Source organism: Streptomyces albus subsp. albus (assembly GCF_000719865.1).
In the GTDB taxonomy this organism is placed as follows: domain Bacteria; phylum Actinomycetota; class Actinomycetes; order Streptomycetales; family Streptomycetaceae; genus Streptomyces; species Streptomyces albus_E.
Window position 1 is genome coordinate 1 of the sequence record NZ_JOID01000006.1, and the last position, 57,671, is coordinate 57,671.

The following is a 57,671-nucleotide window of genomic DNA, read 5'->3' on the forward strand; positions in this document are numbered from 1 at the left end:
CGGCTTCTCGGCCGAGGACATGAAGGACGCCGAGGTGCCGTGGGGGACGGCGGAGAACGAGAAGTACCACTGGTACGAGGTCCACCAGCACATCAAGAGTTTTGTGTGGGACGGCCTGATTGTCGACGGCGTGTGGGGCACCATCAAGGGCCTGGGCACCCTGGTCGGGTTCGACGGCTGGGAGGCGATGAAGGATGCCTGGAAGGGCCTGGGCATGCTGGTCGTCGGCACCGCCCTGTACACCTCACCCCTGGCCTACGCGATCCCGGACTCGGCGTTGCCGCAGTGGATGAAGGACTCCAAGGAGGTCGCGAAGCAGACGGGGAAGGCGTTGCTGGCGTGGGACACCTGGAGTGAGAACCCGGCCCGCGCGGCAGGTGCGGTGACGTTCAATGTGCTGACGTCGATCACGGGTGCGGGGAACATTGCCAAGGGCGGCACGGTGGCCAAGGTCGCCTCGGTGGCGGGGAAGGCGGGGGCGTTCCTGGACCCGATGACGCACATTGCCTCGGTGGTGGGCAAGGCCGGCCAGGCGATGAAGATCGGCGATGTGCTGGCGGGGCTGAAGAACCTCAACCTCGGCAAGATCGACGTCCCGGCGTTCCCGGACGGTGCGACGCTGCTGCCGGACGGGCGCCTGGAGCTGCCCGACGGCACGATCAAGGTCCCCGACACCCCGCTGCAGCTCGCGGACGGCACCGTCCACGTCCCCGAGGGCACCGCACCCAGGGTGCCGTCGGAACTGCCCGGTGGCGCGGTCCTGATGCCGGACGGCTCGGTCCTGCACCCCGACGGCAAGCTCCAGCTCTCCGACGGCAACATGAGCACCGTGCCGGTGAAGGTGGAGCCGCACAAGGCGGACCTGGCCACCCCGGACGAGGCGGCCGTGCGCGTACCCGATCCGGAGCTGGAACTGGTCGGCGCCGGCGCCCGCACCAACCCGCCCGGCGCCGTCGCCCAACTCGGCGACACGGGCAACCCGTCCGCCATCACCGACAACACCGTGGGCGGCGGCACCCCGTCCCAGCTCGGCGCGAACGTCGGCGACACCGCCTTGGGCGGCACCGCCCGCACCGGCGACAACCTCCCCGACAGCACGGCGAACCCCGGCGGATCCCGGTCCGGCGGCTCCGGTCCCGGTGGGTTCAGCGACAACCTTCCCGGCGCGACAGGCCGATCCGGCGACACCCCCAGCGGCGGCACCCCGGGGAGCCCGAACGACGGTCCGTCCATGTCTCTCGGTGAAAACGCCGTCGGCGCCACCGACACGCTGCCTCGTGGCGGCCGGGACCTGCCCGAGGGCCCCGGGCCCGGCTCCCTCGGCGACAGCGGCACGCCCGAAGGCATCCCGGGTTCCGGCTCCGCCGACGCCATACCGCCGGGCACGGTTGTACCGGATCACGGAGCAGGCACACCCGGTGGCGGAACACCCGGCGACGGCGCCACACCCGACGGCACCCCGCCGCGGACGCCCGAAGAGATCATGCGGAACCACGTCGACCGGGCCAACGACCCGAACGACTCCTTCTTCGACGACCACTACAAGGTCAACGGTCACCGCAGGGACGTTGAACGCCTGGTGGACGGACAGCCCGTGCCGAAGCTTCGGTGGGACACCAGCGATCCGGCGAATCCAAAGTGGATAGCCGCTCACGAGGTTCCTCCGCCAATGCCTCCGAAGTACCTGGGCGATGCAATTCCGGGGCAACGGGGAACAGTCAGTCCGGAACATCTCGGCAGCCTCGACGACATGGCCCGCGCCCGGGACGAGGCGGTCGCAAGGGACAACAGCGCCGAGAAGGAACTTGCGGATGCAAGGGCCGCAGACGCGGCGAATTCCACGCCGGAGACCCGGCAGGCCGTCACGGCCGCAGACGATGTGCACAGCCCCCTCCACGGCGACATGCTGAGCGCCGCAGAGGACATGGGGGAGGCGGCTGCCCAGCACCATGCCATTCCGGAGAACTTCGAAGGCGCCAGATTGGTGTTCGGCGGGCTTGACGGGCCCGGTGGTGCCAACCGCTTCGACCAGATATGGCGGCGCCCCGACGGCGGCTTCGTCGTGGTGGAGGCCAAGGGGAGCCTCACAGCTCAGCTCGGTAGCCGCTGGGGCAGCGGTGGGGGTCGCGTCATGCAGGGCACACGCGAGTACTTCGAGACCATTCTCGACCAGTTGGAGAAGAACGCGGTGAAGTACCCGGAGGAGGCGGCCCTGGGGAACAGGCTCCGAGCCGCCTTGGACCGGGGGAAAGTCGATTACGTACTCGTGAAGGCGAACGTGGTTGACGGTAAGTATGCTGGCTACCAGATGAAGCATTTCGATCTGCGACCCTGAGGAGCACGACCGGTGGCTGTGACTGTGCCGCGCCATGATTTTCCCAGCGTTAACCTGGCACGTGCTGTTGAGGTGCTGACCGAGGGGGCTGCCGAGGCGATTGCTGATCTGGAAGAGTATCCGACGGCTTTCAACAGTGCACTGAATTCTGCGACGACGGCCGCGCAGGTGCGCTGTGGGATCGATCCGCGTGCCGCGAAGTTGGAGACGTGGGAGGCGTGGACCGCGGCGATGCAAGTGGGTTCTGCGATGTTCGCGGCGGCCGTCGCTCCCGAGGGGTCGTCGGTGGAGTGCCGTATCGCGCACAAGATGCGTTCGATTCCTGCGACGGGTCCGCGGTACTACACCCATGCGGGCAACTGGATCGCCGCCTATTGGCTGGCCGTCATCGGCCGGGACCAGAAGCGGGTCACGGCGCTCTGCAATGTTCCGCTTGGTCTGCTGCGGCGCCCGGAAGTGCAGTTCGACGAGTACGTCTACCACTGGATTGACACGCTGCAAACGGGCTGGCTCCAGCGGCCCGGAATGCAGGAGAAACTTGTCGCGGCCATGCGGGGCACGGACCCTGAACAATTGGTCGTAGGTGACCGTGAGTTGACGCTCAAGGTTCTCTACCCGGCGATCAACCTCTTCTACCGCTATCTCCGGCAGGACTATGACGCGTACAACACCGAACTGGCCAAGGCGCTGGAATGGCACAAGGAATACTGGACGGCCGACGAGGACCGATCGGCGAACATCGAGGGACTCGTGGCACTCGGCCCGCTCGCCGTGACCTGCCTGGCCTATGACGCCGGCTTCCCCATCGAGGTGGAGTCGGAGTACCTTCCGAAGCATTTGCTCAAACGAACCTGGGTCGGCGAGTTCGAGACCTGATCCCAACGCTCCCCGCAGATGTCCGCCGTCTCTCGGCACGTATGCGGAGACGGCTATGATGCCCGGCCGGCACTTCACGGAACGGAAGCGGCTCCGTACCGCGACAACGAGGACCGGAGGTCCGGTCAAGAGGCAGGTTCGGTGACCATGACGGTGTCCCGTCACATCATTCCGGTGGCCAACGCTGAAGCGGGTGTCGCCGCGCTCCGCCGGAGGGCCGGGGAGCGCATCGACGGGCTGGAGGGAGACCCCGGGGGATTCAACCGGGCGATGAGTCTCGCGCTCACCTCGGCCGAAGCGCATTGCCTTCTCGATCCGCGCGCGGCGAAGCTGGAGACCTGGGAAGCCTGGGTCGCCGCCATGCAGGTGGGTTCCGCGCTGTTCGCGGCCGCCACTGCCGAGCCCGACGCGGTGGTCGAATGCCGTATCGCGCACAAGGTGCGCTCCATTCCGGCGACGGGCGCACGGTACTTCACCGACGCAGGTACCTGGATCACGGCCTACTGGCTGGCCGTCATCGGTCGTGACACGGAGCGGATGACGGCACTGTGCCAGGTCCCGATCACCGTTCTCCGTGATTCCGGGGCGGTGTTCGACGAGTACATCTATGACTGGGTGGACACGCTGCAGACGGGGTGGCTCAAGCGGCCCGGCATGGACGACAAGCTCGTCGCGGCGATAGGTGGGACGGATCCCGAGCGCCTTCGGGTGGCCGACCGCGAGCTGATGCTCAAGATTCTCTACCCGCCGCTGAACCTCTTCTACCGCTATCTCCGGCAGGACTACGACAAGTTCAACATCGAGCTGGCCAAGGCGCTGGAGTGGCACAAGGAGTACTGGTCGGCGGATGAGGAACGGCTGTCGGACACTTCCGGCGCGGTCGCGCTCGGCCCGCTGGCCATCACCTGCCTTGCCTACGATGCCGGCTTCCCCATCGAGGTGGAGTCGGAGTACCTACCGAAGCACCTGCTGCGGCGCACCTGGGTCGGCGAGTTCGAGACCTGAGCCCGACGCTCACGGCAGATGTCCGCCGTCTCTCGGCACGTATGCGGAGACGGCCATGATGCCTGGCCGGCACTTCACGGAACAGAACCGGCTCCGTGGTGAGCCGGTCAAGTGACGTGAGAATGCCGGGGAGAAGTGGAGCAGTCCGCTGGAGGGGCGAGGCGGATGCGCGAGCACGGAAGACCCGAGGCCTATGAGTACCAGCATGACGGTGTTGTGCACCGGACTCTTGACGAGGCGGGGCGGAAACAGCGGGAAAGCCGGTCCGGTATCGACGTGTCCGGTCAGTGGGAAGAGATTCCTGCTTGTGGTGAGTACGATGCGCCGACCCGACGGGAAAGGTCGTGAGCCGCTCGACCGGCCGAGGACCCGGTGGACCGGATGGTGGGCGTCCGAGACCGAGGAGTGAAGTGGTCGTTGATCCGTCGCGGGCGATGCTGGACCGGCTGCGCGCCATCGAGTGGGCGGACGTCGATGCCATGTTCGTGCATGCGCGATCGCGTGCGGCACTGATGAGGGAGTACCTGCGCCGCATGGCGCTGTGGGCTGCGGCGCATGACGTCGTGGACGCGTGGCCCTTCCTCGATCCGGCACTGCGCCTCGATCCGAAACTGCGTGTGGATCCCGGTGTAGAGGCGGAGCTGGATGCCTACATCCGGGACAACATCGGTCGGCCGTCGATTGAGAAGACCTGTAGAGGGGCCGTGCACTGGGCGGCATTGCGGGCCCGCGGCGACGCGGACCTGTCCGGTCTTCCCGATCCCTTCGAGCCGCTGTTGTTGATGTACGAGCGGGGCGGGGGGTTCGTCGTGGAAAGCGAGTTCATCGACCTGACCGGGGCCATGATCTTGTTCAAGTCACATGCCGATCACGCGTCCTCGAACCCACTGGAGAATCTGGATCCGGATGCCCTGGATGCGATCGACAACGTCGCCCGGTGATCGGCGGGACTGCATATGAATGCCGAACTTGAGAAGTTCATCAGAGTGTATCTGAACTTCGAAGAGGCGTACGATACCAGCGGATACCTCCGTCCCACTCTGTACGCCTGTAGTGAGGCATACTCTTCGGCGGTTCGCGAAGGGCTGGCCTCTGTCTTGGCCTCGCGTGATCTGTACGTTGAGGACTATGAATACCTGACAGGTGTGGAATTTGGGTCGGAAGGGAAACTGTACGTCTACCTGCAGGATATGTGCGACTTTTTGTTTGATGGCGCGGAAAGGCAACCCGAGCCGCCGGAATGATTACCGTGGCGTCCACCGCTCACGCCGAGGACAGCTGTTCCGCTATCTCCTTGAGCCAGGCGGCGCTCTTCGCCGGGTCGTTGAGGGAGTCCGCCCACTCTTCGGGGCTCAGCCGGTGGTGGTCGGGGCCGGCCTTGAGGGCGATGAGGAGGGCCCTGGCCGAACTCCGCATCTCGGCCGCCGTGCTGCCGCTCCCCGGAATGCCGGGACCCGCCGCCAGTCCGTAGATCTTGCGCGCCATGGCCTGGCGTTCGCCGTTCTCCACCTTCTTCCAGAACTTCAGGGCCTCCTTCAGCGCGTCCTCGCGGGAGGCGGGCTCCGCCGGGGTCTGCCCCTCCGCCGCCCAGCGGTCGGGGTGGCGGGCCCCGTCGTAGCGCTTCTTGCCCGCGCGGCCCGCCTTGTAGGCGGCCACGCCGAGGATGAGGCCGGCCGCGCCCGCGGCGAGGCCCCAGCCGACCGGGTTGCTCGCCAGCCCGGCCCCTCCCGCCGTGGCGGCCACCGCCGTCACGGCGCCGCCGGCGGCCTTGGTGGACTCGCCCACGGCGGTGAGCGCCTGCTTGCCCATCTTGTTGCGCTGCTTGCCGAGCGCGTACGCGTGCACCGTGTTCATCGTGTTCGCGTCTTCGGCTCGCCGGAGGTCGACGGCGGCGTCACGGGCTTCACCCATCGCCGCCCAGGCCGCGTCGATGGCCCCGGATACGCGCTCCAGCCGGCCCTCACCCTCGTGGTCCCACTGGAGATCCAGCGCGACGTATGCCTCGGCCGCGGCCCATTCGGCGTCCTGCCGGGCCTGGTTCAGCCGGGCCAGTGCCGCCTCGTCGGCGCGCTCGGGCTTTTCCAACCCTTTCAGGGCATGGTATTTGCGGGCCGTCAGCCCGAAGCGGCTCGCGGCACGGACACCCTTCACCGCGCCGACGGCACCAGAGCCGACACCGCTCGCCTCGGTCACCGCCATGGCGTTCGCCGCCTTCTGGACCTTCGTCAGCTCCTTGGCGATGCCCAGGGCGTAGGCTCCCGCGCCGGCGGCACCGACGACCGCGTCGGCCGTCTTGGTGGTCGACTTCTTGTCCGCGGTGTGGAAAGCGGCCCCGTCCCCGTGCTTCTTGGCGTCCTTCCTGGCTTTGGCCGCTTCCATGCCACTGAGCACGGCGCCGGTGGTCTCCGTGACGAGGTTCTCCGACACGGCGGCGGTACCCGAGGAGGCGGCGGAGTGTTTGAGCCCCTCGTTGGCCGTGGCGGAGGCCTGCTGGGCGAAGCCCGTGTTGGCGGGGACATGGACGCCCTTGACGAAGGTGTCGATGAATTCGAAGTTCTTTTTGACCCGGTCGAGGATCGCGGCGATCCGGTCACGGTAATTCTGCCGTCCGGCCGCCGCGTTCCCGTTCTCCGCCGCCTTCTCCGGTGCCTTCCCGTTCGCCGTATCCCTGGCGCGCTGCACCGCCGCCGTCGCCGCCCGGTTGCCGGCGCTCGACTGGATCCCGAGGAGGGCACGCTGCGCCGGGTTCCCGGACGGACTCCCCGCCCGGCCCCGGTCCCGGCGCCGGGCCGCCGTCGGAGCAGCCACGGGCTGTGGAGGCGAGGTGCGGTGAACCGGGGTGCTCATGGATGTGCCTCTCCTGTGCTGCCGGGCCGGGCGACGGAGAGTAGCCAGGCGTGGCCAACGCAAGGGGAGCGGCGGGGAAACATCCGCCGATGGCGGGGTGCGGTGGGGTGGACGCGAGGGGCCGCCGTGGCGCCTGATCACGGAGAGCCCCGTGGGGAGACCACCGGGCGTACACCGGCCGACTGCCCGCGCCGCGTGCCGGGTGTGCCCGTCCGCGGTACGAAAGGGCAGCCGGCCGACCGGGTGTGAACCGGCCTGCCGGGGCGCACGTGGTGGCGGTTGTGAGGGGACGACCCCGGCCGCGCCGCGCGGCCGGCCCGCGCCCCCCCCGATGAACCGCCGGACACCCCGGTGTGCGGCCGAACAACCCGACGAACAACACCGAACGAGGTACAGCGCATGAATCGCTCGCTCAAGCGAGTACTGGTGACAGTCGCCGCGACCGGAGCCCTGACGGCCGCCCTTCCCCTGAGCACCGCCATGGCGATCAACCAGACGGGCTGCGGGGACAGGACGGACTTCGTCAAGATCACGTACGACAACGGCTCGTCGGACGTCTGCTTCGCCAACGCGGGTGCCGTCGACGTCCACTACAGCGGCGTGATCCGGGTGACGTCCGGCAACAACCGCCTCCGGTTCGTCTCCAACGGGGAGACCTACAGCATGGAGAAGTGGAGCTCCAAGAGGATCGTCGACGGCACGCCGCACAACATCACCCGGCTGCGCATCCTCTGACCCGGCCGCCGCTCACCCGGGAGCCACCGAGTTGATTCCGGGATGACCGCGGCGTCCGCAGACCGGAGCCCCGGGCTGTCCGCCGGGAATGCCCCGCCACGGCCCGGGCTCCCGGCCGGCGGCTTCGCCGTGCACACACCACACCCTTCTCAGGGCTTTCCGGGGTGCATGCCGCCGTCGTACACGGTGCGGTAGTCCGGGATGACGATCCGGGTCGCCGGAGCCGCCTGCCCGACCTGGGCGAGGAACGCGTCCAGGTCCATCGCCGGGTCGCGTACCGGGGAACCGCTCAGCGGCACCTCGAAGTTGTCCCAGTGGACGGGGACGACGACGCCCGGGGTGTCCAGCGCGCGCAGCAGCCGGGGAACGTACCGGTGGGTGGCGGTGCCGGCAGGGACGGCGATCATCGCGAGATCGGGGCGCAGCCCCCGCACCGCCCGCTCGGAGAAGTCGCTGGCCCCCATGAGGAACGCCGACGGGCTGCCGTCCCCGGGCGTCACCAGGAAGGCGAGGGTATCGCCTTCCGGCAGGTCCGAGATGGTTTCCGGGACCGTCGTGGGCGGGGCGTTCAGTGTGCCCGGGGCGAAGTAGGAGCACTTCTTGTTGCGGCTGTGCAGGCTCGGCACGACCTCGACGGTGATCCCGGCGAAGTCCAGTACCTCGCCGCCCTTGACCACGGAGATCTGTCCCGCGTCGACGCCCAGGGCTACCAGCAGGTGGTACGTGGTCTCGGTGCCGACGACGCGGGCGCCGGTGGTCCTGGCGATGTGGGGCACGTCGGCGAGGTGGTCCCAGTGGGAGTGGCTGACGAGGACGAGTTCGGGGCTGCCCGCGTGCGCGTCGACGACCTCGGGCCGGGTCCGCAACCGGGTCCGCAGGTCGAAGGCGCCGTCGAACAGACCGGTGGGGAAGCGGGTGAGGTACGGGTCGAAGAGCACGGTCCGCTCACCGGCGTCGATGCGCCAGCCGGCTGTGCCGAGCCAGCGGTACGACACCGGGCCGGCGGCTCCGTCGCCGCCTCGCCCGCGGCCGGCGGGCGAGGGCGCCGTGGTGGCCGTGGTGGCCGCGGCGGCGGTGGCCGGGATCAGCGGGGAGGCCGCGCCGAGTGCGGCGCCGCGCAGCACCGTACGACGGTCGAGCCCGCGATCGGAGGGGCCGTCCGGACTGTCCGCGACATGTGTGTTCTGAGGCATGGCCTCAGCAGATCAAGCGGTGAACTCCCCTGTCCAAGACCAGTTTTCGGCCCTCCTCATATGCGAACGCATATGTGCCCCGGTCACCGGCCGCGGGCGCGGAGGGAACCGACCGCGATTCCGGCCGCGCGGCCTATCGCGGCGTCCACGGTGGGGCGGGAGGCGGTCAGGTCGTGCGTGCGGGCGAAGACGGTGATCGCGTAGAGCGCGCCGTCGGGGTAGCGGGCGACGCCCGCCTCCATGTGCAGCCCCGGCAGGGTCCCGGTCTTGGCCGCGACCGTGACGTCGTCCGGGAAGCCCGACACCAGCCGGTGGCGGAAGACCTGGCGGCTCATCAAGTCGCGTACCAGCGCGCAGGCTTCCGGCGGTCCGGCGGCGTCGGTCCAGATGAGCCGGAGCAGCCGCGTGATCTCGCGGGGCGTGGCGGACGTGGTCCGGCGGGGGTCCAGCACGGCCAGCCGTCTCTTGCGCTCCTCGGGCAGGGCCGGGTAGCGGACGGCGAATTCTCTCTCGTCGCGGGCCCCGACCTCCGCGAGCATCGACTCCAGCAGGGCCCGCGGGCCGCCGACGATCCGGGTCCGGCGCAGGCCGAGTTCCTGCGCGAGCAGCCGTACGGTGTCCAGGCCGACGCGGGCCAGCAGCAGGTCGGCCGCCGTGTTGTCGCTGACCGACATCGCGAAGTGGGCGAGGTCGCGCAGAGACAGATCGACGTCGTCCAGACAGCCGGCGGTTCCCCAGCCGCCGAGCCGGTCGGCCGCCGACACCCGCACCCGCTCCCTCGGGTCCAGCTGGCCGGCGACGACCTGCCGGGCGAACTCCAGCACCAGCAGCACCTTGAAGATCGACGCGATCACGACCTGGTCGTCCGCACCGATGGCGACTTCACCGGCGTCCGGCTCCGCGCCGGACGCCGCGCGCGCGTTCAGGGGGATCGCGTGCAGCTGGCCCCTGGCGCCGGCCCCGGCGAAAACCTGCCGGATCCGTTCGTCGACCCCGGGCTCACCGGCCACTTGTTCATCGAGCACTGTTCCGTCCCCCTGGCGCATCGGCCGGTCGGTCCCGGTCCCGGCCGTGCCGGTCCCGGTCATCGGTTGCCGCCCGCCACCGGCTGGTCCACCCTCCCGCGGGCTCCCGTACGATCCTCCTCTGTGGATCTCTTACGCCACCTGCGTCTTTTCGTCACCGTAGCCGACGAGCTGCACTTCAGCCGCGCCGCCGAGCGGCTGGGGATGGCACAGCCGCCGCTCAGCCAGGCGATCCGCCGGCTGGAGAAGGAGCTCGGTGCCGAACTGTTCGACCGCTCGCAGCGCGGCGTCCGGCTGAGCGCCGCCGGGGCGGCACTGCTGGACGAGGCGTGCGACCTCCTCGCCCGGGAGGAGAGGCTGCGCGCACTGGCCCGCCGCGCCGCCGCCGGCGGCCTCGGCACGCTCCGCGCGGGCGTACCGCCCGATACCACGGCCGCGGTCCTGTCCGCGCTGCTCTCCGCCTGCGCGGAGCACTTCCCCGAGCTGTCCGTCGACCTGCAGGAGGTCGCGACCGAGGAACAGGTGCGGCTGCTCTCCTCCGGCGGCCTGGACGCCGGACTCGTCCACCATCCCGTGGACGCGACCGACCTGCGGCTCGGCCCCGAGATCGCGCTGGACCTGGGGGTGGTCCTACCGCGCACCTCGCCGCTGGCCCGGCTGCCCGAGGTGACGCTCGGCGAGCTCTCCGGCCACGACCTGGTGCTCTTCCCGCGGGCACACGCACCCGGCTGGTACGACCGCGTCCTCGACGTGTGCCGCGCCGAGGGCTTCGTGCCCGGCCGCCTCCGGCACGCCTCCAATCCCGAGTTCCTGCTCGCCCTGGTGACGGCAGGTCACGGAGTCGCCTTCGACCAGGGGCCGGTGGCGCGCAAAGAGCCCCGCGTCGCCTGGCGCCCCCTCGCGGACCGCCCCCTCACCCTGCGCATCAGCGGTGCATGGCCCGCCGGCCGCGGAGCCCACCCGGCCGCACGCCGCTTCGCGGACATCGCGGCCGGAGTCCTGGCTCGTGACCAGACCGCGGCCCCACGACGCACGGGCGTTCCCGGCCCACCGGACGCTGCCGGGTCCCCGCGCCCGTGGTCGGTCGTCTACGGCTGAGAGAAAAACTGTACACCTGTACATGTACTCTCGTACCAGTACGCAGGTGCCGGAGACGGGCGGGTGTGATCGTGAGGACGGACAGCCATGCGAACAGCGGCGTGGACGGTGGCGCGGACGGTGGCGCCGGAGCCCGAGCCGGCACGGAGAACGCCGCCGCGCCCGCACGGAAAGCGCGGCGTGATCCCGCCGGGCGGCGCCGGGCCATGGTGGAAGCGGCGGCGGCGCTGATCGTGGAGGACGGCCTCACCGTGCTCACACACCGCAGGGTGGCGGAGCGCGCCGGAGTACCGCTCGGCGCGACGACGTACTACTTCTCCTCGCTGCAAGAGCTGGAGGAGGCGGCGCTCGGACATCTGTCGGAGCAGATCGCGGCCGATCTGCGGGAGGTCGCCGCGCTGCTGGAGGCCGGTGCCGGTGCGCCGGCCGTTCTGGTGGAAGCGCTGTACGCGTACCTGAACGACCGGGACCGGGTGCAGGCGGACGCGGCCCTGTACGTGGCCGCCACCCGGCGCGAGGCACTGCGGCCGCTGGCCCTGCGGTGGTTCGACGGACTGGTCGGCATGCTCTCCGCCTACACCGACGAGGCGACGGCGCGGGCGCTGGCGGTCCTGGTCGACGGCGCGACCGTGCACGCCATGCTGCACGACGAACCCCTGGACCGCGCGTTCCTGGCCGATGTGACCGGCCGGCTGCTGGCCGGCCCGGTGGCCGACCGGACGGATGGGCCGGTGGATGGGCCGGTGGATGGGCCGGTGAATGGCGCGACGGCCGGGCCGACGGGCGAGGAGGGCCGGCGGTGACGGCGCGGGAGCCCGCGGCCGTGCGGGCAGAGGCACCGGGGGCTCCGGGCGGGGCCGGCGGCCCGGGCGGGCCCAGCGGACCGAGCGGACCGAGCGGGCCCAGCGGGCCGCCCGGGCCGGTCGCGGAGCTGTCGCCGCGCCGGCGCTGGGCCTGCATGGCGGTGCTGTCGGTGAGCCTGCTGGCGGTCGTCATGGACCTGACGGTGCTCAACGTCGCGCTGCCGGAGCTCGCGGCGGATCTGCGGCCGTCCGCGACACAGCAGTTGTGGATCGTGGACGCGTACTCGCTGATCCTGGCGGGACTCCTGGTGTCGATGAGCGCGCTGGCGGACCGGTGGGGCCGCAAGCGGATGCTGCTCTCCGGCTTCGCCGTCTTCGGCGCGGCGTCGCTGCTGGTGCTGGCCGCCGGCACGCCCGAGACGGTCATCGCGGTCCGTGCCCTGCTGGGCCTCGGCGGAGCGATGATCATGCCGACCACGCTGTCGATGGTCCGCTCCCTCTTCCCCGATCCGGCCGAGCGGGCGCAGGCGCTGGGCATCTGGGCCGCGGTGTCGTCCATGGGCGCGGCCATCGGGCCGATCGTGGGCGGGCTGCTGCTGGAGCACTTCTCCTGGCACGCCGCGTTCCTGCTGAACGTGCCGCTGATGGCCGCCGGCCTGCTCCTCGGCCTCTGGCTGCTGCCCGAGACCCGCGCCGCGAACCCCGGCCGGTGGGACGCGCTCGCCACCGTCCTGTCGGTCGCGGGGATGGCCTCCCTGGTGTGGGCGATCAAGGACATGGCCAAGCACTACGCCGACGACGGCTTCGCCAACCCCGGCGCGTGGGCGGCGTTCACCGCCGCCGCGGCCGCCCTGACCTGGTTCACGCTGCGCTGCCGGCGCCGTCCCGATCCTCTGCTCGACGTACGGCTGTTCACCCGCCGGGCTTTCACGGCCGGGACGCTGACCGCGCTGACGGCGATGTTCGCGATGGCCGCCCTGCTGCTGCTCGGCGCCCAGTGGCTGCAACTCGTGGAGGGCCACTCGCCGTTGCGGGCCGGGGTGTATCTGCTGCCGATCGCCGGCGGTGCGGCCGTGACCGCGTTCGCGGCGCCCGCCCTGGCCGTCCGGATCGGCGCCCGCACCGTTCTGGCGGGCGGGCTGGCTCTGGCGGGCGTGGGTGCGCTGCTGCTGTTCCTCGCGCCCGCCCCGCTGGGGTACGAGTGGGTCGCCGTGGCGCTGGCGCTGGAGGGAGCCGGGGCGGGCTCGCTGGCGATCGCGTCGGCGATCATCATGTCCGGCAGTCCCGCGAACCGGGCCGGAAGCGCCGCCGCGATCGAGGAGACCGCCTACGACCTCGGGAGCGTTCTGGGCGTCGCGGTGCTGGGCAGCGTCGCGTCCGTCGTCTACCGCGACCGGCTGCGCCTGGAGCAGCCGGCGGATCTCGCCGGAGCCGGCGGAGGGGCCGAGCCGGGGGCCGGTGGCGCGGCCGGAGAGCAGGCCGCGGCCGCCGTCGACGCGGCCGAGGAGTCGCTCGGCGGAGCGCTGGAGGTGGCACACCAGATCGGCAGCGCGGAGCTGGCGACCCGGGCCCAGCAGGCGTTCACCGAATCCTTCACCCACATCGGGCTGGTCGGCGGCGTAACCCTGCTGGCCGTCGCCGTGCTGGTCTTCGCGCTGATACCCCGCGGCCTGGACATCACCCGGCAGCAGCACTGAGTTCCGGGCGGCTGGGCTGCCTGTGGGGACGGGGTACGGGCGGCGGTGCGGGCGTCGGTACCTCCCCGGGGCGGCTGTCTGTCCGTGGACGGTCAAGTGCGGCACTATGCGGTGTGCCGGTTTTGGATTCGGATCCCGGATGCCGGCCGCCCCGACCCCCACAAGGAGGCAGCACCAGTGAAGAGGCCCGCACTGCTCGGCACGGCCGCGTCCGTACTCGCCCTGATGACGCTCATCGGGACACAGAGCGCCGCCACCGCGGCCCCGTTCCCCGCAGCGCCCGCGTCCGCCCCTGTCTCCGCCCCGGTGGCGGTGCCGGCGGCGGAGTCCACGGCCGCCGTCACCAAGCTCACCCACGCCCAGGCCACCGCGCGGCTCTCCGCCGCCGGGATCTCCTGGCGCTCCAGCGGCAATTGCAGCGACCGGAACAACCCGACCTGCACCTCCTTCGAGCAGGTCAACCTGGCGACGATCCAGGGCGCCGAGACCCTGAAGTCGGCCAGCCGCTGCGCCGTGACGATCACGGGCGGCACGGAGACCGGCCACGCCTCCGGCACGTACAGCCACTGGAACGGCTACAAGCTCGACTTCAACCCGACCACCTGCCTGTCGGGCTACATTACCGGCACCTTCACCTACATCGGGGACCGCGCCGACGGCGCCGCCCAGTACAAGGCCGCCTCGGGCAACATCTACGCCCGGGAGAGCAACCACTGGGACGTCACCTTCTACAGCTGCGGCGGCTGCTGACGCACCGCCGGTTCGAACGGCCCCGCCGCACGGCGCCGGCGCGTCCCGCGGGGGGGCCGCTCCGCCCCGGACGCCGAGGCCGGGCGCGGAGGCCGGACGCGGACGCACCGCACAGCCGGTGCCGGCACGGGCCCGCCGGTCCGAAGGAGCACTGAGCGAAACCAACGGATCGGTAGGGTGGCTCCCGTGGACGTGCACGGGGGAAGCGAAATGGTCACCGTCCCGGCCGGGCGGGTGACGCTCTCGGACCGGCGGACGCAACGCAGTTGGACCATCGAGGTCGCGTGTTTTCGCATGGCGGCCTTCCCGGTCACGCAGGCGTCGTACGCATCGGTCACGGGCGAGCGGCCGAGTGCGGCGCACGACGGGCGGCTGCCCGTGGAGAGCGTGTCCTGGTGGGACGCGGTCCGCTTCTGCAACGCCCTGTCCAGGCGCGAGGGGCTGACGCCCGCGTACCGCCTCCCCGCCGCCGGAGCGGCAACCGGTACGGGCGCCGAAACGGCCGGGGAGGCCGACTGGGACCCCTCGGCCGACGGCTACCGGCTGCCGACCGAGGCCGAGTGGGAGCACGCCTGCCGCGCCGGAAGCGGCGGCCCGCGCTACGGACCGCTCGACGAGATCGCCTGGCACCGCGGCAACTCGGGGGAGCGGATGCACGAGCCGGGCCGCAAGCGGCCCAACGCCTGGGGCCTGTACGACATGCTGGGCAACACCTGGGACTGGTGCTGGGACCTCTACGATCCCGAGGTCTACGGCCCCTACCGGGTGCTCCGCGGCGGCGGATGGTTCGACGAGCACTGGAGCTGCCGGGCCTCCGTCCGGCGCCGCAGCCACCCCACCTTCCGCACCGACGACGTCGGTTTCCGCGTCGCGCGCTCCACGGTGCTCTGAGCCGGCCCGGTGCCCGGTCGCCGGGACGGGAGAAGCGCCGGAGGTTCACGCCGTACGGAACCGCTTCTGCGCTCCTGCGGTCATGCGGTCATCCGATGAGGTGCCTCTCGTTCACTCACTTGGGTGAACGCTTCCCCTGGTGGACGGCGCCGGGCGCGTGGGCCCGTGAGGGTGGTAACTCACCCCGCTGACAAGGGAGATGAGCCGACGACTGCCCCCGGTGGCCGCCGTCGCCGTCGCCGGTGCCGTCACCCGGACGCGGGTCGCAGTCGTCCGCGGAAGAACCCGGGTGGAAGAGGGGGAGGCGCATGCAGCAGTTGTACGTCGTCGGTTTCGAGGTGTCCGAGGTGCCGGTGGCGTCTGGGGTGTCCGGGGTGTCCGAGGCGCCGTCGGCGGAGGGCCTCGGAGGGGGAGGGCCCGGCGCCTTCGGGCGCCTGGTGGCGCATATGGAACAGCATGTCGAGCCGAGGACGACGGGGCTGACCGGCGGCGCGCTGATGGCGGAGAAGGGCGCGATCGACATCGCGGCGCTGTGGCAGGGCCGCCCCGACCAGCGGGTGAGCTGGAATCCGGTCACCGTGGCGGCGGACGTGCGCGCGCTGCGGATGGAGATCGAGCAGGATCTGCCGCACGGGGGCGGCCGGTTCCTCTGCCGGCTGACCGCCTCCCAGCACGGGGCGGTCACCGGTTTCCGCGTGGTGATGGGTCGGAAGAACGACGGGCTGCTCGCGCCGGCCCGGGTGGAGGACCTGAAACCGCCCCGGGCCCTCAAGGCGATCATGAAAGACGGCTCGCTCCGCTGCACGGACGGCGGCGACAGGATCACGGCCATGGTGCTGCCGGCGCTCACCGCGCAGATCCCCGGCGTACGCGCCCAGTTGCGGGACCCCCGGCGCCGTCTCCCGGTGCTCGTCGTCTCCTCGGTCCGCACGGTCGGTCCGCCCGCGGACTTCGCCCGCAGGGCCGCCGGCCGCCTCGCCGGTCTGGCCCATGTGGTCCTCGTCTCCGGCTGGCTGGCCTTCCACGCCTTCAACGCGGACATCGGCCCGCATCTGCTGCCCCGTGACGGCGCCCGGCTGTACTGGCCCGGTATGGAGGCGCGCCCGCCGTGGTGGGAGGCGGACGACCTCTACGGCGACCACGACGCGCTCCTGGGCAAGCTCACCCGCCTCCTCTCCCCGCTCAGCGTGGTCGCCCGGGGGCGGGACCGGCTCTGGGACGCCGTCCGCGCGGCGGAGACCGACGCCCTGCTCGACGACCTCGCGGACACCGAGAGCGAACAGGTCGGCGGTCTGCTCAAGGCCCTGGACGACGAGCGGGAGCAGTCGGTCGGACTCCTGGTGCGGAACGAGGAGCTGGAGAACCAGGTCGCCCGGCTGCAGATCGAGATCGCCAACCTGAGCGCGCAGCTGGGAGCGCTGTCCACGCCCGCCGCCGAGCCCGAGGAGGTCCGGGAACGGCCGCCGGGCGAGCCGAGGGACTTCAGCTCCGACTGGTCGCGGTGGACCGAGGTGTCCGGCGGGGCGCTGGTGTTCACCGCCAACGCCAGGGACGAGTGGAGCCGGTGCTCGTACCCCTATCCGGACCGCATGTGGGAGGCGCTGGAGACGCTGGCCGAGCTGGCCAGGGAGTGGAGGAAGCGGCGGGGGAGCCTGGGCCGGTCGCTGGTGTCCTGGATCGGTGACCAGACCCCGCTGGTGTACGCGCCGCTGGACGAAGGGCTGAGAAGGGCCAGGCTCCATGAATTCACCTTCGAGGGGCGGAGGAAGCCCTACGACCGGCAGCCGCACATCAAGCTCGACGACCACACCACCCCCGACCGCGTCGGGCGCGTCTACTTCGCGATCGACAACGAGTCGTACCGCTGGATCGTCGACCATGTGGGGCTGAAGCTCTACGGGCGGTAGCGGGCCGGCAAGTTCGTGACCCGGGCCCGCCCGGGGCCCGGCGCTCCCGCGGCCCGGCCCGGGCGCGCTCCCTGCGGGCGGCGGGGCGCGGGACAGAGGGCTTGAGCGTGCTCCTGCCCCGCGCCCCGGGAACGCCCGGCACGGGGAAGCGGCGGATCCGGGTCAGGCGTAACCCTTGCGGGTCTTGGTGCAGCGGAGGTTCTTGCCTCGCTTGGTGGTGCAGAGCTGGAGCCACACCGGGGTGCCCTCCTTGATGCTGAGATCCTTCTCGTCGGTGGAGTTCCTGCCCCCGCCGGCGTAGACGGAGGCCCGGTGGGAACCCCAGGTCAGATAGGCGCGGGCGCCGTAGCCGTCGGCCTTGTAGTCGGAGACCACCAGCTTCTCGCGGAAGTCGTAGAAGTACGCGCCCGCGCGGGGGGTGCGGAACGACACCGTCCGGCCTTGTGCCGTCCGTGGGTGCCGGGCGTGCTGCCCGTGCCGGGCCTCCTGCGCGTGCTGTGCGTGCTGCCCGTGCTGTGCGTGCTGTGCGGTCCAGATGTCCCGGGCGTCCCGGGCGTCCCGGGCGCCCCGCCCTCCGGAGTCCAGGGCCGACGCGGTGGCCGCCGTCAGGGCGAGGGCGGTCAGGGCGGCCGTGCCGGCCAGGGCCGCCCTGGCCGCCCTGGCCGCCCTCGGTCCCCTCGCCGTCCGGCAGGGGCCGGTGCTGCGGTACATCAGTGCTCCTTCTGGTCGCTTTCGCGCAAGATGGTGCACTGTGTCCGTCCGGTGGGGCGTGGGGGCGGACGGTGACACGGGGTGCGTAACTCGGTCGGGGGAACGGGGCCTTGGGGCCGGACGGCTCTGCCGCCGCCCGGCCCCCGGCCCCGCCCCCGGGGTCCGCCGCCGCGCCCTACTTCAGATACGGCCCGTCGCCGCCGACCTTGCCCGGGGCCGCGTTCGCGCCGCCGAGGTCCAGGACGTAGACGCGCAGATTGCCCTTGCCGGGTGCGCCGACCGTCAGCGTTCCGTCGGTGACCCGCCGCGTGTCGCCCGTGACGGCGTCGGTGTACGTGCCGTCCGGGATGCCGCTGAACGTGGCCCCGTCCGTCACGGTGACCAGCGCGAAGCTGTCCGTGCCGCCACCGGTGTACCGGCGCTTGAACGCCATGTCCCCGCTGATGCCCTCGGTCGAGTACTGGCCCATCTGGAGGGCGGGGACGGCCCGGCGGATCTGGTTGAGGCGTTGCACATGCCGGGCCAGCGGCCGGGCGAGGGTGTCCGCGACCTCTCCGCTCGCCGACTCCACCGTGCCGAAGCCGGACGCCTTCACTTCGCCGGCCAGATGGCCGCCGAAGTACGCGCGGCCGGTGTCCGCCAGCGGGCAGCTGGGCCCGCAGTCGATTTTCTGGCCCTTCTGGAACTCGACCTCGGAGCCGTAATAGAGGGTCGGGATGCCGCGGAAGGTCCACATCAGCGCCATGTTCTCGGCCCAGGCGTCGGTGCCGCCCGCGTAGCGTTCGCTGCTCTTGTTGGGGCCGTAGTCGTGGCTGTCGACGTAGACGACGTTGTATGTGGCGTCGTTGTAGCTGTCGTCGCTGTCCTTGCCGTTGTGGAAGGCGTTGCGGGCGTCACCGAAGTTCATGTGCATCCGCATGTCGATGACGTTCATGCCGGAGAACCGGCTGCGGTCGGGGGTGCGATACGCGTTGCCGTCGAGGAAGGCGTTCCGCGACACCGGCTGGTTCGCCGGGCCCTGGGCCTGCTCCCAGTCGTACATCTCCAGGGCGGCCGCGGCGTCGTCCGCGCTGTACTCCTTCCGCTCCTTCCAGGTGTAGAACTGCGCGGAGTGGTTGACCGAGCCGCGGTTCCACTTGTCGTTGACGAAGGCGGCGACCTCGCCGAAGACGAAGAAGTTGCGGGCCGCCTCGGCGCCGTGCTTCGCCGTCACCCGCTCCTGGATGGCGGGGAGGAAGCGGCGGTTCCAGGTGGTGCGGGGGATGTGCACTGCGGTGTCGACGCGGAAGCCGTCCACGCCCATGTCGACGTACTTGTTGTAGGCGCCGATCAGATAGTTCTGCACCTGCGCGTTCTCGGTGTTGAAGTCGGCGAGGTCGTCGTGGAGCCAGCAGGAGCGGGAGTCCTCGTCCTCCCAGTTCCCGATCCAGCAGTTGTGGTAGAGCGACTTCGGGAACATGCCCGATGTGGGGCTCGGCCACTGGCAGTTGTAGAGCTGGTAGCCCTCGGGGGACGTGCCGCCGGTGGGCTTGCCCCAGTTGAGGCAGGTGTTGCCGGAGGGCTCCTCGGTGGACCACAGGTCGCCGTTGTAGTACGACTTCCCGGACTTCGGTTCCACGGTCAGGCCGTCGTACGCGAAGCCGTCGTCCGGCTCGTCGTAGTACCAGCTCCAGTCGGCGTCGCGGACCCCGTAGACCGTGGGCGTGAACAGGCCCTTGGCGCCCCAGCGGGAGCTGTGGTCGTAGACGACGTCCTGATAGATCTTCATGCCCTTGGCGTGGGCGGCGTCGATCAGGTCCTGGTACGAGGCGCCGGCGGACTCCAGGCGGGGGTCGACGCGGTAGAAGTCCCAGCCGTGGTAGCCGTGGTAGTCGTAGTCGGAGCGGTTCAGCACGACCGGGGTGATCCAGACGGCGGAGAAGCCGAGCCCCTTGATGTAGTCGAGCTTGTCGACGAGGCCCTTGAAGTCGCCCCGGAACATGGGGTCGTCGTTCGCCGCGTTGCCCGACTTCTCGTGCTGGCTGCCGCCCCGGTTGTTCGCCGGGTCGCCGTCGTTGAAGCGCGCGGTGAGGACGAAGTAGACGGGGTCCTTGCGCGGGTCGGTGCCCAGCGGCTTCCCGGCGGCGGGGGTGGCCGGCCGCGAGCCGGTGGTGGCGGTGGCGGCCTCCGAGGCGGGGGAGACGTTGCCGGCGGCGTCCACGGCGCGGACGGTGTAGCGGTAGGCGGTCTTCTCCTCCAGGCCCGTGTCGGAGAAGACGGTGGAGCCGGTGTCGGCGACGAGGGTGCCCCCGCTGCCGCCGGTGCGGGTCACCTGGTAGCGGGTGACCGCGCGGTCGTCGGTGGAGGGCTCCCAGGTGAGGACGACCGACGTGCCGTCGGCGTCCGCCGACACACCGGTGGGGGCCGTCGGGGCCTCGGTGTCCGGGTCCTCGGCCGCGCACGGGTCCTTCGCGCCGCCGGTGACGGTCCCGTTCTCGACGGTGCTCCGGCCGGCGGGGATCGTGTAGTCGGCGCCGTTGTTGTTGTCCCAGACGCCGTTGCCGTTGTTGAAGGCGGCTTGCAGCTTCGGGGCGTCGCCGAGGTCGACGGACTTCCGCATCCAGCCGGTGCAGGCCGGTTCCATGCCGATGCCGGGGACGGTGGTCCAGGCGCCGCCCTCGGGACGGTAGTGGAGGTTCGCGGTGGTCCAGCCGGTGCGGGAGGTGGCGTAGTAGACGGTGGCGGTGCCGGCCGTGCCGCCGGTGTCGTCACCGCCGTCGCTGTCGCCGGGTGCCGGTTCCGGGTCCGTGCCGGCGCACGGGTCGCTGTGGGCCACCGTCCCGTCCTGGACCGTGATGGCGCCGGTACCCAGGTCGTAGTTCTCGCCCGCGTTGTTGTCCCAGGTGCCGGCGCCGTCGGTGAACGTGGCCCGGAGTCCGGAGGCGCTGCCCAGGTCGACGGTCTTCTTCACCCAGTCCGTGCAGGCCTCCTCCATCACCTCGCCCGGGGCTGTCGTCCAGGAGCCGCCGTCGGGGGCGTAATGGAGGTGGTAGGCCTGCCAGTTCCTCGTCCTGGTGGAGTAGAAGACCGTCGCGGTGTTGTCCTCCGCGGCGGCCGTGGTGGCCGCGGGGGCGGCGGTTGTGGTGGTGCCGGCCGCGGTCTTTCCGGCCGCCGGGCCGGCGGCGAGCAGCGCGGGCAGCACGGCGGCCGCCGCGACGGCCGCGAGGGCGCGCGCGAGCGGCCGGTGTGGGGTGGGTTTCATGCAGGCTCCATGGGGGCGGAGGGCTGCCGCGGCCCGGGGTGGCCGCGGTTTGACCGACTGACGGGCACGGACGCCGAGGGGTGCGGCGCCGTGCGACTTCGCCGGGAATCCCTGACGCGCCTCCGGGTTCTGGCGAGCACTGCTCATACGGCCCGCGGCGGTCCCGCCGTGCTCCCGCCGTGAGCGGGGACCGCACAGTGATGGAACTTGCTGCAAGCCGTTGCAGCGAGCATTGCCCGTACATGACAGTTCCGTCAACAGCCCTGCGGTAACGGGTCATTGGGAGACCGGGCTCGGGCCGGCGGGACGGGCGGAGAGGGCGGAAGGGCCGGCGCCCGCGGCACTCGACGCTGCCCATGCGCCCATGGGCCCGAGGCACGGACTGATGGAGGATCTGCCGCGTTCCGCGCCGTCCGACGATGAGGAGTTCCGCATGCACGAGGAAAGCCCGGCCGGGAAGCCCGCCCCGTCGTCCGAGGACGTCGGCCGGCTCTACGACGAGAACACCGAGGTCGTCGACGGCGCGGCGGGCGGCAACATCCACTCCGGATACTGGGAGAGCGCCGCCGACCGCAGTTCCCTCGACGAGGCGACGGACCGGCTCACCGATCTGGTCACCGGCCGCCTCTCCGTGGAGCCGGGGCAGCGGCTGCTCGACGTCGGATGCGGCACGGGCAGTCCCGCGTTACGCGTCGCCGCCGGCCACGAGGCGAAGGTGGTCGGGATCTCCGTCAGCCGGGAGGAGATCGCCCTCGCCCGGGCGCGGGCGGCGGAGGCCGGGCTCACCGGCCGGGTGTCCTTCGCGTACGCGGACGCCATGGCGCTGCCGGTCGGGACGGAGCCCTTCGGGGCGGACTCCTTCCACGGGGCCTGGGCGATCGAGTCGCTCATGCACATGTCCGACCGGGCCGGGGCACTCGCCGCCGTCGCCCGGACGCTGCGGCCCGGCGGGCGGCTGGTGGTCGCGGACGTTCTGCTGCGGCGGCCCGTCCACGGTGAGACCGCGCAGTTCGTCGAGCAGATGTGCCAGGCGTTCCAGGCACCCGGCCTGCCCGGGCCGGAGGAGTACCGGGACGCCGTGCGCCAGGCCGGCCTGGAACTGCTGGAGTTCACGGACATCGGCGAGAACGTCCGCCCCACCTACCGGGCCTTCGCGCGGATCCTGGCGGGAGCCGGCGGCCACGGCGGTCCCGCGGACGGTGGCGGCGAGGGCGCGGACGGCGGAGGCGCCGCGGAGGAGGACGGGAACGAGTTCCTCGACTCCGCCGACGCCCTGCCCCGCTTCGGGGACCTGCCGGAGATCGGCTACGTCCTGCTGGTCGCCCGGCGGCCGTCCGCGCCGCCCGCCTGAGCACGGCCGTATGGCATCGCGGCTCGGCGGCCCGGGGCTCTCGGCGGCCCGGGGTCCGGTGGCCCGCGCACGCTCCCCCGTTCTCCTCCGGATGCGGCGGAGAACGGGGGAGGGGCGGCGGCCGGGCGGGGCCGGGGGCTTCGCGGGAGGGGCGCTCCCGCGCGGGGAGGTGCGTGCGGTCAGGTGACGAACAGCCCCGCGGTCTTCATCTCGCCGACCGAGCGGTCGAAGCTCGTGAGCACGCTCGCCACGTCCTCGTCCGTGTGGGCGGCCGAGAGCAGGAAGGCGTGCAGTTCCGGCAGGTAGACGCCGTACATCCGCATCCAGTACGCGAGGGCCGTCGTCGCGCGGAAGTCGACGCCGTGGAGGCTGTCCCGGAAGTACGGGAGGTCCCGGTGGGTGAAGGCGAGGGAGAAGACCGAGTGACGGGCCCTCAGCCGCATCGGCACACCATGGTCGTCCGCGACCGCCCGCATGCCGTCGGCCAGCAGCTCCGTGCGGCGCTCCAGCTCCGCGTAGACGCCCGGGTTGTCCCGCAGATGGGTGAGGGCGGCGAGGCCCGTGCTGCAGGACAGATGGTTGCCGCTCATCGTGCCGCCCAGGAAGCCGCGTTCCTCGGCGTCGCGGAACGGGTCGCCGGTCGTCCGGCCGTACTCGATCATCTCCGCCGTGCCCACCAGCGCGCCGCACGGCAGCCCGCCGCCGATGATCTTGCCGAGCACGGTGAGGTCCGGGGTGATGCCGGTGAGCGTCTGCACCCCGCCGTACGCCACCCGGAAGCCGGAGACCACCTCGTCGAAGACCAGCGGGATGCCGAGTTCGGTGCAGAGTTCGCGGAGCGCGGCCAGATAGTCCCGGTCGATGCCGCCCGCGGTCGTCGGCAGCGGTTCCACCAGGACCCCGGCCACGTCGGAGGCGTTGCGGCGCAGGACGTCCAGGCTGCGCGGGTGGCCGAACTGGAGCACGAGCGTGTCCCGGACGGTGCCCGCGGGGGTGCCCGGGCAGCCGGCGACCGCCTCCGGCATGTCCCGCGGCCCCGCCACCCGGAACCAGGAACTCACCATCGCCTGGTCCGAGAAGCCGTGGAAGTGCCCCTCGAACTTGGCGATCCGGCGGGCCCCCGGCCGGCGCACCCGGCACAGCCGGATGGCGTGCAGGGCGGACTCCGTACCGGAGTTCGAGAAGACCGCCCGGTCGGCACCCGGGAAGGCGTCGGTCAGGAGTTCGGCCAGGGCCACCTCGGGCTCGTGGCCCAGTGCGTTGATGTTGCACGTGGCGGCCGCCGAGCGCAGGGCTTCCTGGACGACGGGGTGGCCGCGGCCCAGGACGGCCGGCCCGCCACCGCCCCCCAGGTCGATGTACTCGTTGCCGTCGATGTCCGTCAGCCGTGCCCCGCTGCCCTCGGCGATGAACAGGGGGTACGCGCTGGGGAAGAAGTAGCGGTCGAGATGGGTCGCGGCCACCAGTGACCGCCGGGCGCGGTCCCGCATCGCGAGCGACTTCGGCGTGGCCGCCGCGAAGTACGCGTCGAAGCGCTCCTTCACCGCGCCGCCGAGGGAGGTCGAGTAGCGGTCCGCGAAGCGGCGGGTGTTCTCCCAGATGTCGAGCTCCGGATCGATCTGGGCCATGAAGCCCTCGCACGAGAGCATCGCCAGCTCGCCCTTGGTGTAGGCGGCCGTGTACGCGGCGCCGTGCCGGCGCAGCACCTGGCTGACGTCCTTGAAGAAGTCCGTGCCCGACCAGCGGTCGGAGGCCGTCTTGAAATGGTGGACGAAGACGTCCTTGAGGGCGGTGGTGTACGCGTCGTCGGCCAGCAGGGCTTCCGCGGACTCCGCGCCGGTGTCCGTCTCCACGAAATACTCCGTGAAGCGGCGGACCGCCAGGTCCCAGCGGTGGTGGATCGCCGCGTTGTTGAAGGAGACCAGACCCCACTTCTCGGCCTCGGTGTAGTACGCGGTGATGCCGAAGTCGAGCAGGGTGAAGCAGCCGTCCCGGGTGAGCAGGATGTTGCCCGGGTGCAGATCGCCGTGGCAGGCGCCGTCGAGGTACAGCATCGTCAGCAGGATGTCCTGGAGCCGGCGGGCGAGCTCCTTCGGCGGGACGTCCACCCGCGCGAAGTCGCTCCCCCTGATTCCCTCCACGTACTCCATGACCAGCACCCGGTCGGTGGAGAGCTCCGGGTACGCGCGGGGGACGCGGACGAAGGGGTGGCCCGCGAAATTCTCCGCGACGGCCGTCATGTTGGCGCGTTCCGTCTCCATGCTGAGCTGCTCCGCGAGCAGCCGGCCGATCTCGGCGACCCGCCGCGGCATCCGCAGCGGGCGGAGGGGCGGCAGCAGGGCGTGAGCGGTTCCGACGAGGCCGCGCAGCAGCGCCAGGTGCAGCCGCATGGCGGCCGGCACGCCGCGCTTGACCACCTTGACCGCGACGCGGGTTCCGGCGTCGCCCGCCTCCGCGTCCCCGTCCCTGAGGGTCGCGTGGTGCACCTGGGCGATGGAGGCGCTCGCGACCGGGACGGGGGCGAAGGAGGAGAAGACCTGGTCGAGCGGTTTGCCGTACGCCTTCTCCAGCGTCCGTACGACCCGCCGCGGGCCCATCGCGCGCCCGCCGTCCTGCAGGAGGCGCAACTCCGCGACGGCGCCCGGGGGGAGGAGGTCGGAACGGGTGGAGAGGATCTGCCCGAACTTGACGTACATCGGGCCGAGGAGGGTGCAGAGGCGCCGGAGGCGGCGGCCGAGCCTGCGGCCGTCGGAGGCGGACGGGGCGGCGGCGCCGGCGCCGGCCGCGGGGGAGGGGGCCTCGGTGCCGCTGCCCTTGCCGGCGCCGGTGTTCCCGCCCGTTCCGGTTCCGGTGGTGGTCATGCGGTCCTCCGTCCGGCCTGGCCGGCCTGTCCGTCCCGGCTGTCCCGTCCGTCCTGCCCGTCCTGCCCGTCCTGTCCGGGCCGGGTGCCGCCGACCGCGCCGGAGCGGGGGCGGACCTCCAGGTGGACGCCGCCGCCGGGGTGCAGGGTGGTCAGCGGTTGCGGCCGGACCGGCGGCCGGCCCGGCGGCAGCGTGAAGCGGTGGCGCTGCGCGATGGCCAGCAGCACGAGCTGGAGCTCCACCAGGGCGAAGTGCTGCCCGATGCAGATGCGTTCACCCGCGCCGAACGGCATGTACGCGTGCCGGTTCCGGCCCTTCGACCGCACGGGGGTGAAGCGGTCCGGGTCGAAGACGTCCGGATCCTCCCAGTACTCGGGGCGGCGGTGCAGGATGTAGCTGTTGATGTAGATGTTCGACCCGGCGGGGATGCGGTAGCCGCCGAGGACGTCCTCCTCGCGGGCCCGCCGCATGAACTGCCAGGCGGGCGAGTACATGCGCAGCGTCTCCTCGACCACCCTGCGGGCGTACGGCGTGCGGCGCAGATCGTCCATGCCGGGGGGCCGGCCGCCGAGCACGGTGTCGATCTCCTCGTGCAGCCGGGCCTCGATCTCCGGGTGCTCCGCCAGGACCTGGAAGGCCCAGGCCATGGCGTTGGTGGTGGTCTCGTAGGCACCGACGACGATGTTGAGCACCTCGTGGTGCAACTGCTCGAAGTCCATGCCGCCGCCGTCCTGTTCGTCGACGGCGTTCATGAGCAGGTGCAGCAAGTCGATGCCGTCGCCGGGCTTCCCGGATCCGGCGGTGTGCGCGGGGGTGCTGCCGCGTTCGATGAAGGCGGACACGCAGTCGTCCATGCGCCGGATCGCCCGGCGCAGCCGGCGGTGCGCCGGAGTCGGCACGGAGAGCGGGGGAAACGGGAAGCGGAAGAACCGGCCCAGGATGTCGTTGGTCTCCGTGAACGCCTCGGCGAAGCGGCGTGCCGTCTCGCCGACCTGGGCGCTGAAGAGCGTGCGGGTGACGATGTGCAGCGTCAGCTCGCTGAACTCCGCGCTCAGGTCCGCCACCTGGCCCGGGCGGTACCGGTCCCGCCAGCGGTCGAGCATGCGGTTCGTCTCGTCCGTCATGCCGTCGACGAACCGGGCGACCACGGCCGGGCGGAACGCGGGCTGCATCATGCGGCGCTGACGCATGTACAGCTCACCGCCCGGGTTGGTGATCAGCCCGTTGCGCAGCACGGGACGGACGAGCTTGTAGAGCAGCACTTCCTTGTCGTACTTGTGCCGGTTGCCGACGAGCACCCGGTGGATGTGGTCCGGGTTGTTCAGGACGATGACGGGCATGCCGAACAGGCGGAAGCGGAAGATGTCCCCGTACTCCGCCGCGGCCCGCTCCAGGAAGCCGATCTGGTCGCCGCTGAAACGGGGGCGGCTGCCGTCGGGGCCCTTGACCGGGCGGGCGGTCGGAATGGCACGGAGAGGGCCCGGCTCGTCCGCCGCGACGGTGGTCGTCGGGGACGGGGACGGGGCTGCGGTTGGGGATGCCGACTCCCCCGGGTCCGGGGCGGCGGCCGGGTCGGGGGTGCTCTGCGGGGAGGGACGCGGGGGCAAGCCACTCACCCTTTCTGTCAGTGGGAGGCGGGTCTGTCAGTGGGAGGCTGGGCGGGGCGGTGAGAACGGCGGTGGAACGGTGCTCGCAGGGTCGGCGGCGCGGCGGTGGACCAGGGGGCGTGAAGGGCCGTGCGGCGCGGACAGGGGCGGCGGGGAGGGCAGGGCGGCGGGAGCCGTGACGGGGCCCGGGCGGTCGGCGGCCTCCCGGGCCGTCGCTAGGAGGCGCGGTCGGTGAGGCGGTCGGTGAGTTCCCGCAGGTCCGCGAGGCCGGCCGCGGACAGCTCCAGCGGGCGCAGGCTCTCCCAGGCCGCCTCCCGCCACCGCCGCGCCTCGGCCAGCGTCCACGCGCGCCCTCCGGCCTCCTCCACCAGCGAGGCGGCGAGCGCGAGTTCGTTCTCGCTCGGCGGGCCCGGGCGTGCGTAGAGCTCCGCCAGCCGCCGTCCCGGAGCCGTGTCCGAGGCCAGGGCGGCCACCACCGGCGCGCTCCTCTTGCGCGCCCGCAGATCGGAGAGGGCCGGTTTGCCGGTGCTGCCGGCGTGCCCCCAGATCCCGAGGACGTCGTCCTGGAGCTGGAACGCCAGGCCGAGCCGGGACCCGAACCGTTCGAAGGCCTCCAGCACGGTGGACGGGGCGCCCGCGTAGGCCGCGCCGGCCCGGCAGGCGAAGCCCAGCAGCGCACCCGTCTTGGCCTCCAGTGTGCGCAGGCAGTCCTCGGTGCCGGTCCCGCGGAGCGCCCCGGCCGTCACGTCCGCCGCAGCGTCCGGCGTAGCGGGCGGGGCCGCCGCCGGAGCCGCCAGCAGGTCGCGGCCCTGGCCGAGGCACAACTGCCGCAGGGCGCGGGCGAGATCGCCGGCCACATCGGCGCCGCCGGGTGAGGGGTTCGAGGAGAGCACCTCGAAGGCGAGGGCCAGCAGACCGTCACCGGCCAGGATCGTCAGCGGGGTGCCGAACCGCACCCAGGCGGCGGGGCGGTGGCGTCGTACGCGGTCGCCGTCCATCACGTCGTCGTGCAACAGGGTGAAGTTGTGGACGAGTTCAGCGGCCAGCGCGGCCGGTAACGCCTCCTTGGCTTCCGCCCCGGCAGCGGCGGCGGTGGCCAGCGCGAGCGCGGGGCGGACGAGCTTGCCGCCCCCGGAGCGCCGGGATGTGCCCGTCGCGGGGCGGCCCGGTGCGGCGTTCGCGGTCGCCGCGCCGGCTCCGGCCGGGACGCCGTCCGCGTCGCACAGCCCCATCTGGTACCCGCAGAGCGTGGCCAGATCCGGGCCCAGCCGGGCGATCCAGTCCAGGAGGGCGGGCGGCACGGTCTCCCGGGCGAGGGCGACGGCCGCCGGCGGGGCTGCGGCGCGTCCCGTCATCACGACCCCCCTTCGGTGCCCGCCGGTGCGAGGGTCGCCTCCAGATAGGCGGGGAGGCCGCCCTGCTCCCGTTCCCGGTAGCGCAGGGTCGCCCGCGACCAGTCCAGGTTGCCGCGCATCCACGACTCCATGCCCGCCAGGCAGGCGGTGAGGCCGGCCCGGTGCTCCGGGTGCGCCTCCAGCAGCCGTTCCCGGTGGCCCAGATAGCGGCGCGTCTCGGCGGAGACGGCCTCCGCCGTGTGCTCCAGCGCCTCCCGCAGTGTCAGCCCCCGGGCGTGCGCCACGACCCGTACCAGGTTGTGGTACTCGCCCAGCGCCATCTCCTTGCCCAGCGAGTACCAGTCGTTCGTCCACACGACCACGTCGCTGGAGGACCGCAGGGCGGCCCGGAACGGCTCACCGGCGTGGACGGCCTCGGGGAGGTCGAGACCGGCGACGACGTCGATGAGATCCATGCACACATAGATCGCCCCGGTGTGCCGCCGCTGCTCGATGTACTCGGCCTCGCCGGGGATCACCCCGGCGACGCGGTTCTCCGCCTCCCAGCAGGCGGCGTCCAGGCAGGACGCGAGATGGTCCGTGAAACGGCGCCGCCAGGCGGGCGTGGCGCGGCTCGCGGTGCGGTGCCACAGGTCGCGCAGCGCCCAGGCCAGCGGAGGCTCGCCGGGCGGCCGTGCGCCCTCGGCCGGATCGTCCCGGTCCAGGACCCGGAGCAGGCCGTCCATCGCCCGCCGGGCGCCGGCGAGGTCACGGCCGACCCGGCCGTCGTCCAGTTGGTCGTCGACGAGGAAGAGCCAGCCGAACCAGTCGGCGACCAGTTCCAGCGCGGCCCGGTCGGCGGCCGGGTACGTCCGGGCGGCGAACTGCCCGAAACCGGCGCGGGCGAAGCGCCGGCGCGCCACGGAGCCCCGGACCACCTCGAACCGGGCCACCCACGCGTCCAGATGCGCCTCGGCGGCCTCCGCGTACGGGCTGACCTGTGAGGGGAACGGGCAGTAGATGTGCGGCTTTTGGGCCGGCCCGACTGCCGGCTCCGTGCGGGTGTTCTGCCGGTCCTGCTGGGGGAATCCGTTCACCGGGGATGCACCTCCAGGGGGACGCCACCCTCCGGATGCAGGGTGATCAGGGGCTGCGGCCGCACCGGCGGCCGGCCGGGCGGCAGCCGGAAGCGATGCCGCCGGACGACGGTGAGCAGCACCAGGTGCAGCTCGGTCAGAGCGAAGTGCTGGCCGATGCAGACGCGTTCGCCGCCGCCGAACGGCATGTAGGCGTGCCGGGGGCGGCCGGCGGACCGCTCGGGGGTGAAGCGGCCGGGGTCGAAGGACTCCGGGTCGTCCCACAGCTGCGGATGCCGGTGCAGCACATAGCTGTTGAGGTAGATGTTCGAGCGGGCGGGGATGTGGAAGCCGCCGATGCTGTCCTCCGTCCGGGCCCGGCGCATGAACTGCCAGGCGGGCGAATACAGCCGTAAGGTCTCCTCCACCACCGAACGCGCGTACGGGGTGCGGGCCATGTCCTCGAAGCGTGGCACCCGCCCGCCGAGCACGGCGTCGGCCTCCTCGTGGAGCTTCCGCTCGACCTCCGGGTGGGCGGCGAGCAGATAGAAGATCCAGGAGAGGGCGTTGGTGGTGGTCTCGTAGGCGCCGACCACCAGGTTCAGCACCTCGTGGTGGAGCTGCTCCGGCTCCATCCCGCGGCCGTCCCCGTCCTCGTCGACCGCGTTCATCAGCAGGGTGAGCAGATCGACCTCGTCACCCGGACCGGCCGCCGTGCGCCGCTGGACGAAGGAGGCCACGAAGGCGTCCATCCGGTCGATGGCCCGGCGCAGCCGCCGGTGGCCCGGGGTGGGCACGGTCAGCGGCGGGAACGGGAACTTGAAGAACCGGCCGAGCAGGGCGTTCGCCTCGGTGAACGCCTCCGCGAAGTCCCGTGCGGCGCTCCCGACCCGGGCGCTGAACAGCGAACGGTTGACGATCCGCAGCGCCAGCTCGCCGAACTCCTCGTGGACGTTCACCACCGTGCCCGGCGCGTACCGCCGCTCCCAGCGCTCCAGCATCGCGCCCGTCTCATCGGTCATGTTCTCGGCGAACCTGGCGACGACGACCGGCCGGAACGACGGCTGCATCAGCCGCCGCTGGCGCTGCCACAGCTCCCCGCCCGGGTTGCCGATCAGACCGTCGCGCAGCACCGGGCGGACCAGCCGGTAGAGCAGCGCGTCCTTGTCGTACTTCGAGCGCTGCTCGACGAGCACGCGGTAGATGTGGTCCGGGTGGTTCAGCATGATCATGGGGATGCCGAAGAGGCGGAACCGCACGATGTCGCCGTGGGTCCGGGCCGCCCACTGCAGGAAGCCGAGCTGGTCGCGGCGGAAGCTGACGCCTCCCCGCAGCCGCTCCCCGAGCCCGACGGCCGGGACCGGGACGGGGGGTCCGGCATCCCGGGCCCCGCTGTCCGGTGACAGATCCAAGGTCATACGTCCTCGCCTTCACGGGCTGTGCGCGTCTGCGGCTGCGTGTGCCTGTACGGGCTGTGCGGTGGGGCGTGAGGTGGTGGGGCGTGAGAGGGGGTGGGGCGGCGGTGTGGTGAGGGCTCGGTGCGGGTCGGTGCGGTGGGCTCGTCGGAGGTGGGCGGGCTCGTCGGGGGGTGGCCGGAGGCGGCCGGGGGCGGCCGGGGGCGGCCGGAGGGGGACCGGCCCGGCACCGTGGCACGCCCCGGCGGAATGGCCACACCCTGCCGCTTCCCCGCGCGCCGGTGACAGCGGACCGGGCCAAGTGAGGACGAAGAGGCAGACGTGCGGGCAGGGGCGGCGGCCCGGCGGGGACAAGCCGGTGACACGCCGGGAGAGCGCTCTCGGGCCGCCGCGCACGCGAGGCGGCGGCCCGGTGCCGGCCTCCGCACGAGCCCTTGGCGGGCCGCACGGAACCGGCGACATCCGCGGAGCCGCCCTCCCGCTTCCGCGCACCGCCGCCCGGGTGCGTCATCCTCGGACGAGACGATCACAGGAGAGACGGAAGTGAACCACAAGGCTGCCGGCACGACCGAGCCCGCGTACGTCCCCGACCCCAACCGCTGGAAGGCGCTCGCCGTCTGCCTGCTCTCGGGGTTCATCACGCTGCTCGACATCTCGATCGTCAACGTCGGGCTGCCCTCCATCCGCGAGGGCCTCGACGCGCCCGAGAGTGACATCCAGTGGGTGCTCTCCGGCTACGCCCTCGCGCTGGGCCTGCTGCTCGTCCCCGCCGGACGGATCGGGGACGCCCGGGGCCGGCGCCGGATGTTCATGATCGGTATGGGTCTGTTCACCGTGGCCAGCGCGCTGTGCGGGGCCGCGCAGTCCTCGACCTGGCTGGTGCTCGCCCGGTTCCTGCAGGGCCTCGCGGGCGGCATCCTCACCCCGCAGGTCTCGGCGCTCATCCAGCAGATGTTCCGCGGCGCCGAACGCGGCCGCGCCTTCGGCTACTTCGGTACCGTCATCGGGCTCTCCACGGCCGTCGGCCCCGTGCTCGGCGGGGTCATCATCCAGATCTTCGGACCGGAGGAGGGCTGGCGGTGGATCTTCTACGTCAATCTGCCGGTCTGCCTGCTCGCCCTCGTCCTGGCGCGGTTCCTGCTGCCCGGCCCGGAGAACGAGACCAAGCCCTGCGCGCGGGACCTGGACCCGGTGGGCATCGTCCTCCTCGGCGCGGGCGTGGCGCTGCTCCTCCTCCCGCTCGTCGAGGCGCAGCAGTGGCGCGGCGCGGGCAAGTGGCTGCTCGTCCCGGCCGCGCTGGCGCTGATCGCCGTCTTCGTCCGGTGGGAGCTGCGGCAGCGACGGCACGCCCAACCGCTCGTCGACATGGGGCTGTTCGGGCTGCGTTCCTACGCGCTCGGCTCGCTCATCATGCTGTTCTACTTCGCCGGGTTCACGTCGATCTTCTTCGTCTTCACGCTCTACCTCCAGTCCGGGCTGGGCTACAGCGCTCTGCAGGCCGGGCTGTCCATCACCCCCTTCGCCCTCGGCTCGGCTCTCGCGGCCGCGTTCAGCGGGCGTTTCGTCCACCGGTACGGCCGGGCGCTCGTCGTCGCCGGGCTGGTGGCGGTGGCGGCCGGGCTGGGCGGGGTGATGCTGGCGGTGTACCAGGTGCCGGGCGATCGGGCGGGCTGGGCCATGGCACTGCCGCTGCTGCTGGCGGGGCTGGGCGGCGGCTCCGTCATCTCGCCCAACCAGACGCTGACCCTCGCCGAAGTACCCCCGGCGCAGGGCGGCAGCGCCGGGGGAGTGCTGCAGACCGGCCAGCGGATCGGCTCGGCCACGGGCATCGCGGCCGCGGGCAGCGTCTTCTTCGCGAGCCTGGGCGCGGGAGGGGACGGCGACGGGGACTGGGCGGCGGCCTTCCGCCACAGCCTCGGCGTCTCCGTGGCGCTGGTGGCCCTGGCCCTGGCGGTCGCGGCCATCGACCTGCGGGCGCGGCGCGGAGCGGCGTGGCCGGGGGCCTGAGGGGCGTTGGGCGAGTCCCGGGCGGTTCTTCCGTTCCTCCGGGCTCGGCCGGGCGACCTCGCGGGCCGGCGGAGTGCACCCGCCGGCCCCGGTCCGTGACACGCGGCGGGCGTTCTCGATGCCGATGTCGATGCCGATGTCATCCAGCGGGCGGCGGCGCGACAACTGGCGGGTTGAGGCGGGCGAAGCCTTCCTGACGCTGGTAGGGGAAGTACGGGTAGGGCGCCGTCCTGCCACTCGCCGCATCGAGTTTCGCCATCTGGCCGGGCGTGAGCGTCCAGCCGACGGCTCCGAGGTTCTGGCGAAGCTGCTCCTCGTTGCGGGCGCCGATGATGACGGAGGAGACGGTCGGCCGCTGCAGCAGCCAGTTGATGGCGATCTGCGGAATGTTCCTGCCGGTCTCCCGCGCGATCTCGTCGAGGGCGTCGACCACGCGGTAGAGGTGTTCGTCCTCGACCGGCGGGCCGTAGTCCGCGGTGTGGTGCAGCCTGCTGGTGTCCGGCAGCGGCCGGCCGCGGCGGACTTTGCCGGTGAGCCGTCCCCAGCCGAGCGGGCTCCAGACGAGGGCTCCCAGGCCCTGATCGAGGCCGAGGGGCATCAGCTCCCATTCGTAGTCGCGGCCGATGAGGCTGTAGTAGACCTGATGGGCGACATAGCGCGTGCGGCCGTACTTCTCCGCGATCGCGAGGGACTTCATCGCCTGCCAGCCCGAGAAGTTGGACATGCCGAGGTAGCGGACCTTGCCCGCTCGTACGAGATCGTCGAGTGCGGACAGGACTTCCTCGATCGGTGTGCCGGCGTCGAAGGCGTGCAACTGGAACAGGTCGATGTAGTCGGTGCCGAGCCGGCGCAGGGCGTCCTCGCACGCGGTGATCAGGCGGGAACGGGAGGAGCCCGCGTCGCCCGGGCCGTCGCCCATCGGCAGGCTGGTCTTGGTGGACAGGATCACCTGGTCCCTGCGGCCCTTGATCGCTTCCCCCAGCACCTCCTCGGAGGCGCCGGCGGAATAGACGTCGGCGGTGTCGAACATCGTGATCCCGGCGTCGAGGCAGATGTCCACGAGACGGCGTGCTTCTCGCCCCTCGGTGGTGCCCCAGGCACCGAACAGCGGTCCCCGGCCGCCGAAGGTGCCGGCGCCGAAGCTCAGAGCGGGGACCTTGAGGCCGGACGCACCCAGCCGCCTGTATTCCATGTTGGATCCTCTCTCGCTGCCAGAACTGGCTAATGGGACGCCAGTTCCGTTAATGTAGGGCCTCAACGTAGCAGGTGCAGGCGATTAACGAAACTGGAGTCCCGTTATGGGGTTTGAGGGTGCAGATCCGGGGACCGTCCGTCCGGGAGGGCGCACGGCGCGGGTGCGGGCGGCCGTGCTGCGGGCGACGGGGGACGCCCTGGCGGAGCGAGGCTTCGCCCAACTGGACCTCGCCGACATCGCGCGCCGTGCCGAGGTCGGCAAGACCACCGTCTACCGCCGCTGGGGAACGGTGACCATCCTGGTGGCCGACCTGCTGATGGACATGGCCGAGCAGTCACTGCCGCGTACGGAGACCGGCTCGCTGCTCGGCGACCTCAAGGCCAATGCCCGGCTCGTGCAGCGCACCTTGGCCGACCCTCGGCAGGGGGCACTGTTCAAGGCGGTGATCGCGGCCGCCACCTGTGAGGCGAAGACGGCCGAGGCACTGCACCGCTTCTACGACATCCGCGTCGAGGAATGGGCCCCCTGCGTCCAGCAGGCCGTCGACCGGGGCGAGGTGCCCGACGGCACCGATGTCCAGGAGGTGATCCGTGCTGTCTCCGCCCCCCTCTACCACCGCCTGCTGATCAGCGGTGACCGCCTCGACGAAGCGGCCGCGGACCGGGCCGCCGAGGCCGCCGCGGCCGCGGCGCGTGCGGGAGCGTATGTGCGGGGCGGGGCAGGGAGTGCGTGAGCGGCCCCGCGCTCTCCGGGACCGTGTGGCCCGCCGCGCTCGTTCTCCTCGATGGGCGACCGTCCGACCGGATCACACCATGACGCGGCGGGCCCGTCGCCGCCGGGGACGAGGCGGCGGGGACGGGCCCGGGCGGTCGCCGGTGCCGGTGGCCCGCCGTGGACCGTGATCGCGGCGGGTCACCCGGCGGGCGGGCGGTGGGCGGACGGGCGTTACGTCAGCGCCGCCAGTCCTTCTTCCAGTGCTTCCCGCGCTTCCGGCAGTCCTTCTTCTTGGCGTCCAGCAGGGTGTTGTACAGGGCGTTGAACGCCGGCTTGCGGACGTAGTCCTCCGTCATGACCGTCGCGGAGCCCTCGCCCTCGAAGAAGACCGGGACCCAGGAGTACTTGTCCGTGAAGCCCCAGATGGTGAAGGAGTTGCAGTCCTCGACGGCCAGGCAGGCCGACAGGGCCTGCTGGTAGTAGTCGGCCTGCTGCTGGAGCTGGGCGTCGGTGGGAACACCGCTCTCCGGCAGGTCCATGCGGACGTCCAGCTCGGTGATGGCGGTCTCCAGGCCGAGCTCGTCGAACCGGCGCAGGTTCTGCTCCAGGCCGCCCGGGAAGCCGTAACGGGTGCTCAGGTGGGCCTGTGCGGAGAAGCCGTGCACGGGCACGCCCTGGGCGAGCAGCTCCTGGATGAGCGCGTAGTAGGCGTCGCTCTTGGCGTTGTCGTCCTCGACGCCGTAGTCGTTGAAGAACAGCTTGGCCTCGGGGTCGGCCTCGTGCGCCCAGCGGAAGGCGTCGGCGACGATCTCCGGTCCCAGCTCGCGGATCCAGATGTTCTCCTCGGTGCGCAGGTTGCCCTGCTCGTCGAAGATCTCGTTGGCCACGTCCCACTGCTGGATCCGGCCGGCGTAGCGGCCGACGACGGTGGTGATGTGCTCCTTGAGGATGGAGCGCAGCTCCTCCTTCGAGAAGTCGCCCTGCTCCAGCCACTCCGGGTTCTGGCTGTGCCACAGCAGGGTGTGCCCGCGCACGACCTGCTGGTGGCGGTCCGCGAAGTCGGCGATGGCGTCGGCCGCGCCGAAGTCGTAGCGGTCGCGCTCCGGGTGGATGAACTCCCACTTCATCTGGTTCTCGGCCGAGACCGAGTTGAACTGCTGCCCCAGGACCTTCCGGTACTCCTCGTCGTAGGTGAAGGGGTCCGGGTAGTCCTGTTCGAGGTGGTGGCCGCCGCCGGCCACGGCGGTGCCCACGTAGAAGCCGTCGGGAGCGGCCGAGCGCAGCCGGTCGTTCTTGGCCTTGGCCTTGGAGTGGGACGCGGCCGGGTGGCCGGAGGGCGCGTCGGCCGCGGCCGAGGTCGCGGCCAGCGGCAGCGACAGGGCGGCCGTGGCGAGCGCGGCGGTGGCGAAGCGGATGGGTCTCATTGGTGCACTCCCGTGTCGGTTCAACCGTTTCAGAAGTTTCCGGAAAGTTTCCGGAAGGTGGCTCACGGACGCTAAAGGCTCGGCAACGTGGGAGTCAAGAGATGTGAACGGGCCGGAATGCGCATCCCGTTGCGGCAGTGCCTCCGGCGGAGCCCTCGGCAGTGCCTACGGCGGCGCCTCCGGCCGCTTCTCCGGCGGCCGGGCGGCGGGACGGGCGGCCGGGACGCCCCACGCCCCGTGCGGACCGCGCTCCCGCGCAACAGAGCGGCCGGTCACCCCAGTTGGGAGTTCCCGGCCGCTCCGTCACCGCCCCCCCCGGGCCCCCGTTGCAGCGGGGGGGGTCCCCGGGCGGGCGCCCCCGCGCGGACCCCCCGCCGCGGCTCGCCCGGGCCCCGGCTCATCAGTGCTTGCGGTGCTTCTTGCGCTTGTCCTTGCTCTTGTCCTTGCCCTTGTACTTGACGGTTCCGCTGCCCTGGTCGTCCAGGTACGAGGCCACCCACGCCAGCGGCGCGTTCCAGTTGATGGTGATCTCGTTGGTCGCCCAGGACTCGATGTCGTCGATGTAGCACATCGCCGGAGCGCAGCCCACCAGCTTGTCCTGCGCCACCGGGTCCTCGATGCCGGTGTTGGGGCCGCCGGCGACGGAGCCGGGGGCCGGGTTCGGCAGCGAGGGGTCGAGCTGGTTGGCCCAGAACCGGTGGTGCTGGTTGTGGGAGTCCCGCTCGCCGTAGCCGGTCACGTACGACTGGTTGAGCGGGTTGCGGCCCAGCAGGTACTCCATGCCGTGCAGCACCGCGTCGCGGTAGGCGGCCTTCCCGGTCAGGTCGTGGGCCGTGGCGAGCACGACCATGTTGTTGAGGACCTGGCTGTTGGAGCCCCAGACGTACTGGCCTCCCTCCGGCGCGTACGGCACCCCGTACGCGGACTGGCGGGAGTCGGCCGCGTAGCCGTCGGCGGCCTGGGTCACCATGGCGCGGACCTGCGCCAGTTCGCCGGCCGGCAGGTCGCTGGGCGTGGTCGCCAGGGTCAGCGCGCCGAGACCGGCGGTGTTGCCCCAGTTGATGCCGGCGCGCGGGAAGACCGCCTCCGCGTCACCGTGCAGCTCGGAGCCGAGCACGGCCTGCCGGTAGGTGTCCTCACCGGTGGTGACGAAGAGCTCGGCCGCCGCCCAGTAGAACTCGTCCGTGACGTTGTCGTCGCTGTACGCGCCGCCGCCGGTGCCGTCGTTCGGGTCGGCGAGCACGTCCGGGTTGGCCTTCGCCGCGGCCCAGGCGGCCTTGGCCGTCTCCAGGCACTTCTGGGCGAACTCCTGGTCGTACGGCTCGAAGAGGCGGGCGCACTGGGCGCCGGTCGCGGCCAGGTTGAGCGTGGCGGCGGTCGACGGCGGGTGCAGCTCGCGCGGCTGCGGGTCCTCGCTGGGCAGCAGCGGCAGACCGGTCCACTGCTGGTCGTGGATCTTGTGGTGCACCATGCCCGCGAGCTTCTCGCCCTCGGGCACCTGCATCTTCATCAGGAAGTCCATCTGCCAGCGGGCCTCGTCCAGGATGTCCGGAACGCCGTTGCCCCGCTCGGGCACCCGCAGCTTGCCGTCACCGAGCGGCGCGCCGTCGGCGCCCTCGGTGTGCAGGGTGCGCTCGAAGTTGGCCATCACCTGGGCGGCGGAGATGCCGCCGTTGACGACGTACTTGCCGTGGTCACCGGCGTCGTACCAGCCGCCGGAGACGTCCAGGGTGTAGTCGCACACGCCCTCCTGGCACGGCACCTTCGTGTCGCCCTGGTTGGGCTCGACACCGATGTGGCCGGCCGGGCGCGCGTACTCCTCACCGACCAGGTCCGCCTCGATCTCGATGCCGCTGCGGTTGTGGTAGAAGTACGCCAGCGCGTCGGAGCGCAGCGAGGAGTACAGGTCCTCGCCGATGTCGAACGGCTCGCTGGTGTCCTCGCCGATGGTGACGGTGTAGCCCTCACCCGCCTTCATCACCTTGCTGAAGTCGAAGGTGTGGACCTTCTGGCGCGAGCTCGGGTCGGTGCCGGCCGGCTTGGTCTTCCCGGCCGCCACCTGCTTGCCGCCGGCGTCCTTGAGCGTCCAGTCGAGCGGATCGGCGGCGTCCGTGACGACGGTGCCGCCCTTCGTGGCGTGGGTGAGGTAGCCGACCTGGTTGACCCGCACCGGGGAGCCGGTCTCCGGCTCGTAGACGGGCGGTTCGGCGCCGCCGGTCAGCGAGACGTCGTCGACGCAGAAGGTGTACGCCTCCTCGCTGCCGCCGATCTGGAAGGCCAGCTGGGCCTCCTCGTTGTCGGCGTTCGCGGTGAAGATGTGCTCGACGGGCTCCGCGGTCTCGTCGATCTGGTCGGAGGCGTTGAGCTCGGCGGTGTACGGGTCGGTCGCCATCTGCACATTGGTGCGGATGGTCACCGGCACCGTGGAGGACGCCGTGTAGCGCAGGGTGTAGCTCTCGCCGGCGGTCAGTGGGATGTCGTTCTGGCCGACGATGGCGTCCCAGGGGTTGGCGGTGCCGGCCGGCACCTCGGCGCAGAGCCGGCCGTCGACGACCGAGCCCGGGACGTTGTCGGTGAGCCACCAGCCGGTGGTGCCGTTGGAGAAGTCACCGTTCGTGACCAGCTCCGGGCCCGGCTCGGCTCCGATGGCGGGCCCCGACAGGGCGGTGCCCAGCAGACCGGCCACGGCGACGACACCGAGGACGCGGCGCCTGCCGCGGTGGGGGCGGCCCCTCTGAGGGGGCTCAAGGGGCGGATGCTGTGTCACGGCTCGGTCCTTCCGCGCGATGTGGGGTGGGCAGGAAGTCAGCAGATGTATGGGAGCGCTCCCACGGCATCTTGGGGGCGGGAGGTTGCGCCGTCAAGATGTACGGCTCGGCGAACTCCACGGCGTGCCGGGCCGGTTGGCGCGGTACGAGCCGGGCGGACGCCGGTTCCCGCCGCGGTTCTCCGGCGCGCGCCCGCCGCGTGGCCAGGGGGTTCACCGTCCGGTACGGATCTCCGCCGGGGTGCGGGGCGGAGGAGAGCGGGATGTGCCGGGGCCGGCGCAGTGCGCCGTGGTTCTGGCCGCGAGGGCGGCCGGGCCGGGCGGAGGGTGTCCGGGCCGGAAGCGGTTGCAGAACGGCACGGGCGACGGGGCCGCGGGTGCGGGGGGTTCCGGGCACGGGCCGGCGCGGCGGAGGGGGGTGCGCCTGCGGTCCGGGGCGGGGCTCGCGGCGGGCTGTGCTCCGGCGGAGGGTGTGCGCACGGAGGTGCGGTGCGGCAGCGGCACGGTTGGGGACGGAGGCGGGCGGGCCGGGTGCGCCCTGTGCCGGCGATGCGGCGTGCCGGCGAGGCGGCGGCGGAGCCGCGTTCCGGCGGGGCCGTGCTCTCCCGGAGCGTGGGCCGTGCTCGCCGGGTCCGCGGTCCGGCGGCTCTCCGCCCGCCGTCCGGTTAGGGTGACGGCGGTGCGGAGACCCCGCCCCGTCCCCGTCCCCGTCCCCGTCCGCCGTCCCGAGGAGCACCGTGACCCACGTCGCCGCCGAACAGCGCTACGACACCATGCCCTACCGCCGGACCGGCCGCAGCGGGCTCAAGCTGCCCGCCGTCTCCCTCGGGCTGTGGCACAACTTCGGTGACGAGAAGCCGCTGGAGACCCAGCGCGCGATCCTGCGCCGCGCCTTCGACCTGGGCGTCACGCACTTCGACCTCGCCAACAACTACGGCCCGCCGCCCGGCGCGGCCGAGCGCAACTTCGGCGAGATCTTCGCCCGCGACTTCCGCCCCTACCGCGATGAGATCATCGTCTCGTCCAAGGCCGGCTATCACATGTGGCCCGGCCCGTACGGGGAGTGGGGCTCCCGCAAGAGCCTCCTGTCCAGCCTCGACCAGAGCCTCGGCCGGCTCCGCCTCGACCACGTCGACATCTTCTACTCCCACCGCCCCGATCCGGACACCCCGCTGGAGGAGACCATGGGGGCGCTGGATTCCGCGGTGCGGCAGGGCAAGGCGCTCTACGCGGGCATCTCCAACTACTCGCCCGAGCAGACCCGCGAGGCCGCCCGCATCCTCGCCGGGCTGGGGACGCCGCTGCTCATCCACCAGCCCTCGTACTCGATGTTCAACCGCTGGGTGGAGGACGGCCTGCTCGACGCACTCGACGAGGTCGGCGCGGGCTCCATCGCCTTCTCGCCCTTGGCGCAAGGACTGCTGACGGACCGTTATCTCAACGGGATCCCGGAGGGGTCGCGCGCCGCGGGTTCCAGCCCCTTCCTGACCGCCGAGGGCATCACCCCGGAGACCCTGGAGAGGGTCCGGGCGCTGCACCGGATCGCGGAGCGGCGGGGGCAGAGCCTGGCGCAGATGGCCCTCGCCTGGGTACTGCGCGGCGGCAGAGTGACCTCCGCCCTGATCGGGGCCAGCAGCGTCGGGCAGTTGGAGAGCAACGTCGCCGCCGTCGGCAACCTCGACTTCGACGCCGGTGAACTCGCCGAGATCGACCGGCACGCGCCGCGGTAGGACGGCGTGGCGGCAGCCAAGTCACCGCACACGCCGCGAACGCTGCACCGCGGTGTCTTCCTGCCGTGTTCCGGCCGTACCCCGCCCGGGATCGACGCGTTCGAGCTTGGTCCAGCCGGTCCAGCCTCGCTTCCGCAACAGTTCGATCAGCCGACGGGCCGGCGGCACCGCGGCGAACGCCAGTGCGTCCATGAGCTCGGCGAGCGGTGGCTCGATGCGGGTGTCGTCGATGTATTCCTCGCCCTCTTCGTCAGCCATCTGTGTGATGTAGGCGGACAGTTCGTCGGCCAGCTCGACCAGCCGGGGGTCGTCGTCGGCGTGGTCGAGAGCCTGTCCAAGGGTGAGATGGAAACCGATGAACCGGGGGTCGGCGATCTGCTTGTGCTTGCGTGCCGTCCACTCCGGGACCCGCTCGGGCGACTGCGCGGCCAGCGGGATCCAGCCGTCGCGTTCGACTCGGACGATCCGTTCGTCGACCCCGAGCGCCCGCAGACGGTCGAGATACCCGACCACCTCCCGGGGCAGCACCAGGCTGTCCCCGGCGGTGAGGCGGGCGATCCGCTCCCGGTGCCGTTGCCGTTGCCGGATCTCCGCCCGCAGCCGCTTGTCGATGTCCGCGACTGCCGCGGCGAACTCCTCCTCGCCGGCCTGCAGCAGCGCCCGGACACGCGCCAGCGGGACGCCGGCCTCGGCGAGGGTCCGGATCCTGATCAGCTCGACCACGGCGCCGGCGTCGTATCTCCGATAGCCGGAGTGGTCCCGCTCCGGCTCCGGCAGCAGCCCTTTGGCGTGGTAGTGCCTCACCGCGCGCACGGTGACTCCGGCGTACGATGCCAGCTCGCCGATGGTCAGCATCGGACCGGTCTCCTGGAGGCGCTCAAGAAGCCGGCCTGCCGGCCGGGGGATGTGCGCGCCGGATGATCTCCGCGATGTCCGGGGCATGGGTGAAGACCAACTGGTGGCCGGTGTCGAGCCAGTGCGTGGAGACGTGCGGCCGCTCGCTGAGGAGTCGCTCGATGCCGGCACGCCAGAGCCGGTTGTGCCGTGGAGCACGTCCTTCGGTGCTGCCGCCGGCGATCGAGGCCGACATGATCATGCTGATGGGGCGGTCGATCCTCCGGTACCGGTCGAGGATTGCGGACCGAACCGTATCGATCTCGATGTTCAGGTCGAAGATGTCTTGTGCGGTGAGCACCACTTGGCGCGCCGTGCCCCGGGCCCGTTCGACCTCTTGCCGCGCTGCCAGGTCCTCCGCCATCGCGCGGAATTCCGCCCGGTCGGCGTGGGCGATGAACGGTTCGGGCAAGGGGTTCGCCCCGTCGATGAGAACAAGCCCGGCTAGGGTGACGGGGCGCTCGGAGGCATAGTGCACGGCCAAGTCCGCGCCCAGCGAGTAGCCGACAAGCACGGGCGCCGAGGGCAGGTCGAGTTCCGCCAGCACGGCGACGAGATCGCTCAGAAACCCGTCGAAGGAGTACCGGCCGGCGGCGGCTGAGGCGAGGCCATGGCCCCTGAGATCGAAGGTCACCACATCGTGGTCGCGCCGAAGGAGCGTGGTCAGTTCGTGCAGGTCGGCCTGTGTCGAGTTCAGTCCCGGACAGAGGACCAGCGGCCGTCCTCGGCCGCCGCGGGATACCGGGATCGTGACGCCGTCGTGGTGGACCGTGAAGTGCCGCATCGTCCTGTCGCCTCCCTCGGTTCGCCGCCCTCCGCCGTCGGCATGCCGGTGATCGCCCGGTGGCGGGGTTTCCGGCCGGCTCCGGCGATTGCCTCGCGGTGGCCGTCCGACGTGCGCCGTCCGGCAACCCGGATCACATGCGTTCTCGAGCTCATGGGTCATGCCCACCATGCTGAGGGGTTGCCCCTGCGTGAGGGTCAACTGTCGCGATGACATGACCTCGGCCCGCCCGCGGCTGCCGGCCCCTGCCCCACACCGGCCGCAGCCGACTGCCGTCCGTGCGCGCCGAGCACCCGATCGAACGGGTTGCTTAGACGTACGGCCGTTCGCGCGTACTCCGAGACCGCGGTCCAGCGTGCTCAGGACAGCCATCCGGTGACTGATTCCCGCATGCGGACAGGGAGCGCGGCGGTGCTGTGGAGCGCCGTCACCGTCGCCGGCGGCGCCTACCGGTCGCCGCCCTCCGCCTGGGCCGGTACGGACCCGGGCACCCGCTCCGGCGTGTGCTTGAAGACCTGCCGCGCGTGCCAGGCGACGTGACGCGACCCGGGAGCGGGGCAGCCGGGCCGGGGAGCGGCGAGCCGCCGGCCGTGGAGGTCTTCGACGGCGGCCCGGCCGGCGTCGCCGCGGCAGGTGTAGAGACCGGAGACCCGGATGCGCAGATCCTCCGTCAGGCCGAGGACGCCGTAGTCGAACAGCGTGTGGTGCTGGGCGCAGAGGGCCAGCGCGTTGTCGGCCGTGTCGGGGCCCTCCTGGCTGTGCCAGCGGATGTGCGCCGCTGCGAGGCCGACCGGGTTGCGGCCCAGCGCGCCGTCGTAGCCGCACATCGCGCAGGCGTAGGCGTAGGCCCGCAGCACTTCCTCGGCGAAACCGGCCCGCCGGGCCGGGGGAGCGGAGGCTCCGGTGCGCTGCTCGCGCGCGGGGGCGAGTGAGGGGGCGGGGAGGCAGGGCTCCGCCCGGTCCTTCGCGGTGGACGGGTCCAGGCCCGTATCGGCGCGGATGGCGGTCTCCAGGGACGGCGTGAAGTGCTGGTCCAGCAGGATCCGCGCGGCGGCCGTGAGCGTGCCGGGGTCCGCGAGGAGCTGTTCGACGTGCGGCAGGAGGCGGCCCGTGGCGCCGTGCTCCCGGAGCCAGGCGCCGCGTTCGGGGGCGTCCGGGCCGATCGGCCGTCCGTCCCCGTCGCACGGCGACCACAGCCCGCGCTCCAGCTGGACGAAGGGCATCGCCGCGCGCTGCCGGGCGAGGACGGGGCTCATGACGGCCGGGCCGTAGTCGTTGATCAGCCGGCTGACCGGCTCCTCGGCCTCCTCATAGGCGACCGCGGTGGAGCCGGTGGCGGTGAACCGCCCGAACAGCCACAGCAGTAACAGGGGTTTGTGCGGGGCGCGGACCGCCCCGATGCGGGCCCGGCGCAGGGCGGCCAAGGCGTTCAGGAGTTCGTCCCGGGTCACCGGACCACCTTTTCACGCCGCCCGCGGGAGTGGGGTACTCCGCGTCGCAACGCGCCGGAAACGGCGGGTGGGGCGGAGAGCCCGGGGCCGGCACCAACGCGCCCGTACGGCCGGTGATTTCACCGATGACGCGCACCGGGGCCCGGGCGCAGGATGGCGGACGAGCGGACGAGCGGACGAGCGGACGGCGGGCCGCTCCCCCCGGAACACCCGGCCGGGGCGTGCCGGAGCCGCGCCGCCACGCCCCGGCCGGGTTCCCACCTCTCCGGCCGCCGTGCGGGAGCCGGCCCGTTCGACCGGCCGTGGCTCAGATCCGGCCCAGGTCCGAACCGATCCAGCGCTGGGGGCGCATGGTGATGACGACCTGCTCGCCGTGCTCCCGCCAGGCGAAGTCGACGTAGGCATCCACCTTCTCCGGCGGGAGGTAGCGGGACGAGATCTCCCGCAGCAGTTCCTTGGTCGAGGGGGAGGTGGAGACGACCGGGCCCTCCACGGACACATAACGGGTCGTCGGTTCGAGGCGGTCCACCATCAGGGAGAAGCGGCCGGCCCTGGTGATGAGCCGTTCCTTGCGGGAGCCGAGCCCGGTATTGATCCAGATGTCGCCGCCCGGCTGGTACTGGTACCAGATCGGCAGGGTCAGCGGTGCCCTCCCCTCCTCGCCCGAGTCCACCGACAGGGCTGCGACATGGGGCTCGGCCAGGAATTGTTCACGCTCGGCACGGTTCAGGGGCATGAGGCGTCTCCTTCGCGGACAGGTCGGCGGGACCGGCGCGGAGCGCGCCGGCCCGGACTCACGCTAGCGATGTGAGCCCCGCCCCTGTCCCGGATATTCCGTGCGCCCACGCTGAACAGCCTTTCGGCGCACACTTCTTGAGCGGCGGGGCGGTCGCCCCGGCCGACGAAGCAAGCCCCGGCCGGCGAAGCCGCCGCGGGGCCCGGCCCGTCCTGGCGCGGGCCCCGCGGCGGCGGGGTGTGCGGGTGTACGGGGTGCGCGGTGTGCGGGTCGTGCGAAGTGCGCGGGGTGCGCGACCCCGGGGCCGCGCACCCCGCGGCCGGCTACTGCCGGGCGGGCAGGTCGAAGCTCCAGCCCTGTCCCTTGAACTCCGGGATGACCCGGTCGACGGCGGTCACGGTCTGGCTGCGGTCGCCGCCACCGTCGTGCATCAGGACGACGGCGCCCTGGGTGATGGCCTGGCGCAGGCGCTGGGTGAGGGCGTCGGCGCCCGGCGGCTGCCAGTCGCCGATGTCGGCGCGCCAGCCCAGGGGCGTCATGCCCATGGACGCCGCCACATCGGCGGACTGGCCCCAACTGCCGTACGGGGCACGGTAGTACGGGATCTCAGCGCCCGGCACGGCCTGCCGGATCGCGTTGTTGGTCTGTTCGAGGTTCTGCCGCACCTGGTCGGCCGACCAGGTGCCCATGTCCTGGTGCTGCATGGAGTGGTTGCACAGCACGTGGCCCTCGTTGACGATCCGGCGCACCATGTCCGGGTTCTGCCGGACGTGGTCGCCCCAGAGGCAGAAGACGGCCTTCACGCCGTTCTTCTTCAGCACGTCCAGCATCTGCCCGGTGTTGGCGCCGGGGCCGTCGTCGAAGGTGAAGGCGACGGAGTTCCCGGCGCGTCCGGTGGAGGTGACGACCGTGGCCTGGGCACGGTCGGCGCCGGTGGACCCGGCGGTGGCGGCGGGTGCGGCGGTGAGCGCGATGCCGCCCGCGAGCAGTGCGGACAGCAGGGTCCGGCGGAGTCTGCGGAGCCTGTGGGGAGGTGGGGGAGTGGTGGTGTCGGTCGGGGTCACGGCTCATCCCTTCTTCGCGGTGGTGCCAGGTGGGGGTGGGGTGGAGGTGGGGGGTGCGTACGGCGCGAGCGCCGAACGGCCCTCCGACACACAGCGTTACCGAAATATTTCGGAGGAGTTACCGGTAAGAGCTGGGTAACCATAGGGCTGAGCTGACGTCAGGTCAAGGGCCTTATGTGGAGGGCGGGTTGCCGAGCCGAGGGCCAGCGTTGCCGAGAGGGGGCGGCGCGGCGGGCCGGATGCGGAGCGGAGGGGAAGGTCGAAGCGGTCGGCTCCGCCGCGCCGCGGGTACCTGCTCGGGGCGGGCGGGAGCGCCCGGGGGAAAGGGTTTGCCGCCCGCCCCGGGAGCGAGAATTTCCGGAGTTTTTCCGGTTGCTGTACCGAGTGCCGCCCTCCCCGGCGCGTGAGCGTGAACACGGTGCGGCGCCGGGCGGTACACACCGGACTCCGCGAGTTCAACCCGGGTCACGCGGTCGGCCCCCGACGACAACACGCCAACGGGCTCGTCGGCTCTTCCTCGTGCTTCATCGGCCGGGGGCTCGCGTGGCTCCACGGGCGGCGGCGGGCCGTCAGAGATCCAGAACGAGGCGGGGGCAGGCGGCGCGCGAGACGCAGATGAACATCGTGTCGTCGGCGGCCTGTTCCTCCGGTGTGAGCAGGGAGTCACGGTGGTCCACGGCCCCGTCCAGGACGGTGGTCTCGCAGGTGCCGCAGGTGCCTTCCCGGCAGGAGGACAGCACCGGCACACCCGCCGCCTCGACGGCCTGGAGGACACTCCGGTCCGGCGGCACGGACACCGTGACACCGCTGCGGGCGAGCTCCACCTCGAACGTCTCGCCGGGACCCCGCGGGCCGAGGTCCGCGGGAGCGAACCGCTCCAGGCGCAGTACGCCCGGCGGCCAGGCGCGTGAGCAGTGCTGCTCCACGGCCTCCAGCAGGCCCTCGGGCCCGCAGCAGTAGACCAGCGTGTCCTGCCGAGGGGCGGCCGGCGGCCCGTTCAGGTCGAGTACGCCGCACTCGTCCTGGGGACGGAGGGTGACCCGCTCTCCGTACGCCGTCCGGAGTTGTTCACGGAACGCCATCGTGGCGCGGGTGCGTCCGCCGTAGACCAGGTGCCAGGCGGCTCCCTGCCGTTCCGCCTGGGCGATCATGGGAAGGATCGGGGTGATGCCGATGCCGCCCGCGATGAACAGGTACCCGGGGGACGCCTCCAGTGGAAAACGGTTGCGCGGCCCGCGGACCCGCACCCGGGTCCCTTCGCGAAGGCGTTCGTGGACGTGTTCCGAGCCGCCGCGGCTTTCCGGCTCCCGCAGGACCGCCACCTGCCACCGGGAGCGGTCGGCCGGATCGGAGCACAGTGAGTACTGCCGTACCAGGCCGGGCGTGAGACACAGATCGACGTGGGCGCCCGGGGTCCACTCGGGCAGCGGTGATCCGCCGGGGTGCGTGAGTGTCAGGCGTACGACGCCCTCCGCGAGGGCCTCCTTGCGCGCCACGGTCAGATCGAGCTCGACCTCGGCCGCGACGCCCGGGGTGATCACGGTGGTCACGGTTCTTCCTCCGCTATGCCGGGACGGGGCGCGGCCGGGGACGGGTGGGGCGGGAGCCGTCGGGCTCGGCGGCGGTGCCGGGGTGGTGGTCCTCGGGATGGCCCAGCAGCCAGTCCCACACCTCCTCCGGGTCCTCGAACTGACGCTCGGCACCGCAGTGGCAGACGGCCAGCAGCCGGTCCGTGCCCAGCAGCCAGTGAATACGGAAGACCCCGTCGCCCGTCAGGGCGGCGGGGTGGAGGGCCTTCACCGGGCCACCGCGGCCGGCTGGTCCGCACCGGCCTCTGCCAGGCGGGCGAGGATCCGCCGGGCGGCGAGGCCGCCGGTGTCGATGTTGATGCTCAGCTCCTGGTAACCCGCCTTCTCGGTGTCCAGGGACTTCTGCAGCGCGTTGAGGGCCACCACGTCCTGCATGACCACGGTGTGGTTGCTGGTGTGCAGGAACTCGCTGACCTTCTCGTCGCCGAGGGCGAAGTCGCGGGCGACCGCCCAGAAGTCGTAGGTGGTCCGTTCGGTGGAGGGGGTGATGCCGTAGACGACCTCCACGTGGAAGGCGTGCGGGTCGCTGCCGTCCGGGCCGGGACCGGGGGCGCCGACGGGGGCGATGCGGGAGTGGAGCAGGTACAGGCACGGGGCGTGGTACTCGATGTCCTGCCACCGGGTGATCCGGGTCTCGATGCCGGTGGACTTCGCGTAGAACGGCGGGCACTCCGCGTCGTCCATGTGCCGGCTCACGTAGACGATCCCGGCCGCGTCGTCGACCTCGGTGGTGATGGGCGTCCGCGCGACCTCCGGGGTGCCGATGTAGCCGCCGTGCAGGTAGGTCTCGTGGGAGAGGTCCAGGAGGTTGTCGACGAGGAGCCCGTAGTTGCCGTCGATCGGCTCCATCCCGGACACGACGGTGTAGTCGGGGGAGTCCATCCAGGGGGCGCGCGGGGGCACCAGGTCGCCGGGTTCGTGGTCGCCGATCCACACCCACACGAAGGAGTCCTGTTCGACGACCGGATAGGTCTTCAGGCGTGCCGTGCGGGGGATGCGCTGTTGTCCGGGTACGAAGACGCAGACGCCGTCGGTGCCGTAGGTGAAACCGTGGTAGCCGCACATCACGTGGTCACCGTCCAGCCGGCTCGGTGCCTGGGACAGGGGGAACCGGCGGTGCACACACCGGTCGGACATCGCCACGGCCCGGCCGTCCTCGGTGCGGTACAGCAGGACCGGCTCACCCAGCACGGTCCGCCCGAGGAGTTCGCGCCCGACCTCGCGGCCGTAAGCGGCGATGTACCACTGATTGCGCACAAAAGCGGTCATGGTTGTTCCCTTCGGGGAGGGGGTCCGGTCCGGTGTCGCTTTCGGCGGGCCCGGTCCGGGCCGCAACGGCAGGCGAGTTGCGAGGGGGCGGGACGCGGCAGTTCCTGTGGCCGAGCGCGGTGCGGTCTTCGAGGCCCGCGGCGTGCACCGGCCGGCGTGGCCCGGCGACGAGTGCCGGCCCCGACGCCGCATCATCGCTTCATGGTGCCCCGGGGCAGCCTCGTCGCCCAGGGGCCTTTCCGGATGCCGGGAAACATTGTCGGAATACTCGCCGGGTGCGTGCCCGCGTGCGTGCGGTCCTTGGAGGGCGGCAGAGGGTGTTCCGCGGCCCGCGGTCATGGGCGTCAGGCCGGGTGGGCGGTAACGTCAGGGGCGCGGCGCGGACATGGCGCGGGAGATGGCCCGGGCGCTGGTGCAGACGAGTTGCGCCAGCGCGCCCGGTGAGGCGCTGCCGTAGTGAACCACCAGTGATACGGCGGCGATCACCGTGTTCTCTCCGTCGCGCACCGGGGCGGCGACCGACAGCGAATCCATCGTCACCTGACGCTCGCTGACCGCGTAGCCGTTGGTCCGGATGCCGGCCAGGAGACGGCGCAACACCTGCGGATCAGTGATCGTGCGGGGCGTGAACTGCTCGACGGGGCTGGTGAGCACCTGCTCCTGCACCTCGACGGGGGCATGCGCGAGCAGCACCAGCCCGACGCCGGTGGCGGTCATGGCGAACCGCCCGCCCACGCGGGTGAGCACGGGTACCGCACCGGACCCGGCGATGCGCTCGACGAAGACGAGTTCGGTCCCCTCGCGCACAGCCAACTGCACGTTCTCGCGGGTGATCTGGGAAAGGTCCTGCAGGAACGGCATCGCGTGTTCCCGCAGTCCCTGGCTTCGCGGCGCCAGCGAGCCGACCTGCCACAGCCGCAGCCCGATCCGGTAGCGGCCGTCCGCGCCGCGTTCCAGAGCTCCCCAGGCCGTCAGCTCGCCCAGCATCCGGTGCACGGTCGACACCGGAAGACCGGACTTCCGGGACAGCTCGCTGAGCGACATCTCGGGGTGGTCCGTGCTGAAAGCGCCGAGGATCCGCAGTGCCCGGCCCAGCACGGGTCCGCTGCCGGACCGGGAGACGCGGCGGATCCCGCCCGGCTGTCCCGTCCAGGGGTGCTGTGAACCGGGGTGGTGGGAAAGCGGACCCGTGCGGCTTCCCCGTCCCCGGGTGTGCGGCTCCGCCGCCGGCGGTTCGCGTCCGGTCTGCCCGGCTCCGTTCGCGGCCGCGTTCCCGACCGGCGCTCCCGTCACGTCTGCTCGCCGTGCCCGCCTGGAGTTCACTGGACACCTCCCCGCCGCGCCGGTCAGTGTGCAGGACGCCATTGCCCGTGTCGAGATGCGGTATGCGCCCCGATCGCCCAGGTGCCCGAAGGCCGCCGGATCGCCGCCCTCGGCGTCGACGACGATCTCCGGCTCGGCGCCTGGCGGCTGCGCGACCGCACGCGAGGGACACCCCTGGGTGTACGAACTGCGCCCGGGTCTGGGTGCGCCGCCGACGCGCCGGGAGCCTGTCCGGCGGTCGGCAGCAGATGGCCGCCCGCCGTGCTGCCCCGGGCAGGTCCCGCCGGCGCCTCAGAGGGTATCGCTCAGCGAGTCCGCCGGGCGGCGGCGCACGGCGCGGGCGGCCGGCGGGACCGAGACGGCGATCGCCCCGGCCACCACGGCGATGCCCATCAGCGCCAGCGCGGCCGGCGACGGCGGCTGGGCGACGCCCGCGCCGATACCGGAGGCGGCGCCCTGGAGGTCGATCAGCCGGCCCGCGACCAGGGCCCCGGCGAGGACGCCGGCCGCGGTGGCGGCCAGAGCGGTGAAGCCGGTGCCGGCCACGATCACCGCCATGATCTGACGCGGTGTCAGTCCGATCGCCTTGAGCGCCAGCAGATCGCGGCGCCGGTCCCGCACACCCGCGGCGATGGTCGTCGACAGCTCGGCGAGCGCGATGAGCGCCAGCACCGCGACCAGCCCGACGATCACGCCCCGCACGGACGACAGCCGGTCCGCCGGATTGGCGGTCTCCCGCACGTCGAGCCCGCCGCCCGCGTCCCCGGACAGCCGGGCGCCGATGTCCGCCGGAACCGCGCCGTCCGCCGGCACCAGCCGGTAGAAGCCGGGCCCGTCCGCGGCGCCGCTCTCCCGCAGGGTGTCCAGGGAGGTGGAGACGATCCGCCCGCCGTCCTCCGGCTCGATACTCCGGCCGACCAGGTGCAGCACCTGCGGGCGGCCGCCGACCGTCATCCGGACCCAGTCGCCGACCTCCACGTGCAGCAGGTCGAGCAGTCCCTGCCCGGCCACGGCCTCGTCCGGCCCCCGCGGCGCCCGGCCCTCGGCGATGGAGAACGGGTACGGCTGGGCCGCCGTGCCCAGCCCGCGCAAGGTGATGGTGCCGGTCTGGCCCGGGACGAGCGCCTCGGCCTCCGCACCCGGAAGCGCCGCGGCCACCCCGTCCTCGGCGGCCAGCCGGCGCCGCAGCTCCCCGTCGGCCATCCCGTCCCCGCGGACGACGAGGGACGCGGCCAGGCCGACCTCCTCCGGCCGGCTGCCGAACCGGTCGAGGGTGCTCCACGCGCTCAGCGCCACGGTGATCAGCAGCAGCGGAACGGCCAGCCGCCCCACGGCCGCGGCCGACCGCCCCGGCCGGTGGAACGCCCCGCGCCAGCCCAGCACCAGAGCCGGCGGCAGCCGCAGGCCGAGGGCGCGCCGGGCCGTGCCCGACATCCGGCGGCTCGCCGGGACCGCCGCGCGCGCCACGGGCACGGGCGGGACCCGCCCCGCCCGCCACGCCGCGGACGCCGTCGTGGCGGCGATGAGCAGCACCGCGCCCGCCGCCGTCACCAGGGGGACCCAGGTGTGCTCGGGGAGGTCCCGCCACAGCCGCATGGCCTCCCCGGCCCGGCCCGGGAGGTGCGGGCCGAGCAGCTCCGTGAGGAGGGCACCGGCGGCCACCCCGGCCACCGCCAGGGCGAGATGCTCGGCCAGGAACATCCGGACGAGCTGCGCCGGGGTGAAACCGATGGCCTTGGCGACGGAGATGTCCCGCAGATGGCCGTGGACCCGGGTGCCGACCGCGCCCGCGACCGCCAGGGCCGCGGCCAGCAGCGCGCAGAGCCCGAACGCGCCCAGCAGCAGCCCGAGGAGCCGGTCGCCGCCGACGGCCTCGGAGCGGGCCTGCTTCCAGGTGGACACCTCGGCGATCTGCTCGGCGCCGAGCGCGGTGACGGCCCGCTGGACGGCGAAGTCGGTGTCCTCCGGGTCGTCCAGCCGCAGGCCCACCGCGAGGCCGCGGCGCTCCTCATCCGGCGCGACGCGCTCCAGGGCGCCGGGGAGCACCCAGCCGGTGCCGGGGTTCTCGCCCGGGGCGTAGCGCGGCTCCGCGCTGTCGGCGACGCCCACCACCCGCAGCCGGCGGACGTTCCCGTCCGGGCCGCGGATCCGCAGCGCGTCACCCGGCTCGGCCCACAGGGCGCGGGCCACCGAGCTCTCCAGGACGACGCCGTCCGGGGTGCCGGGGCCGAGCCACCGCCCGGAGACGGGCAGCGGCCGGCCGACGGCCGGCGGTTCGGCACCGGCGGCGCGCAGCCGCACCGCCGCCCGGTCGTCCCCCAGCTCGGCAGTGACGGCCGCCGTGGGGAACGGGCCGGAGGCGTCCCGGACCCCGTCGAGCCCGGCCAGCGTCCCCGCGTCGGCCGACGCCTTGGCGTGGATCCACACATGCGCGCCGGACGACTGGGTGAAGACGCGCTGCCAGGGATTGGCGGCGTAGGTGAGGAAGGCGCCCGCGAGCAGCAGCGAGGCGATGATCCCGGCGGTCGCGAGCACCAGGAACAGCGCCTCCCCGCGGTGCGTCCGCAGATCGGCGCGCACCCAGCGCACCGTGGCCCGCATCCCGGTCAGCCCTTCAGTTGGAGTACGCCGGACACGCCGCCGGAGCGCGGGGCGCCGCCGCCGAGCACGGCGTCGTCCGCGATCCGGCCGTCGAAGAGGCTGATCACGCGGTCCGCCGCGCTCGCCATCCGGGCGTCGTGGGTGACGAGCACGATGGTCTGGCCGCGCGCGTGGTAGCGGGAGAGGAGCCGCAGCACCTCGCGGGTGCCCTTGCTGTCGAGGCTGCCGGCGGGCTCGTCGGCCAGCAGCACGGCCGGGTGGTTGACGAGGGCGCGGGCGAGGGCCACGCGCTGCTGCTCGCCGCCGGACAGCTCACCGGGCGTGCTGTTCTCCTTGCCCTCCAGGCCGAGATCGGCGAGGAGTTCCGCGCGGCTCTCCCGGGCCTCCTTCGGGGAGCGGCCGGCGAGCAGAGCGGGCAGTTCGACGTTGTCGGCGACCGTCAGATGGGAGACGAGGTTGAAGAACTGGAAGACGATGCCGATACCGCGGCGGCGGAGCACAGCCCAGCGGGCCTCGCTGCAGCCGTCCACCCGGCGGCCGTCGAGCCAGAGGCGCCCCTCGTCCGGCCGGTCGAGCCCGCCGAGGAGGTGGAGCAGCGTGGACTTCCCGGCGCCGGAGGGGCCGGTGACCGCCAGGAACTCGCCCCGCGCCACGCTCAGGTCGACGCCGCGGACGGCGTGGACCGGGGCGCCGTCGGTGCGGTGGGTCTTGACGAGGCCCTCCGCGCGCAGGATGGGGCCGGGCCCGTCGCCCGTGCCGCCGGGCCCGCCCGTGCCGCCGGACTGGTCCGTCCCGCCGGTCCCGCCCGTCCCGGCGGCAGCCGTCTCGTCGTTCTCGCGGCTCACTCCAGCTCCTCCTGACAGCGCTCCAACCAGTCGAGATCCGCCTGCAGATGCAGCATCGCGCCCTCGATGAGCAGCTGGGCCACGCGGTTGTCCCGGTCCTCGGCCGCGGCCAGCTTCGACAGGTCGCGCATGGTGTTGAGGTAGTGGCGGCGCTGCTTGTTGATCAGGGCGATCTGGTCGGCCCCCGAGTCGGGGGCCAGGGCGAGCTTCATGAAGAACTCGTCCCGAACCCGGGGTTCGGCGGTCGGCTCCTCGAACCAGGCGGCCACCGCCTCCCGCCCCGCCGGCGTGAGCCGGTAGATGCGCTTGTTCGGCCGCGCCGTCTGGGCGACGTCCTCGCCCTCGATGAGTCCCGCCTTCTCCAGCCTGCCGAGGGTGACGTAGATCTGCCCGATGTTCGGCTGAGGGTACGCGGCGCCCAGAAGCTTCTCAAGGGCCTGTTTGAGCTCGTATCCGTGGGCGGGCCCCTTCGCCAGGAGTGCCAGGAGGGGCAGACGCACGGACTCCCGCCTCCTTCCAGGCCCTACCTGCTTGTTGGGGGGCCGGCTCCGGCTGTGAGCCCGATCGCCCCAGCACATTGTGCCGACCCCTAGTATCCCGTATGCCCAACGGGTATACAGGGGCCTTGGGCGCCGGGCGGGCCGCCGGCGCCGAGTGCCAAGGAGGAACCTATGCGGTGGACGCGGGCCGCGGGTAGGGGGCTCCTGGCCGCCGCGGTGATCTTCGCCGGTTACACGGGCCCGCAGGCCGGGGCGGGGGAGCAGACCGCCGCCTCCGGGGGCCGCGGACCGCTGACGCTGGTGACGGGCGGCGACCTCACCGGCTATCTGCGGGGCGTCCTGGCGGACTGGAACCGCGCGCACCCGCGGGAGAAGGTCACGCTCGTCGAACTCCCCGAGGCGGCCGACGAGGTGCGGGCCCAGATGTCGACGAGCCTGCGCTCCGGCAGCGACCGCTACGACGTCCTCAACATCGACGTGGCCTGGACCTCCGAGTTCGCCGCGGCCGGCTGGATCGCCCCGCTGAACGCCGACCGCTTCCCCGTCAAGCGTTTCCTGCCGCCCGTGGTCGACACCGCCACCTTCGGCGGCCGGCTGCACGCGCTGCCGTACGTGACCAACGCGGGGCTGCTCTACTACCGCGAGGACGTCCTGGAGAAGGCGGGCGAGAAGCCGCCGCGCACCTGGGACGAGCTGGAGCGGCTGGCGCGCACGGTGGCCCCCGAGCACGGCCTGGACGGCTACGCCGGGCAGTTCCTGCAGTACGAGGGCCTCACGGTGAACGCCGCCGAGGCGGTGCAGTCCGCCGGCGGCTCGATCCTCGCCGGCGAGGGCAGCCGGGTCACGGTCGGCTCCCCCGAGGCGCGGGAGGCCCTGCAGTTCCTCGCGGACGGGGTGCGGGAGGGGTGGATCCCCGCCGAGGCCCTCACCTACAAGGAGGAGGAATCCCGGCGGTCCTTCCAGGAGGGCCGGCTGCTCTTCCTCCGCAACTGGCCGTACGTCCACGCGCTGGCCGGCGGGAAGTCGTCGAAGGTGGCGGGCCGGTTCGGCGTGGTCCCGCTGCCCGGCCCGGACGGTCCCGCCGCGGGCATCCTCGGCGGCTCGAACCTCGCGGTCAACGCCCGCTCCCGGCACAAGGAGTCGGCGGCGGACCTGCTGGCCTATCTGACCAGTGAGACGGTCCAGCGGCGGGTGCTCACCGAGGGCGCGCTGCCGCCGGTGTGGGCGGAGCTGTACGAGGACCCGGCGCTGGTACGGCGGTTCCCGTATCTGCCGACGCTCAAGGAGAGCGTGCTGGCCGCGAAGCCGCGGCCGAAGAGCCCGCGCTACGAGCAGGTGAACCTGGCGGTCCAGGCCGTCGTGCACGACGTGATGGCGCTGCGGGAGACGCCCGCGTCCGGGGTGGCGCGTCTGGAGCGCGAACTCCGGGCGATCGTCCGCAAGGGCTGACGGACCCGCCCTCGCGCCGCTTCCCTCAGCCCGCGTCCCCCGGAGAAGCTACCTACTTACCTGTTAGGTAAAGGCCTGCCCGGAAATCCGGAGCATAAGAGGACGAAACCCCTCCCGGGCGCTGCTTTGTGCTGCACACTCGTTGACACCCATTCGTCATCGCTACATAACATGCATGCATAGCAGCGGCGCCGGAAGCAGCGCGGCCGCAGCACCATCGAGCGACCGAGCGAAACGGGTACAGCCATGCTCACCACCCCACAGACCACCACCGCGCACTGGTGGCGGGATGCCGTGATCTACCAGATCTACGTCCGCAGCTTCCTCGACAGCACCGGGGACGGCATCGGGGACCTCACCGGCGTCCGCGCCGGGCTGCCGTACCTCAAGAAGCTCGGCGTGGACGGCATCTGGCTCAGCCCCTTCTACCCCTCACCGCACCACGACCACGGCTACGACGTGGCGGACTACTGCGGCGTCGACGAGACCTTCGGGGACCTCGCCGAGTTCGACCGCCTCGTCGGCGACGCCCACCGGCTCGGCCTCAAGGTCGTCATCGACATCGTCCCCAACCACTGCTCCAGCGAGCACCCCTGGTTCCGCGCCGCCCTCGCGGACGTGCCGGGCGGACCGGACCGCTCCCGCTTCCACTTCGCCGACGGGCGCGGCGAGCGGGGCGAACTGCCGCCGAACAACTGGCGCGCCATGTTCGGCGGACCGGCCTGGTCCCGCGTCACCGAAGCCGACGGCCGCCCCGGCCAGTGGTACCTCCACCTCTTCACCCCCGAGCAGCCCGACCTCAACTGGCGCAACCCCGAGGTCGGCCGGTCCTTCGAGGAGATCCTCCGCTTCTGGCTCGACCGCGGCGTGGACGGCTTCCGCATCGACGTCGCCGCAGGCCTCTTCAAGCACCCCGGACTTCCCGACTCCCCGGACCCGGAGGCCGACGAGCGGGCCCGCGACTCCGTCAACCCCCTCGCCTGGAACCAGCCCGAGGTCCACCAGGTGTGGCGCGACTGGCGCGCGATCTGCGATGAGTACACCGCCCGGGACGGGCTCGACCGGCTCCTCGTCGGCGAGGTGTCCGTGCCCACGGCCCGCGAACACGCGCGCTACGTACGCCCCGACGAACTGCACCAGGCGTTCTTCTTCGACCTGCTCAGCGCCGCATGGGACGTCGACGCCTTCCGGAAGACCATCGGCGAGGCCCTCACCGACATCGCCGGCACCGGATCCACCGTCACCTGGGTCCTCAACAACCACGACCAGGTGCGCACCGTCACCCGCTACGCCGGTGAGAACACCACCGTCGGCCCGGCCCGCGCCCGCGCCGCCGCCCTGCTGATGCTCGCCCTGCCCGGCGCCGCCTACGTCTACCAGGGCGAGGAACTCGGCCTGCCCGAGGTCGTCGACCTGCCCGACGAGGTGCTCACCGACCCCATCTTCCGCCGCACCGGCAGCCGCCGCCGGGTCCGCGACGGCTGCCGGGTGCCGCTGCCCTGGTCCGGCCACGCCTCACCATTCGGCTTCACCGCGGGCGAGGGCGCGGCCAGCCCGTGGCTGCCGCAGCCGGAGTGGTTCGCGGAGCACGCCACCGACCGGGCGCTCGCCGACACCCGCTCCTTCTGGCACCTCTACCGCGACGGACTCCAACTGCGCCGCACCCTGCCCCAGTTGCGCGAGGACGGCCTGCGCTGGCTGGAGACACCGCCGCAGGTCCTCGCGTTCGTCCGCGGCGACGGCCTGGTGTGCGCGGTCAACTTCGGCCTCCACCCCGTACCGGCGCCCGTCCCCGGCACCCCGCTGCTCGCCAGCGGGGACTGCCCCGCCGGGATCCTCCCCGGCTCGACCACCGCCTGGTGGATCAGCGATCTCTCCACGAAGGGAACCACCCGATGAACGGCACCACGCACCACACCGCGCACCACACCCCGAGACGGCGGCGCACGGCGGCGGCCGGCACGGCCGCGGCCATCTGCCTCGCCCTCACCGCGACCGCCTGCGGCGGCGGCACCTCCGCGGACACCGGCTCCGGCTCGGGCTCCGGCTCCGGGGAGCTCAAGGGGAAGACGGTGACGGTCGCCGGCGTGTGGACCGGCACCGAGCAGAAGAACTTCCAGAAGGTGCTGGACGCCTTCTCCGAGAAGACCGGCGCCGAGACCCGCTTCGTCCCCACCGGCGACAGCCTCTCCACCTTCATCGGCACGAAGATCGAGGGCGGCAACGCCCCCGACGTCGTGATGGTCCCCCAGCCCGGCGTGCTCCAGCAGTTCGCCGACAAGGGTTGGCTGAAGAAGCTGTCCTCCCGGACCTACCAGAAGGCCGGCATCCACTTCGCGCCGGTGTGGCGCGACTACGGCACCGTCAACGGCACCTACTACGGCCTGTACTTCAAGGCGTCCAACAAGTCGACCGTCTGGTACAGCCCCGGGGCCTTCGAGCAGGCCGGCGTCGAACCGCCCCGGAGCTACGAGCAGTTGCTGGAGACCGGGAAGACCCTCTCCGAATCGGGCGTGCCCGCCTTCTCCGTCGCGGGCCAGGACGGCTGGACGCTCACCGACTGGTTCGAGA

The 57,671-nt window shown here is 72.3% G+C and carries 44 protein-coding genes (1 of these 44 running past the window's edge); 19 read left to right on the forward strand and 25 right to left on the reverse strand.

The features are described from left to right. From IF83_RS31065 to IF83_RS0106755, 5 genes are all read left to right on the forward strand, one after another. Positions 1-2,335, forward strand: a 2,335-nt coding sequence (locus tag IF83_RS31065; RefSeq protein WP_051722513.1) for a hypothetical protein, incomplete at its 5' end; no start/stop codon positions are given. 12 nt (positions 2,336-2,347) lie between these two features. After that, positions 2,348-3,211: an immunity 49 family protein gene (locus tag IF83_RS0106740; protein WP_030543124.1), complete on the forward strand. Its 864-nt coding sequence runs from the start codon at positions 2,348-2,350 to the stop codon at positions 3,209-3,211. 147 nt (positions 3,212-3,358) lie between these two features. Then, on the forward strand, positions 3,359-4,216 hold the full coding sequence (locus IF83_RS0106745) for an immunity 49 family protein (RefSeq protein ID WP_037678971.1): 858 nt from the start codon (positions 3,359-3,361) through the stop codon (positions 4,214-4,216). A 410-nt stretch (positions 4,217-4,626) separates the two neighbouring features. Beyond that, positions 4,627-5,157 carry a hypothetical protein gene (locus IF83_RS0106750; RefSeq protein WP_078843229.1) on the forward strand — a complete coding sequence of 177 codons (531 nt, stop codon included), beginning with the start codon at positions 4,627-4,629 and terminating at the stop codon, positions 5,155-5,157. Between the two features lie 15 nt (positions 5,158-5,172). Next, positions 5,173-5,460 carry a hypothetical protein gene (locus tag IF83_RS0106755; protein WP_030543127.1) on the forward strand — a complete coding sequence of 96 codons (288 nt, stop codon included), beginning with the start codon at positions 5,173-5,175 and terminating at the stop codon, positions 5,458-5,460. A 19-nt stretch (positions 5,461-5,479) separates the two neighbouring features. Here IF83_RS0106755 and IF83_RS0106760 read toward each other — a convergent pair whose 3' ends face one another. After that, entirely contained in the window at positions 5,480-7,063 is a 1,584-nt protein-coding gene (locus IF83_RS0106760; RefSeq protein WP_030543128.1) for a hypothetical protein, read from the reverse strand. A 399-nt stretch (positions 7,064-7,462) separates the two neighbouring features. Here IF83_RS0106760 and IF83_RS0106765 point away from each other — a divergent pair, with 399 nt between their 5' ends. Continuing rightward, positions 7,463-7,798: a beta/gamma crystallin domain-containing protein gene (locus tag IF83_RS0106765; RefSeq protein ID WP_078843230.1), complete on the forward strand. Its 336-nt coding sequence runs from the start codon at positions 7,463-7,465 to the stop codon at positions 7,796-7,798. A gap of 149 nt (positions 7,799-7,947) precedes the next feature. Here IF83_RS0106765 and IF83_RS0106770 read toward each other — a convergent pair whose 3' ends face one another. Continuing rightward, entirely contained in the window at positions 7,948-8,991 is a 1,044-nt protein-coding gene (locus tag IF83_RS0106770) for an MBL fold metallo-hydrolase (protein WP_078843231.1), read from the reverse strand. 83 nt (positions 8,992-9,074) lie between these two features. Then, positions 9,075-10,016 carry a serine hydrolase gene (locus tag IF83_RS0106775; protein WP_244176887.1) on the reverse strand — a complete coding sequence of 314 codons (942 nt, stop codon included), beginning with the start codon at positions 10,014-10,016 and terminating at the stop codon, positions 9,075-9,077. A 123-nt stretch (positions 10,017-10,139) separates the two neighbouring features. Here IF83_RS0106775 and IF83_RS0106780 point away from each other — a divergent pair, with 123 nt between their 5' ends. From IF83_RS0106780 to IF83_RS0106805, 6 genes are all read left to right on the forward strand, one after another. Then, positions 10,140-11,114 carry a LysR family transcriptional regulator gene (locus IF83_RS0106780; protein WP_030543132.1) on the forward strand — a complete coding sequence of 325 codons (975 nt, stop codon included), beginning with the start codon at positions 10,140-10,142 and terminating at the stop codon, positions 11,112-11,114. Between the two features lie 65 nt (positions 11,115-11,179). Further along, positions 11,180-11,917: a TetR/AcrR family transcriptional regulator gene (locus IF83_RS0106785; RefSeq protein WP_244176889.1), complete on the forward strand. Its 738-nt coding sequence runs from the start codon at positions 11,180-11,182 to the stop codon at positions 11,915-11,917. Between the two features lie 155 nt (positions 11,918-12,072). After that, positions 12,073-13,614: an MFS transporter gene (locus tag IF83_RS0106790; RefSeq protein ID WP_078843232.1), complete on the forward strand. Its 1,542-nt coding sequence runs from the start codon at positions 12,073-12,075 to the stop codon at positions 13,612-13,614. A 225-nt stretch (positions 13,615-13,839) separates the two neighbouring features. After that, on the forward strand, positions 13,840-14,364 hold the full coding sequence (locus tag IF83_RS0106795) for a hypothetical protein (RefSeq protein ID WP_051722540.1): 525 nt from the start codon (positions 13,840-13,842) through the stop codon (positions 14,362-14,364). 210 nt (positions 14,365-14,574) lie between these two features. Further along, positions 14,575-15,255, forward strand: a complete 681-nt coding sequence (locus IF83_RS0106800; protein ID WP_030543136.1) for a formylglycine-generating enzyme family protein — start codon at positions 14,575-14,577, stop codon at positions 15,253-15,255. A gap of 308 nt (positions 15,256-15,563) precedes the next feature. Next, entirely contained in the window at positions 15,564-17,162 is a 1,599-nt protein-coding gene (locus tag IF83_RS0106805) for a hypothetical protein (protein WP_030543137.1), read from the forward strand. Positions 17,163-17,324: 162 nt separating this feature from the next. Here the strand turns inward: IF83_RS0106805 and IF83_RS0106810 are convergent, their stop codons facing one another. Next, entirely contained in the window at positions 17,325-17,873 is a 549-nt protein-coding gene (locus IF83_RS0106810; protein ID WP_030543138.1) for a hypothetical protein, read from the reverse strand. A gap of 175 nt (positions 17,874-18,048) precedes the next feature. Then, positions 18,049-21,114 carry a carbohydrate binding domain-containing protein gene (locus IF83_RS0106815; RefSeq protein WP_030543139.1) on the reverse strand — a complete coding sequence of 1,022 codons (3,066 nt, stop codon included), beginning with the start codon at positions 21,112-21,114 and terminating at the stop codon, positions 18,049-18,051. A 433-nt stretch (positions 21,115-21,547) separates the two neighbouring features. Here IF83_RS0106815 and IF83_RS0106820 point away from each other — a divergent pair, with 433 nt between their 5' ends. Then, positions 21,548-22,465 (forward strand): SAM-dependent methyltransferase, encoded by a 918-nt coding sequence (locus IF83_RS0106820; protein WP_030543140.1) that lies wholly within the window; start codon positions 21,548-21,550, stop codon positions 22,463-22,465. A gap of 179 nt (positions 22,466-22,644) precedes the next feature. On the opposite strand, the gene IF83_RS0106825 is transcribed toward IF83_RS0106820, so the two are convergent. The 5 genes from IF83_RS0106825 to IF83_RS0106845 form a co-directional block, all read right to left on the reverse strand. Beyond that, positions 22,645-25,326: an aminotransferase class III-fold pyridoxal phosphate-dependent enzyme gene (locus tag IF83_RS0106825; protein WP_051722515.1), complete on the reverse strand. Its 2,682-nt coding sequence runs from the start codon at positions 25,324-25,326 to the stop codon at positions 22,645-22,647. Continuing rightward, the gene (locus IF83_RS0106830; protein WP_051722516.1) at positions 25,323-26,933 is read right to left on the reverse strand and encodes a cytochrome P450; all 1,611 of its coding nucleotides are present in this window, start codon (positions 26,931-26,933) and stop codon (positions 25,323-25,325) included. Before IF83_RS0106830 ends, IF83_RS0106825 begins: the two co-directional genes overlap by 4 nt. Before the next feature lie 215 nt (positions 26,934-27,148). After that, entirely contained in the window at positions 27,149-28,288 is a 1,140-nt protein-coding gene (locus tag IF83_RS0106835) for a polyprenyl synthetase family protein (RefSeq protein WP_037678974.1), read from the reverse strand. Beyond that, the gene (locus IF83_RS0106840; RefSeq protein WP_051722517.1) at positions 28,288-29,364 is read right to left on the reverse strand and encodes a terpene synthase family protein; all 1,077 of its coding nucleotides are present in this window, start codon (positions 29,362-29,364) and stop codon (positions 28,288-28,290) included. Before IF83_RS0106840 ends, IF83_RS0106835 begins: the two co-directional genes overlap by 1 nt. After that, on the reverse strand, positions 29,361-30,761 hold the full coding sequence (locus IF83_RS0106845; protein ID WP_051722518.1) for a cytochrome P450: 1,401 nt from the start codon (positions 30,759-30,761) through the stop codon (positions 29,361-29,363). The genes IF83_RS0106840 and IF83_RS0106845 overlap by 4 nt, the downstream gene beginning before the upstream one ends. A 540-nt stretch (positions 30,762-31,301) precedes the next feature. On the opposite strand from IF83_RS0106845, the gene IF83_RS0106850 reads away from it, so the two are divergent. Next, the gene (locus IF83_RS0106850; RefSeq protein ID WP_030543146.1) at positions 31,302-32,765 is read left to right on the forward strand and encodes an MFS transporter; all 1,464 of its coding nucleotides are present in this window, start codon (positions 31,302-31,304) and stop codon (positions 32,763-32,765) included. A gap of 139 nt (positions 32,766-32,904) precedes the next feature. Here the strand turns inward: IF83_RS0106850 and IF83_RS0106855 are convergent, their stop codons facing one another. Further along, positions 32,905-33,957 (reverse strand): aldo/keto reductase, encoded by a 1,053-nt coding sequence (locus tag IF83_RS0106855; protein WP_030543147.1) that lies wholly within the window; start codon positions 33,955-33,957, stop codon positions 32,905-32,907. Between the two features lie 106 nt (positions 33,958-34,063). Here IF83_RS0106855 and IF83_RS0106860 point away from each other — a divergent pair, with 106 nt between their 5' ends. Then, positions 34,064-34,693: a TetR/AcrR family transcriptional regulator gene (locus IF83_RS0106860; protein WP_030543148.1), complete on the forward strand. Its 630-nt coding sequence runs from the start codon at positions 34,064-34,066 to the stop codon at positions 34,691-34,693. 217 nt (positions 34,694-34,910) lie between these two features. On the opposite strand, the gene IF83_RS0106865 is transcribed toward IF83_RS0106860, so the two are convergent. Both IF83_RS0106865 and IF83_RS0106870 read right to left on the reverse strand, forming a co-directional pair. Further along, positions 34,911-36,098 carry an endo-1,4-beta-xylanase gene (locus tag IF83_RS0106865; protein WP_030543149.1) on the reverse strand — a complete coding sequence of 396 codons (1,188 nt, stop codon included), beginning with the start codon at positions 36,096-36,098 and terminating at the stop codon, positions 34,911-34,913. Positions 36,099-36,498: 400 nt separating this feature from the next. Then, positions 36,499-38,784 carry a glycoside hydrolase family 9 protein gene (locus IF83_RS0106870; protein ID WP_107046714.1) on the reverse strand — a complete coding sequence of 762 codons (2,286 nt, stop codon included), beginning with the start codon at positions 38,782-38,784 and terminating at the stop codon, positions 36,499-36,501. An 818-nt stretch (positions 38,785-39,602) separates the two neighbouring features. Here IF83_RS0106870 and mgrA point away from each other — a divergent pair. Beyond that, positions 39,603-40,595 carry an L-glyceraldehyde 3-phosphate reductase gene (gene mgrA / locus IF83_RS0106875; RefSeq protein ID WP_030543151.1) on the forward strand — a complete coding sequence of 331 codons (993 nt, stop codon included), beginning with the start codon at positions 39,603-39,605 and terminating at the stop codon, positions 40,593-40,595. Between the two features lie 21 nt (positions 40,596-40,616). On the opposite strand, the gene IF83_RS0106880 is transcribed toward mgrA, so the two are convergent. The 12 genes from IF83_RS0106880 to IF83_RS0106935 form a co-directional block, all read right to left on the reverse strand. Next, complete coding sequence (locus tag IF83_RS0106880; protein WP_030543152.1) at positions 40,617-41,450, reverse strand: MerR family transcriptional regulator; 834 nt, start codon at positions 41,448-41,450, stop codon at positions 40,617-40,619. A gap of 22 nt (positions 41,451-41,472) precedes the next feature. Next, positions 41,473-42,273, reverse strand: a complete 801-nt coding sequence (locus IF83_RS0106885; protein ID WP_030543153.1) for an alpha/beta fold hydrolase — start codon at positions 42,271-42,273, stop codon at positions 41,473-41,475. A 446-nt stretch (positions 42,274-42,719) separates the two neighbouring features. Next, entirely contained in the window at positions 42,720-43,724 is a 1,005-nt protein-coding gene (locus IF83_RS0106890; RefSeq protein WP_051722519.1) for a phosphorothioated DNA-binding restriction endonuclease, read from the reverse strand. Between the two features lie 307 nt (positions 43,725-44,031). After that, a complete protein-coding gene (locus tag IF83_RS0106895) occupies positions 44,032-44,460 on the reverse strand; it encodes a pyridoxamine 5'-phosphate oxidase family protein (RefSeq protein WP_030543155.1) in 429 nt (142 codons plus the stop codon). Positions 44,461-44,783: 323 nt separating this feature from the next. Beyond that, a complete protein-coding gene (locus tag IF83_RS0106900) occupies positions 44,784-45,524 on the reverse strand; it encodes a polysaccharide deacetylase family protein (protein WP_208605849.1) in 741 nt (246 codons plus the stop codon). Between the two features lie 569 nt (positions 45,525-46,093). Next, complete coding sequence (locus tag IF83_RS0106905; protein ID WP_037678979.1) at positions 46,094-47,074, reverse strand: PDR/VanB family oxidoreductase; 981 nt, start codon at positions 47,072-47,074, stop codon at positions 46,094-46,096. Positions 47,075-47,087: 13 nt separating this feature from the next. Next, positions 47,088-47,324, reverse strand: a complete 237-nt coding sequence (locus IF83_RS0106910) for a hypothetical protein (protein WP_030543158.1) — start codon at positions 47,322-47,324, stop codon at positions 47,088-47,090. After that, entirely contained in the window at positions 47,321-48,382 is a 1,062-nt protein-coding gene (locus IF83_RS0106915; RefSeq protein WP_030543159.1) for an aromatic ring-hydroxylating dioxygenase subunit alpha, read from the reverse strand. Before IF83_RS0106915 ends, IF83_RS0106910 begins: the two co-directional genes overlap by 4 nt. Before the next feature lie 366 nt (positions 48,383-48,748). Then, on the reverse strand, positions 48,749-49,480 hold the full coding sequence (locus tag IF83_RS0106920) for an IclR family transcriptional regulator (protein ID WP_030543160.1): 732 nt from the start codon (positions 49,478-49,480) through the stop codon (positions 48,749-48,751). Between the two features lie 516 nt (positions 49,481-49,996). Further along, positions 49,997-52,306, reverse strand: a complete 2,310-nt coding sequence (locus tag IF83_RS0106925) for an FtsX-like permease family protein (RefSeq protein WP_030543161.1) — start codon at positions 52,304-52,306, stop codon at positions 49,997-49,999. Between the two features lie 5 nt (positions 52,307-52,311). Beyond that, positions 52,312-53,040 carry an ABC transporter ATP-binding protein gene (locus tag IF83_RS0106930; protein ID WP_030543162.1) on the reverse strand — a complete coding sequence of 243 codons (729 nt, stop codon included), beginning with the start codon at positions 53,038-53,040 and terminating at the stop codon, positions 52,312-52,314. Positions 53,041-53,147: 107 nt separating this feature from the next. After that, positions 53,148-53,651 (reverse strand): PadR family transcriptional regulator, encoded by a 504-nt coding sequence (locus IF83_RS0106935; RefSeq protein ID WP_030543163.1) that lies wholly within the window; start codon positions 53,649-53,651, stop codon positions 53,148-53,150. A gap of 171 nt (positions 53,652-53,822) precedes the next feature. On the opposite strand from IF83_RS0106935, the gene IF83_RS0106940 reads away from it, so the two are divergent. From IF83_RS0106940 to IF83_RS0106950, 3 genes are all read left to right on the forward strand, one after another. Then, the gene (locus IF83_RS0106940; protein WP_030543164.1) at positions 53,823-55,100 is read left to right on the forward strand and encodes an ABC transporter substrate-binding protein; all 1,278 of its coding nucleotides are present in this window, start codon (positions 53,823-53,825) and stop codon (positions 55,098-55,100) included. A gap of 246 nt (positions 55,101-55,346) precedes the next feature. Further along, positions 55,347-56,999, forward strand: coding sequence for a glycoside hydrolase family 13 protein (locus tag IF83_RS0106945; RefSeq protein ID WP_030543165.1), 1,653 nt, complete (start codon positions 55,347-55,349; stop codon positions 56,997-56,999). Further along, positions 56,996-57,671, forward strand: partial view of an ABC transporter substrate-binding protein gene (locus tag IF83_RS0106950; RefSeq protein ID WP_078843236.1) — the start only. It continues 701 nt past the right edge of the window; 676 of the gene's 1,377 nt are visible here — the first part of the coding sequence; the start codon lies at positions 56,996-56,998; its stop codon lies beyond the right edge, outside the window. Before IF83_RS0106945 ends, IF83_RS0106950 begins: the two co-directional genes overlap by 4 nt.

Coding starts and splice junctions, on each gene's coding strand:
- IF83_RS0106760 (WP_030543128.1), bottom strand. CDS start 7,063: ATGAGCACCCCGGTTCACCGCACCTCGCCTCCACAGCCCGTGGCTGCT.
- IF83_RS0106845 (WP_051722518.1), bottom strand. CDS start 30,761: ATGACCTTGGATCTGTCACCGGACAGCGGGGCCCGGGATGCCGGACCC.
- IF83_RS0106865 (WP_030543149.1), bottom strand. CDS start 36,098: ATGAGACCCATCCGCTTCGCCACCGCCGCGCTCGCCACGGCCGCCCTG.
- IF83_RS0106835 (WP_037678974.1), bottom strand. CDS start 28,288: ATGACGGGACGCGCCGCAGCCCCGCCGGCGGCCGTCGCCCTCGCCCGG.
- IF83_RS0106885 (WP_030543153.1), bottom strand. CDS start 42,273: ATGCGGCACTTCACGGTCCACCACGACGGCGTCACGATCCCGGTATCC.
- IF83_RS0106820 (WP_030543140.1), top strand. CDS start 21,548: ATGCACGAGGAAAGCCCGGCCGGGAAGCCCGCCCCGTCGTCCGAGGAC.
- IF83_RS0106805 (WP_030543137.1), top strand. CDS start 15,564: ATGCAGCAGTTGTACGTCGTCGGTTTCGAGGTGTCCGAGGTGCCGGTG.
- IF83_RS0106795 (WP_051722540.1), top strand. CDS start 13,840: ATGACGCTCATCGGGACACAGAGCGCCGCCACCGCGGCCCCGTTCCCC.
- IF83_RS0106770 (WP_078843231.1), bottom strand. CDS start 8,991: ATGCCTCAGAACACACATGTCGCGGACAGTCCGGACGGCCCCTCCGAT.
- IF83_RS0106915 (WP_030543159.1), bottom strand. CDS start 48,382: ATGACCGCTTTTGTGCGCAATCAGTGGTACATCGCCGCTTACGGCCGC.
- IF83_RS0106940 (WP_030543164.1), top strand. CDS start 53,823: ATGCGGTGGACGCGGGCCGCGGGTAGGGGGCTCCTGGCCGCCGCGGTG.
- IF83_RS0106815 (WP_030543139.1), bottom strand. CDS start 21,114: ATGAAACCCACCCCACACCGGCCGCTCGCGCGCGCCCTCGCGGCCGTC.
- IF83_RS0106855 (WP_030543147.1), bottom strand. CDS start 33,957: ATGGAATACAGGCGGCTGGGTGCGTCCGGCCTCAAGGTCCCCGCTCTG.
- IF83_RS0106790 (WP_078843232.1), top strand. CDS start 12,073: ATGGCGGTGCTGTCGGTGAGCCTGCTGGCGGTCGTCATGGACCTGACG.
- IF83_RS0106825 (WP_051722515.1), bottom strand. CDS start 25,326: ATGACCACCACCGGAACCGGAACGGGCGGGAACACCGGCGCCGGCAAG.
- IF83_RS0106945 (WP_030543165.1), top strand. CDS start 55,347: ATGCTCACCACCCCACAGACCACCACCGCGCACTGGTGGCGGGATGCC.
- IF83_RS0106810 (WP_030543138.1), bottom strand. CDS start 17,873: ATGTACCGCAGCACCGGCCCCTGCCGGACGGCGAGGGGACCGAGGGCG.
- IF83_RS0106765 (WP_078843230.1), top strand. CDS start 7,463: ATGAATCGCTCGCTCAAGCGAGTACTGGTGACAGTCGCCGCGACCGGA.
- IF83_RS0106860 (WP_030543148.1), top strand. CDS start 34,064: ATGGGGTTTGAGGGTGCAGATCCGGGGACCGTCCGTCCGGGAGGGCGC.
- IF83_RS0106800 (WP_030543136.1), top strand. CDS start 14,575: ATGGTCACCGTCCCGGCCGGGCGGGTGACGCTCTCGGACCGGCGGACG.
- IF83_RS0106895 (WP_030543155.1), bottom strand. CDS start 44,460: ATGCCCCTGAACCGTGCCGAGCGTGAACAATTCCTGGCCGAGCCCCAT.
- IF83_RS0106755 (WP_030543127.1), top strand. CDS start 5,173: ATGAATGCCGAACTTGAGAAGTTCATCAGAGTGTATCTGAACTTCGAA.
- IF83_RS0106880 (WP_030543152.1), bottom strand. CDS start 41,450: ATGCTGACCATCGGCGAGCTGGCATCGTACGCCGGAGTCACCGTGCGC.
- IF83_RS0106745 (WP_037678971.1), top strand. CDS start 3,359: ATGACGGTGTCCCGTCACATCATTCCGGTGGCCAACGCTGAAGCGGGT.
- IF83_RS0106925 (WP_030543161.1), bottom strand. CDS start 52,306: ATGCGGGCCACGGTGCGCTGGGTGCGCGCCGATCTGCGGACGCACCGC.